Annotated in this window: 39 protein-coding genes and 3 pseudogenes (2 of these 42 running past the window's edge); 22 read left to right on the top strand and 20 right to left on the bottom strand. The window is 41.5% G+C overall.

Annotated elements, in window-relative coordinates:
- From AN944_RS03215 to rfbD, 10 genes and pseudogenes are all read left to right on the top strand, one after another.
- Window positions 1-342 (top strand): annotated as a pseudogene (locus tag AN944_RS03215) (DegT/DnrJ/EryC1/StrS family aminotransferase); it begins 653 nt to the left of the window's first position.
- Window positions 343-472: 130 nt separating this feature from the next.
- The gene (locus AN944_RS03210) at window positions 473-1639 is read left to right on the top strand and encodes a nucleotide sugar dehydrogenase (RefSeq protein WP_055023137.1); all 1167 of its coding nucleotides are present in this window, start codon (window positions 473-475) and stop codon (window positions 1637-1639) included.
- 333 nt (window positions 1640-1972) lie between these two features.
- Window positions 1973-2560: pseudogene (locus AN944_RS03205) on the top strand (nucleoside-diphosphate sugar epimerase/dehydratase); the annotation flags it as partial.
- A 64-nt stretch (window positions 2561-2624) separates the two neighbouring features.
- A pseudogene (locus tag AN944_RS03200) lies at window positions 2625-4353 on the top strand (SLC13 family permease).
- A 26-nt stretch (window positions 4354-4379) separates the two neighbouring features.
- Window positions 4380-5024: an adenylyl-sulfate kinase gene (gene cysC / locus AN944_RS03195; RefSeq protein WP_055023135.1), complete on the top strand. Its 645-nt coding sequence runs from the start codon at window positions 4380-4382 to the stop codon at window positions 5022-5024.
- 476 nt (window positions 5025-5500) lie between these two features.
- Window positions 5501-6856 (top strand): phosphoglucosamine mutase, encoded by a 1356-nt coding sequence (gene glmM, locus AN944_RS03190; protein ID WP_055023134.1) that lies wholly within the window; start codon window positions 5501-5503, stop codon window positions 6854-6856.
- A gap of 142 nt (window positions 6857-6998) precedes the next feature.
- Window positions 6999-8063: a dTDP-glucose 4,6-dehydratase gene (rfbB, locus tag AN944_RS03185; RefSeq protein WP_055023133.1), complete on the top strand. Its 1065-nt coding sequence runs from the start codon at window positions 6999-7001 to the stop codon at window positions 8061-8063.
- A complete protein-coding gene (gene rfbA / locus AN944_RS03180) occupies window positions 8063-8977 on the top strand; it encodes a glucose-1-phosphate thymidylyltransferase RfbA (protein WP_055023132.1) in 915 nt (304 codons plus the stop codon). The genes rfbB and rfbA overlap by 1 nt, the downstream gene beginning before the upstream one ends.
- The gene (rfbC, locus tag AN944_RS03175; protein ID WP_327271723.1) at window positions 8964-9596 is read left to right on the top strand and encodes a dTDP-4-dehydrorhamnose 3,5-epimerase; all 633 of its coding nucleotides are present in this window, start codon (window positions 8964-8966) and stop codon (window positions 9594-9596) included. Before rfbA ends, rfbC begins: the two co-directional genes overlap by 14 nt.
- Window positions 9593-10495 carry a dTDP-4-dehydrorhamnose reductase gene (gene rfbD / locus AN944_RS03170; RefSeq protein ID WP_055023131.1) on the top strand — a complete coding sequence of 301 codons (903 nt, stop codon included), beginning with the start codon at window positions 9593-9595 and terminating at the stop codon, window positions 10493-10495. Before rfbC ends, rfbD begins: the two co-directional genes overlap by 4 nt.
- Before the next feature lie 156 nt (window positions 10496-10651).
- Here the strand turns inward: rfbD and AN944_RS03165 are convergent, their stop codons facing one another.
- The 4 genes from AN944_RS03165 to AN944_RS03155 all read right to left on the bottom strand — a co-directional run bounded on the left by AN944_RS03165 (window position 10652) and on the right by AN944_RS03155 (window position 14557).
- Window positions 10652-12019 (bottom strand): RsmB/NOP family class I SAM-dependent RNA methyltransferase, encoded by a 1368-nt coding sequence (locus AN944_RS03165; RefSeq protein WP_055023185.1) that lies wholly within the window; start codon window positions 12017-12019, stop codon window positions 10652-10654.
- Window positions 12020-12189: 170 nt separating this feature from the next.
- Window positions 12190-12822, bottom strand: a complete 633-nt coding sequence (locus AN944_RS21835) for a BamA/TamA family outer membrane protein (protein WP_268788260.1) — start codon at window positions 12820-12822, stop codon at window positions 12190-12192.
- A gap of 123 nt (window positions 12823-12945) precedes the next feature.
- The gene (locus AN944_RS21830; RefSeq protein WP_235530840.1) at window positions 12946-13548 is read right to left on the bottom strand and encodes a hypothetical protein; all 603 of its coding nucleotides are present in this window, start codon (window positions 13546-13548) and stop codon (window positions 12946-12948) included.
- A gap of 337 nt (window positions 13549-13885) precedes the next feature.
- The gene (locus tag AN944_RS03155; protein WP_055023130.1) at window positions 13886-14557 is read right to left on the bottom strand and encodes a DUF2461 domain-containing protein; all 672 of its coding nucleotides are present in this window, start codon (window positions 14555-14557) and stop codon (window positions 13886-13888) included.
- A 531-nt stretch (window positions 14558-15088) separates the two neighbouring features.
- Between AN944_RS03155 and AN944_RS03150 the strand changes: the two genes are divergently transcribed.
- The 5 genes from AN944_RS03150 (at window position 15089) to AN944_RS03130 (ending at window position 19690) form a co-directional block, all read left to right on the top strand.
- A complete protein-coding gene (locus tag AN944_RS03150; protein WP_055023129.1) occupies window positions 15089-15520 on the top strand; it encodes a RimK/LysX family protein in 432 nt (143 codons plus the stop codon).
- Between the two features lie 4 nt (window positions 15521-15524).
- The gene (gene rimK / locus AN944_RS03145) at window positions 15525-16430 is read left to right on the top strand and encodes a 30S ribosomal protein S6--L-glutamate ligase (RefSeq protein ID WP_055023128.1); all 906 of its coding nucleotides are present in this window, start codon (window positions 15525-15527) and stop codon (window positions 16428-16430) included.
- The gene (locus AN944_RS03140) at window positions 16430-17440 is read left to right on the top strand and encodes a succinylglutamate desuccinylase/aspartoacylase family protein (protein ID WP_055023127.1); all 1011 of its coding nucleotides are present in this window, start codon (window positions 16430-16432) and stop codon (window positions 17438-17440) included. The genes rimK and AN944_RS03140 overlap by 1 nt, the downstream gene beginning before the upstream one ends.
- 336 nt (window positions 17441-17776) lie before the next feature.
- Complete coding sequence (locus AN944_RS03135) at window positions 17777-18448, top strand: fumarylacetoacetate hydrolase family protein (RefSeq protein ID WP_055023126.1); 672 nt, start codon at window positions 17777-17779, stop codon at window positions 18446-18448.
- A gap of 252 nt (window positions 18449-18700) precedes the next feature.
- Window positions 18701-19690: a diguanylate cyclase gene (locus AN944_RS03130; RefSeq protein ID WP_055023125.1), complete on the top strand. Its 990-nt coding sequence runs from the start codon at window positions 18701-18703 to the stop codon at window positions 19688-19690.
- An 89-nt stretch (window positions 19691-19779) separates the two neighbouring features.
- Here the strand turns inward: AN944_RS03130 and AN944_RS03125 are convergent, their stop codons facing one another.
- Window positions 19780-20340, bottom strand: coding sequence for a CBS domain-containing protein (locus tag AN944_RS03125; protein ID WP_055023124.1), 561 nt, complete (start codon window positions 20338-20340; stop codon window positions 19780-19782).
- A gap of 248 nt (window positions 20341-20588) precedes the next feature.
- Between AN944_RS03125 and AN944_RS03120 the strand changes: the two genes are divergently transcribed.
- Complete coding sequence (locus AN944_RS03120; protein WP_055023123.1) at window positions 20589-21263, top strand: PilZ domain-containing protein; 675 nt, start codon at window positions 20589-20591, stop codon at window positions 21261-21263.
- A 37-nt stretch (window positions 21264-21300) separates the two neighbouring features.
- Here AN944_RS03120 and AN944_RS03115 read toward each other — a convergent pair whose 3' ends face one another.
- Window positions 21301-21690 carry an MmcQ/YjbR family DNA-binding protein gene (locus AN944_RS03115; protein ID WP_055023122.1) on the bottom strand — a complete coding sequence of 130 codons (390 nt, stop codon included), beginning with the start codon at window positions 21688-21690 and terminating at the stop codon, window positions 21301-21303.
- A gap of 5 nt (window positions 21691-21695) precedes the next feature.
- On the bottom strand, window positions 21696-22343 hold the full coding sequence (locus tag AN944_RS21825; protein WP_231919074.1) for a hypothetical protein: 648 nt from the start codon (window positions 22341-22343) through the stop codon (window positions 21696-21698).
- A gap of 275 nt (window positions 22344-22618) precedes the next feature.
- On the opposite strand from AN944_RS21825, the gene AN944_RS03105 reads away from it, so the two are divergent.
- On the top strand, window positions 22619-23038 hold the full coding sequence (locus AN944_RS03105; RefSeq protein ID WP_055023121.1) for a hypothetical protein: 420 nt from the start codon (window positions 22619-22621) through the stop codon (window positions 23036-23038).
- On the top strand, window positions 23025-23456 hold the full coding sequence (locus tag AN944_RS03100; RefSeq protein ID WP_055023120.1) for a hypothetical protein: 432 nt from the start codon (window positions 23025-23027) through the stop codon (window positions 23454-23456). The genes AN944_RS03105 and AN944_RS03100 overlap by 14 nt, the downstream gene beginning before the upstream one ends.
- Window positions 23457-23751: 295 nt before the next feature.
- On the opposite strand, the gene yghU is transcribed toward AN944_RS03100, so the two are convergent.
- The 9 genes from yghU to AN944_RS03055 all read right to left on the bottom strand — a co-directional run bounded on the left by yghU (window position 23752) and on the right by AN944_RS03055 (window position 48064).
- On the bottom strand, window positions 23752-24609 hold the full coding sequence (yghU, locus tag AN944_RS03095) for a glutathione-dependent disulfide-bond oxidoreductase (protein WP_055023119.1): 858 nt from the start codon (window positions 24607-24609) through the stop codon (window positions 23752-23754).
- A gap of 275 nt (window positions 24610-24884) precedes the next feature.
- Entirely contained in the window at window positions 24885-26459 is a 1575-nt protein-coding gene (locus tag AN944_RS03090; RefSeq protein WP_055023183.1) for a PAS domain-containing methyl-accepting chemotaxis protein, read from the bottom strand.
- Window positions 26460-26671: 212 nt separating this feature from the next.
- Window positions 26672-28147 (bottom strand): CotH kinase family protein, encoded by a 1476-nt coding sequence (locus tag AN944_RS03085; RefSeq protein WP_055023118.1) that lies wholly within the window; start codon window positions 28145-28147, stop codon window positions 26672-26674.
- A gap of 314 nt (window positions 28148-28461) precedes the next feature.
- Entirely contained in the window at window positions 28462-28719 is a 258-nt protein-coding gene (locus tag AN944_RS03080) for a hypothetical protein (RefSeq protein ID WP_055023117.1), read from the bottom strand.
- Between the two features lie 48 nt (window positions 28720-28767).
- Window positions 28768-30396: an eicosapentaenoate synthase subunit PfaD gene (pfaD, locus tag AN944_RS03075; RefSeq protein ID WP_055023116.1), complete on the bottom strand. Its 1629-nt coding sequence runs from the start codon at window positions 30394-30396 to the stop codon at window positions 28768-28770.
- Between the two features lie 10 nt (window positions 30397-30406).
- Entirely contained in the window at window positions 30407-36463 is a 6057-nt protein-coding gene (locus AN944_RS03070; RefSeq protein WP_055023115.1) for a beta-ketoacyl synthase N-terminal-like domain-containing protein, read from the bottom strand.
- Window positions 36442-38790 carry a PfaB family protein gene (locus AN944_RS03065; protein ID WP_055023114.1) on the bottom strand — a complete coding sequence of 783 codons (2349 nt, stop codon included), beginning with the start codon at window positions 38788-38790 and terminating at the stop codon, window positions 36442-36444. Before AN944_RS03065 ends, AN944_RS03070 begins: the two co-directional genes overlap by 22 nt.
- On the bottom strand, window positions 38787-47195 hold the full coding sequence (locus tag AN944_RS03060) for a type I polyketide synthase (protein ID WP_055023113.1): 8409 nt from the start codon (window positions 47193-47195) through the stop codon (window positions 38787-38789). The genes AN944_RS03065 and AN944_RS03060 overlap by 4 nt, the downstream gene beginning before the upstream one ends.
- Complete coding sequence (locus AN944_RS03055; RefSeq protein ID WP_055023112.1) at window positions 47192-48064, bottom strand: helix-turn-helix domain-containing protein; 873 nt, start codon at window positions 48062-48064, stop codon at window positions 47192-47194. Before AN944_RS03055 ends, AN944_RS03060 begins: the two co-directional genes overlap by 4 nt.
- A 372-nt stretch (window positions 48065-48436) precedes the next feature.
- Between AN944_RS03055 and fusA the strand changes: the two genes are divergently transcribed.
- Window positions 48437-50464, top strand: coding sequence for an elongation factor G (gene fusA / locus AN944_RS03050; RefSeq protein WP_055023111.1), 2028 nt, complete (start codon window positions 48437-48439; stop codon window positions 50462-50464).
- Between the two features lie 192 nt (window positions 50465-50656).
- Entirely contained in the window at window positions 50657-51535 is an 879-nt protein-coding gene (locus AN944_RS22010) for a 4'-phosphopantetheinyl transferase superfamily protein (RefSeq protein WP_055023110.1), read from the top strand.
- Between the two features lie 193 nt (window positions 51536-51728).
- Here the strand turns inward: AN944_RS22010 and AN944_RS03040 are convergent, their stop codons facing one another.
- Window positions 51729-53723: an alkyl/aryl-sulfatase gene (locus AN944_RS03040; RefSeq protein ID WP_055023109.1), complete on the bottom strand. Its 1995-nt coding sequence runs from the start codon at window positions 53721-53723 to the stop codon at window positions 51729-51731.
- 129 nt (window positions 53724-53852) lie between these two features.
- Between AN944_RS03040 and AN944_RS03035 the strand changes: the two genes are divergently transcribed.
- Window positions 53853-54812: a LysR family transcriptional regulator gene (locus AN944_RS03035; RefSeq protein ID WP_055023108.1), complete on the top strand. Its 960-nt coding sequence runs from the start codon at window positions 53853-53855 to the stop codon at window positions 54810-54812.
- 38 nt (window positions 54813-54850) lie between these two features.
- On the opposite strand, the gene AN944_RS03030 is transcribed toward AN944_RS03035, so the two are convergent.
- Together AN944_RS03030 and queF are read right to left on the bottom strand one after the other, a co-directional pair.
- Window positions 54851-55489: a pseudouridine synthase gene (locus AN944_RS03030; RefSeq protein ID WP_055023107.1), complete on the bottom strand. Its 639-nt coding sequence runs from the start codon at window positions 55487-55489 to the stop codon at window positions 54851-54853.
- 86 nt (window positions 55490-55575) lie between these two features.
- Window positions 55576-56430, bottom strand: coding sequence for an NADPH-dependent 7-cyano-7-deazaguanine reductase QueF (gene queF, locus AN944_RS03025; RefSeq protein WP_055023106.1), 855 nt, complete (start codon window positions 56428-56430; stop codon window positions 55576-55578).
- A 59-nt stretch (window positions 56431-56489) separates the two neighbouring features.
- On the opposite strand from queF, the gene syd reads away from it, so the two are divergent.
- Window positions 56490-57137, top strand: coding sequence for a SecY-interacting protein (gene syd / locus AN944_RS03020; protein ID WP_055023105.1), 648 nt, complete (start codon window positions 56490-56492; stop codon window positions 57135-57137).
- Between the two features lie 125 nt (window positions 57138-57262).
- Here the strand turns inward: syd and AN944_RS03015 are convergent, their stop codons facing one another.
- A protein-coding gene (locus AN944_RS03015; RefSeq protein WP_055023104.1) for a Zn-ribbon-containing protein crosses the window boundary here: on the bottom strand, window positions 57263-57671 show its 3' portion. The gene runs 365 nt beyond the window's last position; 409 of the gene's 774 nt are visible here — the last part of the coding sequence; the start codon falls outside the window, past its right edge; the stop codon is at window positions 57263-57265.

Below are 57671 nucleotides of genomic sequence, written 5' to 3'. Positions count from 1 at the left end.
ATGACTGAAATGCAAGGTGCGATAGGGCGCATTCAGTTAACTCGAATGCTAGATTGGACTGCTAAACGTCAATCAAATGCAAAAGCGATAGACACAGCTGTGGCAGATATAAATGTAGTCAGAACTGTTGTTGTGCCTGATTATATTGAACATGCAGAATACAAGCATTATTTATTTGTAAAGCCAGAGAACTTAGCCGAAGGCTGGAGTCGTGATCGTATTGTGGATGAAATTATGGCTTTTGGGGGCCAGCTTTTCAAGGCAGTTGTTCTGAGATCTATCTTGAGAAAGCCTTTGATAATACCCCTTGGCGTCCTGAATATCGTTTACCCAATGCATTAGTATTAGGTGAAACCAGTATAATGTTTTTGGTTCATCCTACATTGACTGAGGCTGAAATAGATAAAACATGTCAAATTCTTAAGCATGTCTTATTACTGGCACAGAAGTAAATTATTGAGGTTATAAAGAAATGAAAATAGCAGTTGCTGGTACAGGTTACGTTGGTTTATCTAACGCAATGCTTTTGGCTCAAAACAATGAAGTTGTTGCGGTTGATATAATCCCTGAAAAAGTAGAAATGCTCAATGAAAAAAAAGCGCCAATTGTTGATGTTGAAATTGAAGACTTCTTAGCTAATAAAACTCTCAATTTTAAAGCTACGCTTGATAAAGACTATGCGTATAAAAATGCTGAATATGTCATCATCGCAACTCCTACAGATTATGACCCAGAAACTAATTTTTTCAATACATCATCTGTAGAAGCGGTTATTAAAGATGTGATGGCCACAAACCCTAATGCTATTATGGTTATTAAATCAACTGTGCCAGTGGGTTATACTGCTCGGATTAAAGAAGAGCTGGGTTGTGATAATTTAATTTTTTCACCAGAGTTTTTGCGAGAGGGCCGTGCTTTATATGATAACTTACACCCTTCGCGAATTATTGTTGGTGAGCGCTCCGAACGGGCTCAAGTTTTCGCAAATCTTTTGGTTGAAGGTGCGATTAAAGAAAACATTGAAGTACTGTTTACAGACTCTACTGAAGCTGAAGCAGTTAAGCTATTTTCTAATACTTATTTAGCTCTTCGTGTTGCTTACTTCAATGAGCTAGATTCTTACGCTGAATTGCATGGATTAGATGCACGCCAGATCATTGAAGGAGTCGGATTAGATCCTCGAATAGGTAATCATTATAACAATCCATCATTTGGTTACGGTGGTTATTGTTTACCAAAAGACACTAAACAATTACGTGCTAATTATGTTGATGTGCCTAACAACATAATAAGCGCAATTGTGGAATCAAATACGACTCGTAAAGACTTTGTTGCGGAATCAATTTTAAAGCGTAACCCAACTAGAGTTGGTATTTATCGATTAATCATGAAGTCGGGTTCTGATAACTTCAGAGCATCGAGTGTTCAAGGGATTATGAAGCGCTTAAAGGCAAAAGGCATTGAAGTCTTTGTTTATGAACCAGTTTTAGAAGAAGAGGAATTCTTTCACTCTAAAGTCATTAAATCACTTGAAGAGTTTAAAGCGAGTTGTGATGTCATTGTTTCAAATCGCATGGTTGATGAAATTCGTGATGTTGCAGATAAAGTATATACTCGCGATTTATTCGGCTCAGATTAGTACTAGTTGTTAACCTAGTTGAATAGGTCTATCTATCTATTATGATTTTAGCGCTAGAGTATTGATTTACTTAAACTAGCGCTAACTTTTTCTGTCTCATGATCAAAAAAGTCGATAAAAATGTGTCTCATCGGTTTTTTGTTCACATTTATTCCTACAATTCCAGAGTAGTGCACAAGTTAAGTTTTTTCTTCGTGTTCTTTCATGCTCTCACATATAATATCCTAAGCTAGTTGTTCGCATTATTCATATTACCCTGTAAATGGTATAGTGGTGAGGCGTACGTATTTAAAGAAGTAATACAATATGATTTTTAAGTTTATGGAGCGGAAAATGGATTTTTTGCAAAGTTTATTTCGTTTAGAGCGAAGCCAGAAACGGTTAGTGAGTATCGCAATTGATACTGTTTTTCTAAGCTTTGCTTTTTGGGCTGCGTTATTAGTTAGAGTTGATGATGTCAGTGTGTTACTTAATAAGCACTACTGGGCTTTGCTTATCACAAGTATTCCTTTTAGCATTTTCGCTTTTGCTAAGCTTGGTTTATATCGTGCAGTACTGCGTTATATGAGTTTACAAGCAATAACGGCTATTTTGCTCGGTATTGTCACTTCAACTGTCACTTTAGTATTTGTATCTTATTTTACAGATGCCTCTCTCCCTAGAACTGTTCCGGTTATATACGCTATGTTTGCACTGGTGTTTGTTGGAGGTAGTAGAGCGTTAATACGGTCAATGGTTGGATCGGGATTAAAGCGAGATGGCGAACCTGTGATTATTTATGGGGCAGGTGTGAGTGGCCGTCAATTACTTAACTCGTTAGTGTTGAGTCATGAATATTATCCTTTCGCCTTTGTTGATGATGATGAAGCACTTCATGGGACTGTTATTCAAGGTGTACACGTGCATTCACCATCAATAATTGATTAATGCTCTCCTTTAGTGATGTTCTTATTCCTATTATTTACTTAGCGTGAACCATTGTTATATGTCATTTGAAGCCTACGTTACAGTATTTATTTTTGTTGCCACTATCATGGCATTATTACGCTTTCAGAATCGGCCTGGCGTGGTTTTTGGCGTAACTTTATTGCTATTAGTAGCTTCAGGCTTAGTGACCCAGCAGCAACTGTTATCGAGTATTGCCAATCCTGGGTTAATTACGTTAGTGCTTTTGATTATATGCTCCTTTGCACTAGAAAAAACTCGCCTATTGAGGATCATAGCCTCCAAAGTAATCCTAAAAAGTTACAAGGGCACTTTTATCCGACTGTTTTCGCTAACGGCGATAAGTTCTGCATTGTTAAATAATACTGCAGTCGTCGCCACACTGCTTTCGCCTATTCGAAACAACCCTCATCATTTTGCTAGTCGATTATTGCTGCCCTTGTCCTATGCGGCCATTTTAGGGGGAACATTAACACTGATTGGTACCTCAACAAATCTGATTATTAATAGTCTTTACATGGATACGGTAGGGCAATCGTTATCGTTTTTCTCCTTCACTGCCATTGGTTGTTTATTGGTTGTTGGTTGTGGTGGGGTATTAGCATTTTCTGTTCGATTTTTACCTGAAAATACGACGGTTTCTGATTGTAGTAAGGGCTACTTTTATTGATGCCAAAATAACTGAGCATTCTGAGTTAATAGGAAGAACTGTCGAAACCAATGGATTACGTAATTTAGAGTCATTATTTTTGGTTGAAGTGGTGCGTGATGGGTGTTTAATCAGCCCTGTTTCTCCTAGTGAAATACTTAGGCAAGATGACAGATTAATTTTTTCTGGTGACATCACTAAGGTTGAGCAACTGGCTCAGTTCTCAGGCCTTAAAACCTTTGCTCACCAAAATGAACTGACAACCGCTAATTTAACTGAAGTGGTTGTGCGACCTGAAAGCATTTTAATTAGAAAAACACTGAAACATGTCGGCTTTAGAGCCTTGTTCGATGCTGCTGTTGTGGCTATTAGGCGTGATGGTGAGCAAGTGTCAGGTAAGTTAGGTGAGGTATGCATAAAAGCGGGCGATTTTTTAGTGCTTGCTGTCGGTGAAGATTTTAAATCTAGACGTAATATCAGTAAAAATTTCATCTTTTTAAGCGGAGTTGAAACAGAAGTCAGGCTAAGTGGTTGGCGGGCTTGGTTAGCGGTGGGCGGTTTTGTTTCTACCGTGGCGTTAGCTGCTTTGGGATGGGTCGAGTTATTTCAAGGGTTAGTGATTTTACTTGGCTGTCTTATTTTATCTCAGTCGATTAGTGTTAATGAAATCATGCGTAGGCTGCCCATTGATATTTGGTTAATTGTGTCTGCCGCTATTTTGTTATCTCATGCATTGGCTAATGCTGGTGTTGTTGGCTTTTTAGGTGATTGGATAAGCGATGGTTTTGACAGTAATCATGTTTACTTAGCTTTGATTATTATTTACTTTTTAACTTGGTTCATGACAGAACTTGTCACCAACAACGCTGCGGCCGCACTGATGTTTCCAATTGCTTACAGTGTAGCGTTAGGTTTCGGGGTGGATGTATTACCATTTGTAATGACGGTAGCATTTGCCGCCAGTGGCAGTTTTATTAGCCCTTATGGCTATCAAACCAATTTAATGGTGTTCAACGCTGGTCAATATAAATTTAACGATTTTATCAAAGTTGGTTTGCCGGTCAGTGTGGTTTATGGCGCTATTGTCATTCTGGCTGTGCCTTATTTCTTCCCTTTTTAACAACTTAAGTATTACAAGGATTTATCATGTCACAAACGCCTTATCAGTCTATTGACGTTAGCGCTGAAAAATCAACTGATGTTGTTTGGCATCTAGCGAGTGTTAGCCATGATGAACGTAGCAAGCTCAATGGGCATAGCGCCGCAGTGTTGTGGTTTACGGGGTTAAGTGGCTCAGGTAAATCAACCGTTGCTAATGCTGTAGATAAAATGCTCTATGATTTGGGTTGTAAAACCTATGTGTTAGATGGTGATAACGTCCGCCATGGTTTAAATGGCGATTTAGGCTTTAGTGATGCTGACCGGGTTGAAAATATTCGTCGTATTGGTGAAGTGTCAAAGCTATTTGTGGATGCTGGGTTAATAGTGTCTACGGCATTTATCTCGCCATTTTTACAAGACAGAGAAATGGTGCGATCTCAGCTTAACCAAGGACAATTTATTGAGGTGTTTATTGATACGCCTATAGCGATTTGCGATCAGCGAGATCCTAAAGGCTTATATAAAAAAGCCCGAGCAGGTGAGATTAAACATTTTACCGGTATCGACTCAGATTACGACGCGCCTTTAACTCCTGAAGTCCACGTTAAAACAGCAGAAAACGATATTGAAGTTTGTGCCAAGCAAGTGATTAACTATTTAATTGAACATCGCTACATCACTGTAAAGTAATATTCCGTTAGTTGTTGGTGTGTTTAATGCTATTTCATTACTGACAACTGACAACTGACAACTGACAACAGATAGCTAACTGCTGTATCAGCGCATTCGTACATCACCCCAAGAAAACCTACCCCAAAATCTCTAATGTTAGTGCCTTCTGTAACCTTCGCTTATAAAGTTGCTGAGATTAGCAAGACCTACCTAACCGTGTTGAGTCATGTTCACAATCAACCAATGTCAGCTACAGATAAGTTGTTTAGCTAATGCTAAGTAAGTCACCGAAATTCGATGTAGCGGCGACATAATTTGAACTCTATGAAGTGCTGTAAATAAATGTGGTTAAATTTGGTTGAAAATTAGGTAAACTTAGCCGCAGTGAATTTAAGCATTCGATTTTTAAAAGAGCAGTGAGCAGTGAGCTGTTAGCTATGCGCTAAGTGCCATCAGCAGTGAGCCACGAGCTTGTAGTTTTTAGTGGAGTAATAATGTCTCGTAAGTATTTTGGCACCGACGGTGTGCGCGGTAAGGTGGGGGAGTTCCCTATTAATCCGTCTTTTGCAATGAAATTAGGTTGGGCTGCTGGGACGGTTTTAGCGTCAGCAGGCACCAAAGAAGTGATTATTGGTAAAGATACTCGCATTAGTGGTTATATGCTTGAAACAGCAATGCAAGCTGGCTTTTCTGCGGCTGGCATTAACTGCGCGCTCGTTGGCCCAATGCCTACGCCAGCGATTGCTTATTTAACATCGACTTTTAGAGCCGATGCAGGTGTGGTGATCAGTGCATCTCATAATCCATATTATGACAATGGTATTAAGCTGTTTTCAAACTCGGGTACCAAATTAAATGATGCGCAAGAATTAGAAATCGAGCATTTACTTGATCAAGCGATTAATCATGGTGCGATGACGTGTGTCGATTCAGACAAATTGGGCAAGGTACGTCGTATATCAGATGCCGCAGGTCGCTACATTGAGTTTTGTAAAGGCACATTTGATAAAGATAAATCATTGACTGGTCTTAAAATTGTGGTTGACTCTGCTAATGGTGCGGCTTATCACATTGCTAAAGAAGTGTATGCTGAACTTGGTGCAGAAGTTATTAGCATTAATGACAAACCAGATGGGCTTAATATCAACGAACGTTGTGGCGCAACCCACTTAGATAGTCTGCAAACGGCTGTTATGGTTCATGAAGCAGACCTAGGTATTGCGTTAGACGGTGATGCCGATAGAGTCTTGTTTGTTGATCATAATGGCCATGCAGTTGATGGCGATGAAATCTTGTTTATTCTTGCTCAAGCAGCACACGCTAAAGGTGAATTACAAGGTGGTGTAGTAGGCACCTTAATGTCTAACTTAGGCCTTGAGTTAGCGCTAAAAGAGATGGATATTCCTTTTGTTCGCGCCAAAGTGGGTGACCGTTATGTGGTTGAGCAATTAAAAGAGACTGGTTGGCAACTCGGCGGTGAAGGCTCGGGTCATATCTTAAGCTTAAAACATACAACCACAGGTGATGGTGTTGTTGCTTCACTTCAAGTACTTGATGCGGTGATTGAATCAGGAAAAAGCTTAGCAGATGTTAAGGCTGGAATGACTAAACTGCCTCAGGTGCTTATCAATGTACGCTTAAATGCCGATAATGCCGATGAGATTATCGCTACTGAATCAGTTAAACAAGCAGTGTTAGCTGCTGAAGCATTTATGGGTGAACGTGGTCGTGTGTTACTGCGTAAGTCAGGCACTGAACCTTTAATTCGAGTGATGGTTGAGTCTACTTGCGCTGAAATGACCCAAACTCAAGCACAAAGTATTGCCGATGCGGTAAAGCTTGCGGGTTAATCGCCAGATTGTGAATCAGCTTTAATTTGCTTATGTAGCTATTAAAATTAACAATGCCAGCGTAATCTACGCTGGCATTTTTGTTTTGTTTGATATAATCCGTTGTTTATTCGTTGCCACTTTACGCTCTTACAGGACATTTATGCTTTTAATCACTGGCGGTGCGGGTTTTATCGGTGCAAATTTAATTCGATACATTTTAGACACTACCAATGAAACCGTAGTGAATTTTGATGCGTTAAGTTATTCAGGTAATTTAGCCTCTTTAAAGAGTGTAGAAACTAACCCTAGATATCACTTCGTACATGGTAATATTTGTGATTCTGATTCTTTGAAGCAAGTATTTTCGGACTTCAAACCTACAGCTGTAATGCATTTAGCTGCCGAGAGTCATGTGGATCGCTCCATAGATGGTCCTTCAGCGTTCATTGAGACCAATATTGTTGGCACATTTAAGTTATTAGAAGCAGCCAAAGATTATTGGCTAACGTTAAATGAGCAAGATAAGCACAATTTTCGCTTTGTTCATATCTCCACTGATGAGGTTTACGGTGATTTAAGCCAAGATGAGCCGGCTTTCAATGAATTAACCTCCTATAAGCCAAGTTCACCTTATTCAGCTTCGAAAGCTTCCTCTGATCATTTAGTCAACGCATGGCATCGAACCTATGGTTTACCCGTTGTGATGAGTCATTGCTCGAATAACTATGGTCAGTTTCAATATCCTGAAAAACTCATTCCCCATATGATTTTAAACGCCCTAGCTGGCAAAGCTTTACCTATTTATGGCGATGGTAAACAAGTGCGAGATTGGCTGCATGTTGACGATCATGTTCGGGGATTATTTAAAGTGCTCACTCAAGGAAAAGTAGGGCAAGTGTATAATATTGGTGGTTTGAATCAGATAACAAATCTAGATGTTGTTCACCAAGTGTGCGAGTTATTAGATGAGTTGGCACCATGCAAAAGCGAACTTAAATCATATGCTGAATTGATAACTTTTGTAGCTGATAGACCCGGGCATGATGTGCGTTATGCTATTGATATCACCAAAATACAAACAGAGCTAAGTTGGCAGCCTACAGAGTCCTTTAAATCGGGTTTACGAAAAACTGTGCAATGGTATTTAACCCACTTAGATTGGTGCCAAAATATAATAGATGAAGGTTATCAATTGAAGCCATTTGACAGAGTGAATGCTAACTAATGACACAAATTAACTCATCTGCTTATAAAGGTATCATTCTTGCTGGTGGCAGTGGCAGCCGGCTTTTTCCTATTACTTTTGGCACCTCTAAACAGCTGTTACCTGTTTATGATAAACCAATGATTTATTATCCTTTGTCAGTGCTGATGTTGGCGGGCATTCGAGATGTGTTAATTATTTCAAGTCCTGATGACATTGCTAATTTTAAGCGCTTACTGGGTAATGGCGAACAATTCGGGATTAAGATTAGTTATGAGCCACAACCTTCTCCAGATGGACTCGCGCAAGCTTTTTTAATTGGTGAATCATTTATTGGTGATAGTAATGTCGCATTAGTTCTAGGTGATAATATTTTTTACGGCCAAAGTTTTAGTGAGCAACTTAAAAAAGCGGTGTCGAAACCATCTGGTGCGACGATATTTGGCTATAGAGTAAGCGAGCCTGAGCGTTTTGGAGTAATAGGTTTTGATGATGAAGGGCAAGTTATCGATATTGAAGAGAAACCGTTAAAACCCAAATCAAATCATGTCGTCACTGGCTTGTATTTTTATGACAATGACGTTATTGGTATCGCCAAGTCTATTAAACCTTCTCAAAGAGGTGAGTTGGAGATTACTGATGTGAATACGGCTTATTTGAATAAAAAGCAATTGAGTGTTGAAATTTTAGGTCGAGGCTTTGCTTGGTTAGATACAGGTACTCATGACTCATTATTAGAGGCCAGTCATTTTGTGCAAACAGTAGAAAAACGTCAAGGGCTTAAAGTGGCTTGTTTAGAGGAAATTGCATTTATTAATCAATGGATTGATGTCGAACAACTGATGAAACAAGCTCAGCGTCATCAGCATACAGCTTATGGTGAGTATCTAATGCTTATCGCACAAGAACATGGCAATTCATATGACAAGTCATAAGACCAGTAGCAGTAATAGTAACAGTAATAGTAACGGCATGAAAATCATCGATACATCACTGGCGGATGTTAAAATCATCGAACCTCAAGTATTTAATGATGACAGAGGCTTCTTTTATGAAAGCTTTCAAGCAGAGCGCTACCAGCAAGCATTGAATATTAATAAGCTTTTCGTACAAAGTAATGTGTCTCAATCTAAACGAGGTGTACTAAGAGGCCTTCACTTTCAAAGACAACAGCCTCAGGGAAAGCTCATTAGTGTCACTCGGGGAAGCATCTATGATGTGGCAGTCGATCTTCGTAAAGACTCAAAGAGTTTTGGCAAGTGGCTTGGTGTTGAGCTATCGGCTGAAAATAAACGCCAAATTTGGATCCCTGAAGGGTTCGCCCATGGCTTTGTAACCTTATCAGAGCTTGCGAATGTTGAATATAAATGCACTGATTATTACGCGCCTCAGCATGAAGTTTGCTTGCTTTGGAATGATCCTGACTTGGCAATAGATTGGCCGATTAAAGACTCAATATTATCAACCAAAGATACGCTTGGTTTGACGTTGGAAGAGTTAGTGCTGAAAGGTTTGATTTTTAAGGGTGAGATGTCGAAGGATTTAGTTCTGTGAAAGTTTGGTTAGTTGGCGCTGATGGTCAATTAGGCCAAAGCTTAATTGCCTATTTCAAACAAAACTCATCACTTCTCAGTGCTAGGTTCGAACTCCAGCCAACGAATAAATCTGATGTTGATATTTGTAATTCAGATTCAGTGTCACGATATATGGCAATGTTCAAACCGGACATTATCGTTAATGCTGCGGCTTATACTAATGTAGAACAAGCTGAAATAGATATTGAATTGTGCCGAGAAGTGAATCTTGTTGGTACCAGCAATTTAACTAACACGGCAAGTCATCATAATATCCCACTTATTCATCTATCGACCGATTATGTATTCGATGGTGAGTCAATTTCGCCTTATCTTGAAACTGATGATACTCAACCAGTTAATACCTATGGCGAGACCAAATTACAAAGTGAAAAACTGATCAATGAGGTATTAAAACAACACCTCATTATCCGTACATCTTGGCTGGTTAGTCAGTATGGCAATAACTTTGCAAAAACAGTATTAAGGTTATCTAAGCAGCATTCGCAGTTAACAATGATTTCAGATCAACAAGGCTGCCCAACCTTTGCCGATGACTTATCCGCAACGATATTTAAACTGTTGATGGCAATAGATGCAGGGCAAGCTGATTGGGGAACATTTCATTATTGTGGCAGTGCTGCCATGACTTGGTTTGAGTTAACCCAGCAGATTTGGGATGAAGCTTTACAGCAGAAAAAAATCAGTTCTAAACCTGAGGTTGTAGCTATTTCATCAGAGGCATTTGCTGTGCAAGCAAATACCAAAGCGCTAAGACCTAAATATTCTGTGTTGGATTGTCAAAAGATCAAAGAGGTTTGGGGAATAACTGCACCTGACTGGACTTGCTCTTTAAAGCGGCTTGTTGAAAAACTCTAATTTAGCCACATCTATTTTTACTGTTTTGGTTTTCATGACCAATAGTCTCGACCAATAAAAAGCCTTGTTTAGCCACATAACTCAATTGAGTAATTAACGAGTAACAAGTGAACTAAAAAGGCTTTAATCAGACTTTAAGTAAATAACACTCTCGTGCTATCGCTTCACCATTTTCGCGACAAACATACCGTCACTATTGGCTTCATAAGGCCATACTGTCAGCATTGTGTTTTGCTGCTGTGTAAATGGGTGGGTAATCGTCTCAAGAGTAAACTCTTTATTACTCGCTAAAAACGCTTCAACCACGGCTTCATTTTCAATTGGTGATAAAGAACAGGTGGCATAAACTAAACTTGCACCTGACTTAACTGCTTTAGCGCTACGAGTTAGAATGTCTAATTGAAGAGTTGGTTTGTCTTCGACACAGCTTCTGTCATCTATCCAACGCATGTCGGGGTTTCTGCGCCATGTACCAGTGCAACTACACGGTGCATCAACTAATACACCATCAAAATGATTAGCTTCAACCGGTAATGCTTCTGATTTCCAACGCGAAATTGAGATGTTGTTAAAACCAGCTCTTTTAGCGCGCTTGTTTAACTCTTCTAATGCTTTAGAGCGAATGTCGGATGATATTACGCTGCCATTAGACGTTGCTTTTGCTGCATCTTGCATCATCAATGATCTAAGTTGTAAGGTTTTACCGCCTGCGCCACTACAGGTATCCCACCAGTGTTCATCTGCTTTAGGCTGACAAATGTTACCAATGACTTGTGAGGCTAAATCTTGTATTTCTAACTGGCCATTTTTATATAGTTTAACTTCATTCAAGTTAATGCTTTTACTGCCTAAGCTAATGCCATCACTAAAGAATTCACTTAGGGATGCATCAATACCAGCTTGCTGAAGTTCATTTAGTGCCTTTTGAGTATCATGACTTTGTACTCTTGCCCAAATAGGTGGTCTAGAGCTCATGGCTTCTATTAGCTGTATTTGTGTTTTATGGTCATCAACAGGGCAAACTTCCCAAAACCAATCAGGTAGCAACTGAGTTTCAGTGAATTCAATGTCAGTAAATAGCTTATTAAGCAGCTGATTTTTCGCAACCACTGAGTCAGTGTTTACTACCTCATCGGAGGCAATAAGAGTCGTTATTATCTCTAATTGAGCATCAGAAAGTACAGCAAATACTTGCCAAGCATCAGCAAAGCTACGCCAATTATGTTGCTCTAATAATGCACATGCACTGAGCATTTTGTACCACGTTTGGTCGTCATGTTGTGAGCCTAATTGCTTAAGCCAGCCCCACCATCTAAATAGCCCAAATAAAGTTTCACGGATCACGCGTCTGTCTTTAGAGCCATGTTTTTTATGTTCACGGAAATAATTAGCCACAATCCTGTCTGCAGGCATTTTAGTGTCCAGTACTTCATCAAATAGCTTTTTGATGGTAGTAGAGTAGCTAAGCGCTCTTTTTTCTGCTGGTGTATTAGCGATAATGGTAGATTGTGGTGCTGATGGCATGGCGAACTCAAGAGTGGCTGTGATCACAAAGGATATTTGTAATCTAAAAAGTAATGCCCTATTTTAGCATGTCTTTAATTTTGGTTGAATATGTATAAGTGTTCATTGACAAACAGTGTGCTTGCCCTCTTTAAAAGGGCAGCTGTTATGATATAAAAGTAGCTATGACATTAAAAAGGGTGATCAACCATGACCCAAGCATTAGTGCTTTCATCAGATGTTGCAACATCAAGCCTGACTACAATCCCTGCGGTTAATGCTCGTAAAGACACGCCATAGTCGTATTTCATATCAGTTAACAATTCATCGGCGGTATAGGATTCACCAACGCGTCCTGCTTCAACAAAACCCACAAGTTGAAACCAATCTAAACGTAAAAATTTAAGCCAGCTTACATCTTCTATGGGGTTATATTTAAGGGTGTAGCGGTATTCTGCGGTAGCGTAGATAGATGCTTTATCATGAAAACGGTTACTTTCGAAGCCACGCATTCTATAAAAGCCGCCTAATGAAGCGCCCTCACTGTATGGGGCGTTATTATTAACCTTTCTACCACCTTGCTCATCGTATTCAAGTTCCCAAGAAGGGGAGTAACCTGTCCAAAAGTTCAACGCCAAAATTCGTTGGGATGCGTAATCTGATTGCCCAAATGAAAAGTATTTACTGGCTTCAAATTCTACAAAAGTCCAAGATTGTTCAGACTCAAACCAGCCTGCATCATGTGAGATTGATAGATACTGCTTACTACCAAAACTTGGGTTAACTGAAAAATCGGTATTGTCGTAGAGCAGTCCTAGCTCAATAGCGTGAACAGCACCATCGAGTTCATCGTCATCAAACTCATAACTTTCATAACGATTAAATTGCTTTAAAACAGCAACAGTGGCACCAGATTCAAGTGGGTTCCATACTTTACCGCCAGTCGGCTATGAAGTTAATAATCCTCCAGTTAATTCATAAGTTACGCGACCTTTATCTTTGGTTGCGCCAATGGGTAAAGCATATTCAAGCTTGATATCCCACCAGTTTGATGAGCCGTCAGCTTGTAGAAATTGCTCGGTTGAGGAATCATTACTGCCAGGTAATGGTGTGCCTGGGGGAGTGTATCCATCACCTGAACTTGCATAAGCTTTTTGCTGCGGGTAGTAACCCATAAAGCCAACAAGACTTAAATAAAATCGCTCAGTCTTAGGGAGCTTATAATTCCAAACCCCGCCGCCTACACCATAACTGACATCGCCACCATATACGGTTCCGCCGACTGTCATCTGTTCTTGATAATAACCACTGACCATAGCACCCAGGCCAATATTAACGCCCATTGAATCCGTACTGAAAACATAAGGTAAAAGCAGCTTTTCGGCGCCAGTATCAGGCGTTTCACTTCGGTTTACAGAAGATTTTACATGGGCAGATGCGGCAGTTGATGGTTGGCTAAAAAGAGTTAACGAGGCTGCAATGAGTACGGCTAAGGGAAGTAAGCCTCTGAGCGGTTTAATGGCAACATTTTTATGGCGTTTATTCATCATCAGCAAGCCTTGTCAGTACATCGAGTTCAAGGGGATGTTTGTTGTTTATTTGTTGGCATTTTATTGAATAATATAGGTTGTTTAGCGAAAAAGGTACAGTGAATAAATGATTTTATAATAATTGAAGACTGTTCGAGTTAAGAGTGAAATACACGCCGGTAGTCCCTAAAAATAATTTATTTGGGAAGGAGGTTTACCAAATCATAAGAAGTTGATTTAGAGGTTTGTAAGCTTGGAGTCTATATAGTCCAAGCTTAATAAGAGTGTAGTTTTTAAAAGCCTAATTTTTCTAGAACCATAACTAGGAAGCTAACTAGAAATCTAATTAAGAAACCAACTAAAAGTCTAAATCGAGAGCGAAACAAAGGTAGCCCATCAATAGCGTCGTTTTCTCGAACTCTTTGGCGCAGTACTCTACAAAATTCTGATCACAAACCTGCTCAATCGTTATTGGTTTAATGGCGATAAAATCTTTGCGTTTTAATTCTTCTATAAGCGGATGCTCTTTATCAAAACCTCGAGGAGGCCTTACTAGGGTATCACCTGACAACTCAAACCCAGCTTTATCTAATGTGTTCAATGCCTTTTTATAACCATTTGGGTTTTCATCTATACAGTGGCGAATTGCATTTAAGGCTTTAGATTCAGGGTGCCAAATACCTGCAGCGAGGAAGCAACCGTCATTGGCTAAATGTAAATATAACCCTGGCGCATGGACATCTTTACCCTGAAAGTGTCTGAATTGAATACCAACATTTAACTTGTAAGGACTTTTATCTTTACTGAAACGACTGTCTCTTTGTGGTCGCATCATGCTGCCGCCTACCTTTTTAGGCACGGCAGTGAGGCGAGGTGATATATTTAAGATTGGTCCTTGCATGGCTTCAATAAACTTTAACGTCGGCGTTCTAACCCTATCTTCGTAATCTTGTTGGTTTGCTTTAAACCATTCGCGATCGTTGTTATTGGCAAGGAGGGTTAAGAAGTCAAAACTTTGCTGAGTATACATAACAGATCCTAAAAAAGGTGAGTCCAAAGTGTGCCACAAAAGACTACTATCTTTAATTCATAATGTTAAAAAACTCAGCTTGGAATGTAGGACTTATTTGATTACTAATAATACAAAGTTCAGTGGTTAACTTATAATCATCTTTTAAACTTGTCTCAAACAAACTGTTTTGTGTGTTAAAACGTCAATTTTCATTTACTTTACGGTTTTTGTTGGTTTTATATAGAGTTAATTGTTGTTTTTAGCTGTTTGAGAATGCAGTGCTTATAAGGTTATTACTTGTTGTTGGTGAGTTTTTTTATATTTTGTGATTTTTTTTGTAGTATTTTTAAACTTTAGGAGTATTATGCGCTTCCAAACTGATTGAGAGTAAGTTTTTAACGTGATATTAACTCAATTAAAGTGTTGTTTTGGCTAAAGTTGATACTTTTATATGGCTGCAATATTGTCAAAAGCAGTCTTATTAATTCCTTTATGCCTCTCAATTTAACGATATTTAGCGAAATAAGGTTTTGTGAAAAAGGCTTAAACATGACAAAAAATGCATTAAAAATTCTTGGCTGGTGTGAATGGGCGACGTTTCCTGAACTTGGCAATGAACGGGTTAATATGAAAGTTGATACCGGTGCTAAGACGTCATGTTTACACGCATTTAGAATTAAACCGTTTATTAAACAAGATCAAGACTGGATCAAAGTCTGGATCCACCCTGAGCAAGAATCAGACAGAGAAATCGTGCAAGAGTTTGCGGTTTTTGATCGTCGCCACGTAAAAGATTCTGGCGGTCACATAACTAATCGCTACGTGGTTAAAACCCCAATTATTATTGGCGATGCGCAGTTTGATATTGAACTTACGCTGACACAGCGTGACAACATGCAGTTTAGAATGCTTTTAGGTCGCCGAGCACTGGCAGGGCGTTTTCTAGTGGATTCATCTGCAGCACATTTAACAGGAGCTTAAGGTTATGCGCATTGCAATTATGTCTAGAAATAAAGACTTATATTCTACTCGTCGTATTCAAGAAGCGGCGGTAGCGCGTGGTCACGAAGTACAAATCATTGACCCGCTAGCGTGTTACATGAACATCAATATGATGGCTCCTAGTATTCACATGCGCGGTGAAGAATTACCGACATTTGATGCTGTTGTACCTCGTATTGGCGCATCAGTAACCTTTTATGGTACTGCGGTTTTGCGTCAGTTTGAAATGATGGGCGTGTCTCCATTGAATGAATCTGTGGCAATTTCACGTTCAAGGGATAAATTACGCTCATTGCAGTTGTTATCTCGCAAAAGCATTGGCTTACCTGTGACAGGATTTGCGAACAAGCCTGCAGATGTGCCTGATTTACTCGATATGGTTGGCGGCGCACCGTGCGTGATTAAACTACTTGAGGGGACTCAAGGGATTGGTGTGGTACTTGCCGAAACCCGTAAAGCGGCAGAAAGTGTTATTGAAGCCTTTATGGGCTTAAAAGCCAATATTATGGTGCAAGAGTATATAGAAGAAGCGGGTGGAGCCGACATTCGTTGTTTTGTGATTGGCGATAAAGTCATTGCGGCAATGAAGCGTCAGGGGGCAGAAGGCGAGTTTCGTTCTAATTTGCATCGTGGTGGCTCAGCCACTGTTGTTAAGTTAAGCCCAGAAGAGCGTTCAACAGCGGTTCGTGCAGCTAAAACGATGGGGCTAAATGTAGCGGGTGTTGATATTTTACGCTCAAAGCATGGGCCCTTAGTGATGGAGGTGAACTCATCGCCTGGTCTTGAAGGAATTGAAACGTCAACGGGTATTGATGTCGCTGATAAAATTATTCAATTTATTGAAAAAAATGCCAAAGCCAAAAGCACCAAAACCAAAGGAATGGGTTGATGGCGCCTAAGCGTGAAGCGTTCACAATTGGTGAGTTTAGTATTGATGCTGGCACCCGTGCCAGTATCAAACTGCCCGCAGCAAAATTGTATAACGACACGCCTTTAGAGCTGCATGTTGAGGTGTTCCATAGTAAGAAACCTGGGCCAGTGTTATTAGTATGCGCAGCTATTCATGGTGATGAACTGAATGGCATAGAAATTTGTCGACGCTTAATCGATAAAATCAGCATCAGAACACTGACAGGAACCTTGATGGTTGTACCCATTGTTAATGTGTTTGGTTTTATTCATCAATCGCGTTATTTACCAGATAGGCGTGATTTAAACCGCTGCTTTCCTGGGAGTGCAAAAGGTGCATTAGCGAGCCGTTTAGCGCATTTGTTTTCAAGTGAGTTGATGTCTAAAGCAACGCATATTGTTGATTTGCATACTGGTGCTATTCATCGTGATAACTTCCCGCAGATCCGTTGTGATACTGATGATGAAGTTATGATGGCAATGGCAACGGCTTTCGGGGCTCCGGTGATTATGGACTCAAAATCCGTAAAAGGCTCGATGCGTGGCTACGCTAATGAAAAAGGCATCGCATGTATTTTATATGAAGCAGGTGAAGCTCTAAGGTTTAGTGAGTTATCGATTAAATCTGGCTTAACAGGTGTACTTAATGTGATGCGTCACTTAGGCATGTTAACCAGTAAGCTTAAGCCGACAGCTTCAATCAACGCTAGTCGCAGTTATTGGCTGCGAAGTGAATCAGATGGTTTAGTGAATATAAAGCGTAAAATTGGCGCAAGAGTCAGTAAAGGGTGTGTATTAGCCAATGTAGTAAACCCTTTAGGTGGAGAGTTGTCAGAACTTAAATCACCGACCGATGGCATTATTATTGGCTTAAGTAATATCCCTGTCGCAAATGAAGGCGAAGCACTGTTTCATATTGCACAGTTTGTTGGCGACGATATTGAAATTGCCAACGAGCATTTAGATGAGTTTATATCGACTTACGCATAATCAATAATGTCGTTGTAATTGTTATTGTAATGGTCATCGTTACTTTAAAAGCCACTGATTGAACTTTTATATTCAATCAGTGGCTTTTTGGTATCTACATTTGTCAAACTCAAGGCAGTCTATATTTCACTAAAGTCGCTAAGTCGCTAAGTCGCTAAGTCGCTAAGTCGCTAAGTCGCTAAGTTGGTTAGTTAGTTGGTAGATTAGTAGGCTGTAGAGTGAAGCCATTCGATTATTTTTGCACCTAGAAAAGATTTTTAATATCAACAAGGTATTTGATTAATCGGTATTTAATCAATAAGCTAGTTTGTCATTGCTATCTTGAGGTATGACGTAATGTTAAAAACAGTTTATTCAAGTTCAGGTCAGGAGCGATTAACGCCTTCAAAAATTATTTGTATTGGTAGAAACTATGTCGATCATATCAATGAACTTGGCAATGAAGTGCCGGATGATATGGTGGTATTTTTAAAACCCAACTCGTCAATTTCTGACACCTTAGTTTCGTTTCATCAAGAACCTATACATTTTGAAACTGAGTTGTGTTTTATGGTTAAAGATGGACAATTCTCTGCCGTTGGAGTGGGCCTTGATTTAACTAAACGAGCACTGCAGTCAACACTCAAAGCTAAACAACTGCCTTGGGAGCGCGCAAAAGCCTTTAATGGTTCTGCAGTGTTTAGTGAATTTGTTGCGCTTCCTCTTATAAATAATCATACCAAGTTCTGTTTTCAACTCACTATTGATGGCGAAATAGTACAATTTGGTCACAGTGACTTAATGATGTATTCGGTATCTGATATTCACACCGCAATTTCTGAGTTTTTATCGTTAGAAGATGGCGACATAGTTATGACTGGCACGCCTAAAGGAGTAGGGATGATAACAAAAGGTGCGACGTTTGAAGTTAAGTTATGGGTTGATATTGAATATGAGTCTTTTGAACAATTATTAGATGCTGTAAAAGATGTTAAGCCCATTATTACTCAAACTTGGATTGCTGAGTAAACTCGAGATGCTATCTCTATGCTCAGTGATTATCATCATTCTGGTTTAGCATTTCAAAAAGATTAGGGTCTTCAGCTATTAAAACTTCATTCATTAATTATCATATTGGATCGTGTGGAGTCTTGTCGTGACAGGCAGTATTTTCAACAAGGTCTATACTCAATGTAGATTTACAATTAAATAATCATGCTAAAGGGAAAGTTAGTCATTGAATTGACGACTTAATTAGCTTTTTAAAGTGGCTAGTTGAATATGACATTTCCTAATGAACGGATTAAAAAGTATTACCAACTTTATCAAGAGTTACTCAACTTTTCTGGGGTATCTTGGTGGCTCATTGACTTAGAGCAAGACAGTAATATTTTCTATTGCAATCAAATCATGCAAGAGATGTTCTCCTTAGACCCTCAACTTATTCAGCATTCTGTTAGTAAAACTTGTCCTATAGCTGGTGATTACAACAAGAATATTGCCTTAAAAGATTCAGAAAAAGCGCAACAAATTTTTGAGGATTACCATAATTTGAAGTTAGGTAATATCGATGAGTATCATAATCGATTTCCTTATTATGACGCTAACCAAGGTGAGATCCTTTACTTTACGAGTAAAGCGAGAGCAATACTTCGAGACGATTGCGGAAATGCACAATTACTTTTTGGGATTATTGAGCGTGAACGTACGAGTGCTAAATTGTTTAAGCTTTCAAAGCTTGATGCATTAACAGGGCTGAACAATCGCAGAGAGTTCGATTCTCAATTGGACTTTATTATCAATCTAGCACGAAGAGAGCGACAATTAGTGTCATTAATCATGTGTGATATTGATTGTTTTAAAGCTTATAACGACTTCTTAGGCCACTACCAAGGAGATCAATGCTTAATACAAGTATCGCAAGCAATAGCTGACGTATGTGTGCGTTCAACCGATGTGGTATGCCGTTATGGCGGTGAAGAGTTTGCTATTATTTGTTACGGACAGCAAGAAAGTGTGTCGCAACTCGCTGAAGATATTCGTTTGAAAATTGCCGAACTCGGCATCCCGCACCCAAGATCTAAAAGTAAAATCGTCACCTTGAGCTTAGGCTTTGTTTCTTGCATACCTAGCAACTTCACCTCAGCGAAAGAGATTATTCAAAAAGCGGATTTGGCCCTATATCAAGCTAAGACTTATGGTAAAAATCAGTGTGTTGCTTTCGATAATCAGATTGCTGAACAAGAAAGCCAACTAACACAGCAAGGCTAGTTTCTGCGTATATTCAATCAGGTTTATCGTCACTTACCTGAGATTTTCAGGTAAGTGGCTCCGTGATTTATATCGTTTAGGCAAAATCATTAATGGGCATTAGAGAAAATTTGACTGAAAGAAGGCCGTTGATGTATTTCTATTGGCATATTGAGTTTTCTGGCTAAGTCACTCGCTGCAATCAGCCCTCGGATATGATGCAATTCATGATCGATGACTAGCATGTGGTGCAAATTATTTTGTTGCAAAAGCCTGACTATATCACTGACTTTGGCTGTTGAAATTTGTTGATAGTCAAACGCTTGTAGCTCTTCTCTTGGCACCATCACTTCTGTGACTAAAAGCTCATCTACAGTAAGGTCTAGCTTTTTCGCGGTAACAAATAAATTATGGTCAGACAATTCTTGCAGCGTTATCACCCCTAAAAATTTATTGTTCTTATCAACAACTAATCTCATAAATGCATGGGTTTGTTCCATGATTATTGCTGTGCCCACTGCGCTGGTGGATGCATCAACGACAATAGGACGTGCTACATCAAAGTCAGTAAATACGTCTAACGCTGGAGAGTCTAAGCTGGGTGAGTCAGTGCTGGTAGACCAAAGTAAGTGATCGATAGATGCTGTGCTGAATAATTCTAGATTTCTCATATGTTAACTCCGTTACCTTATGTCAACGGCTGAGGCGACTGAATCTGACGACCGTCAATATTCAGGTTTGGTGCAATGTCTTTTATGTTTTACATCAAAAACCTTAACCTTGTGATATTCACCATAGACCTCTAGATACAAGAGGTGCAAGCACATGAATAACATTTAATTAAGGTTAACTCACTGTTGTGTATGTTAAATCTTGTGCTAATCTTTGATTGGGAAATAAAAGGTTCAGGGAAGGTAAAATGACCACAAAACAAATCAATACTAAAGAGGGGTTGTCTAAAGAATTTAAATACTTATTGGCTGGTACGCCTGTCAATATTGATATTGTGACTCCTGCAGGTAAAAAAGGGCGTTTTCGTACCATTTTTATCGGTTATCTACCTGAACAATTCATACTAATTCAATTTCCAGATGCAAATAAATTGGGAGGCTACAGCCAGTACATTACTCAGGGCTCACAAGTGACTGTTCGTGGTTTAGTGGAAGGTCATGAGGCATCTGTAATCGCATTTATTTCAACAATCAAACAAACCTTGAGTCAGCCATCTCGTATTATGGTATTGAATTTCCCAGATAATATGGTTATTCACAATTTACGTTCGACCAAACGTGTGTTGACAGATTTAACTGCCAATATCGCTTTAAGTGATAACCAATGGCAAGTTAAAATCACCGATGTTTCACTTTCAGGTTGTCATATTGAAGTTAGTGAAGGTGGAAAAGATGAGTTAACAGAGGGAGAGCAGATTGAAATCGTGATAGAGGCTACAGAACAAGAAAACCTCACCATTAAAGCCAGAGTGTGTAATGTTAAATTATTCGAAAATGGCGTGGAGTTTGGTTGTCAGTTCTTGGGTGAGCAAGACAATACTATCGAAAAAATCGTGCACACAGCTCTGCTTTCTGAAAAATAGTCTTGCTCAAATCCTATAAAAGGCTTTGACTTGTTCGTTATAAAAGCAGTTTGATGGCTGTTTGATGCTTCTTAGGAAGTTTGTCGACGACTAATAGGTATGAATTATCAATAATGCGCAATACCTCGCCATCTGGAATTAATCGAGATTCTTTAGATTTATCACTCCCAGTTGACTGTAAATAGATAGAAATCCAATGTTTCTTGTCCATATGATATCCCGTCGTAATATTGCTAAATATCTCTCTTAGGGCGAATGAGTCTTCAGGATCGCACTTTACATTAACCATCAAAGCATCATTTCGCCATGACATTAGTGCAAACATCTTCGAGTGAACTTTAAAAACGTGAGTAGATTCTCCGAATGGAAAGTCTTCTGTAGCAAAAGGTTTAGTCAGTAAATAATCTCTTATTGTGTCAAATTCCATGTGAGCTATTTCCGTTTAAGTGAGATATCACCACTGGTGACATTGAGCAGCTTGCCATCAATTGTGACAAGTTTCGCCTCTATATGCATCGACATTGGAAAGTTGATGTCAGGTTGCTTAATTATTACTTGGGCATAAGTACGGTACTGATTAGATAATACATAAAAATCATTATCAATTTGACAGTCAAAGAAGAAATATTTTTCACTTAAATTAATGTTTTCCAGTAAATTTTTGGATTGCATTAAATGCTCTTCTGTTGTGGTTATATGGCAAACATGCTGACTATTTCTCTGACCAAACTTAAACGAAAGTGCGGCTTTGTTAGCTAAATTTGTACTATGTCCGCCTAAATAAGTCTCCAAATGCAAAGCGGTTTTAAGCGGGGAAATCGTTTGAAGATGCCTTGTACTGTCAAGGTGCTCATCCGTTGCATGTACGCTAAAAACAATGCCGTTAAATAAGTAACAAATGATGATGCTTACTGTTTTGACTTTAGCCTTAGTTGGACTTTTGCTGTTAAAGCATGCAGCGATGAGGCGATTCGCTGTCGCTAACAAGTTTAGTTGGCTGGTATTAAAGTGGGGGCTTTTGCAGAGGCTGAAGGTGTCATAAATCCCCGTCACTGCTCTAAGTATTAATAGCTTGTTCATATTTACCTCATATGAAGGTGCTGATAGTACTGGCGCAATTTTGCTTTTATCTGTGTTACCAGTGTGCGCTTTTTACTCTTTAAGCGTTCTATTTAGCTGGTTTACATAGTTAACTTTGCGCCTAAAATTCAATGAAATCAATATAAAGTCGTTATGATTAGTGTTAATTGAATATGATCTATATTGCAATGAATAATAAAGGTACTTAGTACGGTTTACTTTGTGAGGAAACTTAATTAGTATATACACATGTGTATTAAGTGCCTTTGTTCATTATGCGAAAATTTCTTGTATCAAATATTGCTGATCGTCCACACCGAAAAATATATGCATCGCTTGGTAACAATGCTTTTTTCGATTTAGCACCTGGCCAACATGGCTGGGATGACTTTTGTTCAATCTCAAAAGGAGATTGGGTTTATGTCATCAATGCAAACCGTAAAATTCCAGTGGCTTATCAAGTTGAGGCCATATTAGATGAGATAGAAACTGAAGAACATCAGATGCTAGGTAGTCGACTGGTATCTGCTATCGGAGGAAATACTCGAGTGCTATTTGGTAAGCCTGTTAAAAGAGTAGATACAATTTATACCAAGTTTGTTAGTGATAATGCTGTAACAAGTTCGAAGTTGAGGCCTGATGGCCAGATGTACCAGGGGTTTAACTGCGCTGAGGTCGTCGATGAATACCTTTAAAATGGGCAGTATTACATTTACTCATATCGCTAATATCAGTTTATCTCAAGCATGGCTTGTTAATCGTAATAGCGAAACTTATGGCTTATATGACTTTGAGGGTAATGAGTACGCAACAAGAAAGCATTGGTTTTCTCTGTTACCAAGAGACATTTCGGGGGTGTATTTTTTCAAGAAAGGAGATCAGGTTTTATATGTCGGCGAGAGTGGTCTACTCGGAAAACGTATTTGGTCACATGGTACGGCTGGCAGGTTAGTTAAAGAGGAGTTAATACGTGATATGGAGCTATGGATTGCGACTAACGTAACTGTACCTAGTCCGCTAAATGGTGAGCCTGTTTGTGTAAGGGGCGCTGTAGAAGCACAGTTAATGGCGATGTATTCACCTCAATATAATCGAAAAGAAGAGCGATGCTGATGTATAAGCAAACACAATCTTATGTCCGTTTAAATATTGGGGATTTTTGCCCGCATTGTGGTTTTATCATTACTTTACCGCCAGACGTACAGCCGACGTGCTTATGTTGTTGGAAAAAGCTTGAAAGTGATTAATCGGTAAAGTGGTTGTTGGTTAGCAATAATGCGATAAGCACTTGATGGTGTGCCTACCGCTTTATCAAACTTCATTCCCAATGGGAGTGAATCATATCAAAGGTATAGGCTCACATTATCAAAATTGAGTGGTCTACCAATGGATTGAGAAATTGTGGGTGTTATGGCTGACGTTTAAGCACATTATCAATATCTTCGGCGCTATGACGGTTCGCTAGTTGTTCCCACTCTTCTCCCCAGGTTCTATTAATGATTCTGCCTCGCGTGACAGCTGGACGTTGTTCAATGTCTTTTGCCCAGCGCATTAGGTTAGGGTAGCTTTCAACATCTAAAAACTCTGCTGCTTCATATAGGTTTCCAAGCACCAAATTTCCGTACCAAGGCCATGTCGCAATATCGGCAATACTATACTCATCACCACCCAAGAAGCGGTGTTTAGCTAATTGCTTGTCAAGTACATCAAGTTGACGCTTGGCCTCCATAGAGAACCTGTCGATAGGGTATTTAAACTTTTCAGGGGCGTAAGCATAAAAGTGACCAAAACCGCCACCTAAATAAGGAGCCGAGCCCTGCAGCCAAAACAACCAATTCATGACTTGGCTTTTAGCTGCTAAATCTGTTGGTAAGAAGCGGCCAAACTTTTCAGCGAGGTAAAGTAAAATAGCGCCAGACTCAAATACATTAATAGGCGTTGAGGTGCTGTTATCTAATAACGCCGGTATTTTTGAATTTGGATTAACGCTAACAAAACCTGATGAGAATTGATCGCTATCACCAATACTAATCAAGTGAGCATCATATTCTGCGTCAGTGATCCCTGCGGCTAACAGCTCTTCCAACATAATCGTGACTTTTTGGCCGTTAGGGGTGCCCATAGAGTAAAGCTGTAGTGCATGCTTCCCAACCGGTAAATCTTTATCATAGCGCGCACCAGAGTCAGGACGGTTTATACTGGCAAACTTGCCGCCATTTTCCTCTTCCATTACCCATTTTTTAGGTGGAATAAATTCGTTTGTCATTGTGTATCCTCACTTTGAATCGCTTTAAACGGCTTTATAAGCATGGCTTAACGTTAACTGTATATATGATATTAGGGCATTTTTAAAATTAAAAAGTCTTATCAAAAAATAAACTGTCACAACAGGAAAAAATGACAACCAGAAAGAGGGCATAATAGTCAATCAGCCGCTAAATCTCTTGTCATCTGCATACATAGGCAAGTTAATCAGTGTTGAGCAAGATTGCGTCATAATCAACATGTAGGTTATGACGCTTTGGGTAATATTGGAGGTATTTATTTGGTGCGTTCGATTGTTTGCGTCCAAAATTGTCTCGATAAATGACGAGTTTTATTGGCTAATCGGCTCATTTGTTCACACTTGTTTTGGGTGTCATCGGTTTGAATTAAGGTCAGGTTTGAAATCTCATCTATCTGTAAAATAGATTGGCTAATTTCTTCTGCGACCGCTGTTTGTTGGTTCATGGCTGAAGAGTTAAGCTCAGCCATTTCGTGTATGCGATTAATTGAGTTAAGGAGCTGAGCAAAAGTGTCATCCGCTTCTTCTGCTAAGGATACTGATAAATCGGCTTGCAATTGACCTGACTCCATTGCTTGAGTCGCTTCCTTTGTGGTTTTTTGAAAGTTCGTGACTATGTGTTCAATTTCTGATGTGGAATCACTGGTGCGAATTGATAATTGCCTTACTTCGTCCGCCACAACGGCAAACCCACGGCCAGTTTCACCTGCTCGAGCCGCTTCAATGGCAGCATTTAACGCTAATAAATTCGTTTGTTCTGCGATGCCTTTAATCTCTCCTAGGACCGATGCGATTGATTGGCTGTCTTTTTCAATTGTATTGACCACCGTTGAGAAATGAACCACTTCTTTTCTAAGCTCGCCAATGGCATTGACTACTTTGTCCATACTATCGTGACCTTTACTAGCAGCCTCTTGGCTGGTGGTAATTTCTTGTGCTGTATTACGGATATTTTGATTAACTTCAGTGAACCTTGCCGTCATTTGCTCCATTGCTGTTGCGGCCTGACGGGTTTGGTGTGTTTGTTCTTTAACCCGTTCACGAGTGGTCGATATAGTTTGATTAAGCTGCAGGCTTTCTTCGCTAATGGAGGTGGCTGAATCTGCCATCCTGCCGACAACACCCCCCATTTCAGTGACTAAGTAGTTTAAGGCTAATTCAATTTTTCCCAACTCATGTTGACTCGATGAAAAAATCCCGCAAGCAATTGGGTCGTCGATAATTTTTGTGGCCTTATTTTCAAGTTCTTTTAACGGCCTCGTTATGTAATACATGACAAATCCAGCCATTAATGGAATGAAAAAAGCGGCGACCAAAGTTGGCATGAAGAGCGAAGACACTACCCCTATCAAAGAAATAACGATTGCCCAAAGGCAAAGTGAACCCGTAAAGCTAAGCAGTGGTGCTGTGGTTTCTCTGGGGGCTTTACCTTGATTTAACTGTTTGTAAATTTTTTCAGCGGAATTGATGTGTTCACGACAAGGTTTACGTCGAACAGACTGTAGTTCATGCATTTTGCCGTTTTCAAAGACTGGCGATATATAGGCATTAACCCAATAATACTTGCCTGTTTTGCTTTTATTTTTAACGATACCAAACCAAGGTTTTCCGTCTTTGACCCGTTGCCACAAGGATTCAAAAGCTGCTTTAGGCATATCAGGGTGACGAACAATATTGTGTGGTTTTCCGTGGAGTTCATCTGTCGTGAACTCAGAGATATCTGCAAAGGCTTGATTGGCGTATTTGATATTACCATACAAATCAGTGGTAGAAAGTAAAATGCACTCGTCCGTCAGCGGTTGCTCTATATTGTTTGCCTTGATATCACTCATTGGAAATAACCAAACTAAAAAATAAAGAGGCATAGTGCCTCAGCTTTGTCACAATATGTTTGATTTAGGTCAATGACTTGTTAAGGTGTTATTTTTTAATAAGAAAGTGTGCGCTAGTAAACGGTTTTGCATTGATAGCTACAAAAACGAAAGTAGCCAGTGCTGCTTTCGTTTTCATTGCGTCGGTAAAAATGACACAAAAAATCTACAACCTATTGCGTGTTTAAGTAATCGATTACGGCGTCTGTACGACTTTCAGCGTGTTCAGATAAATCATCAACTGCTTGATAAAAGTCATTTGCAGACTCTAAAAATGAGTAACCTGTTAACTCTGTTGTGGCATAAGGCTCTATTAATGCTGAGTAACTGTCATAAATTGCCTGCATCTTATTGGTTTCATAGCTATTGCTAATAACGTCAGATAAATACTGGTTATAGCGTTGTCGATAAGTGTCATCAGCATAGATTTTGGCTATTAATGGCCAAGAATTTGAGTCTAAATCAGAGAAATCAAGTTCTAGTGCGCCGCCCATCTTACCCGTCTGTAATGCCTCATTATTATCCCATGGGATCCAAGTTAGTTTGTTTGTGTCTGGATCGTTGTAAAGATAATAATTATGGGGCATTAATCCGTAAGTATCCCAGTTTTGAATTACGCCATTCACTGCGAGATATTTCAAGAACACATCAACATCAAATATAGCTTCAAGGTTTTCACGCCAAGTAACAGGATCGGAAGTTGCAGTATCATCATGTAATGCGTCGAATAAAGCTAAAATATCTGACCAATCTTCATCATCTTCATTGGTTTTCTTTTCAAAACTATCTTCACTGAAAGATCCTTCAATAAAGGTCGCACCATCATCCTCAGGCTTATATAAGTTACCATCATCACTACTAAATTGAGTATCAATTACCGTGTCATCGACTTCTTCCACAAGGGTATATAAGCCAAAGTATTCAGGGCCATCACCATGGTCGATATATAAAGTATAAAAAGCAGTGTGAGAGACGGCTAAACCTGCATCTTTAAATACATCGGCGGCGACCTTTTCACGTAACTGTGATTCATCATCGTAATTATTTTTAAGACTTAACTTTTTAAAGCCATAAAATCGTTGATTGTCTATTTGCGGGTAGTCGTCTTCAAACTCATCAAAATCTAACTTAAAAGACAACTTGAGTACGCCTTGTTGCCAACTGGTTTGTAGTGATGAGTTACCCTTAAAACGGATACCAACTCGATACCACTGTTTGCCTTCGTAATAAATATCAGCTGGTACCATAATGGGGTTGTCATCTGTATCTACAAGGTTGTTTGAATTCGTCGTTGTACCAAAAGTGCCATAAGTATCAGTCATATCGTTAAGCATGATGGTCCAGCGATTTTTAGTGACCACCACATCAAGGCGTTTTACTTCATTGTCAGCAAACACTTCATCAAAGTTGGCATCTGCACTTTTGCTATGGGTATCATCGGTCCAATCGCTTACTTCAAAATCAGTGTCGCTATACTCCTCAACCGGTGTTTCAATTTCAGGTACTGTTATTACAGTCTCTTCGCTACTGGTTTCATCAGAACTATCACATGCAGTTAATAGGCATAAGCTAGTAAGCGGTATAATTAATAGTTGCCGAAATGGTTTACATCCCGTTTTAAAAAGTGAATAGAGAAGGGGACTGAACATAAGTAAACTCCTAAGTTAACCCGTAGTTGATAATGGCTAATATGAGTTTTTAATGTTATGTGATTAAAATGCAGAAACCGTGCAGGAACCGTGAAGCAATGAAGTATATTTTAATTACCTAATTTGAACCGTATCAGTAACAGCATTCCCTAAACTCTCAATTCTAAATTCACTATTCTGAATAACTTATTTTGGTGAGTGATTAGGTAAGTCGCCACTTGATAAAGTGGTCAATTAATTGCAATAAAAAAGGCATCTTTCGATGCCTTTTTTAAATGGTAATGATGAAATAATCTATGGGTTATTTCATCGTATTATTTTAAAAGTGCCACAGCTTCCATATCCAGTTCAATATCTGTGCAGCCTTTTGCGCAGTATATCCCTGGTGCTTTTTCGGCAGGTTTGGCATTTTTAGTATTGGGCGGTAATTGCAGCGTTAGTGGCTTGTTACATTCAGCACATGTTGCGCTATTGCCCTTTAGCATGCGTTTAATCAGATTTTTTTGTTGATTGAACGACTCAAGTGTTGTGCCATTAACCACTGAAAAATCAAGTTTTTGTGTTTCGCTCATTACCGCTACCTATATCCAAATGACTTAGCTTGATGACGCTTGGCAGGCTTACTTAACCTGATCAAGCGGGCTCCAACGCTGTAATTCTACAGGCAGTGCCACCCCTTGAGCGGTAAGTAAGTTTACACGCGCTTGATAAGCTGCGCCGTGCATCAAGTGTTTTGCTAAGTCTACCGCATTTCGCTGGGTATAATCATCTAAATAGCTGCCTTTTGCCCATTCGTTGAACGCGCCCAGTGCAGGACCTGCCCAAATTTGATAATCCATTTCACGGCCAGCTTCACCAGAATTAGACCAACGGCTTGATAAACCTAAATACCAACGGAAGATAAGCGCCATTTTACGCTTAGGGTTACCTTCTGCGCGCTCGATTTGTTTTGGATCGCGTTCATTAAAATGCGCCACTGTGCCAGCCCAAATATCATCAAGGGTCGAGCGGAAGACTTGTTTTTCAAGTTTTTCACGTTCTTCGGCAGGGATGGCTTCAATCGACTCATAACGGGTATAAATCTCATAAAGTTTATTAGCACGCATTGGGAATAAGGTGCCACGTTTTACCACTTGTAGCTTAACGCCCATCTCGAACATATCAGCAGCAGGTGCCATGGTGACATCGGCCATTTCAGTCGTAGCAAGTAGTTTACGCGTGTGTTCACTGGCTCCCGCTTCAACACAAGCTTGGTTAATTGAGCCTGTCACAATATAAGCTGCGCCCATATTAAAGGTTGCAAGTGCTGCATCAGGGGTGCCGACACCGCCGCCACAACCGACACGAATAGGGGTTTTGTATTGGTACTCGGCTTGGATTTTATCTTTAAGCGCTAAAATAGTTGGCAATAAGGTCACTAATGGACGGTTATCAGTATGGCCGCCAGAATCGGCTTCTGCTGTCACGTCATCAGCCATTGGCACTAATTGGGCGAGCGCCATTTGCTCTGAGGTGATTAAGCCTTCATCAACCAGTTTTTGCAGCATTTTAGCGGGAGCTGGTTGCATAAACTTACTCGCCACTTCTGTGCGACTTACTTTAGCGATAACCTTGTTGGCGATAACGATTTCACCTTGGCTATCACGACTTAAGCCTGCTGCGCGGTAATAGACAATTTGTGGTGTTAAACCCAAAAATGCTGATGCTTCAACTGTGCGCACTTTATGTTTTAAAAACAGCTCAACACTGCCACGCTCAAGCGCAGGTTCACTTGGGCTGTGAATTAAGTTAAACATGTATGGGCCATTTGGCAATGCGGCTTGAATGCGATTAATGGCTTGTTCAACACGAGATGGAATGAGTCCGGCTGCGCCGAACGAGCATAAAATGCCCGCTTGACCCAGTGCGATAACGAGCTCTTCTGATGAAATACCGTTAGCCATGGCACCAGCATAATAAGCATATTTAACACCATGAACACGGCGGAAGTTACTGTCGCCTAAGCTTTGAGTGCCAAGTGCTGGGGCAAATGCGCTGACAGGTAAATCCTGTTGGCTGTTCATGCTTTCAGTCATCACTTGTGCGTTTTGCGAAATACCTAAGCCTTTTTCAGGGTGGTTAATTAAATAACACGCCTGAGACAGTTCTTTTAATTTTTTACCGATAGCGGCATTGTCAAAGCTGGCATCACTTGGGGCTACTTGCCAAGGCCATGGAGAAAGCTTTTCGTTTTGAGTGCTAATAGTCATTATTATTCCTTTATGCCTCTTCGATACAGATAGCGATGTCTTTTACTTCGTAAATACGTAAACCGTCTTTGCTGAGGTTTGCGTCACCCACAATGATACGTTTGCCGTTTTCATCTTTGACTGCACTGATGTGCACATCTAACGACATTTGCTTATTCAATGGGTTAATTTGGCCACGGTACTTCCATTTGATGTCAGACAAAATCTGGCCAAATTTCGGGTTTGTGAAACCTTTACCTAGGTCTTTGCTAATGGCGTAAGTTTGCATTAACTCGATGATGGCTTCAACGCCTAATGAACCTGGCATCACTGGATCTTGATGGAAATGGAATTGGAAGAACCAATCACTTGGGTCAATGGTGCGAGATGCCGACAAGTAACCTAAGCCATTTTTACCGCCTTTTTCAACGATTTCAGCTTTGTCGATAAAGTTAAGTTGACCGCCAGCTAAGCGATAATGTGGTTGATTAGCGGGAGCATGGAACACGCGAGATTGCTTATCAAGTAAATCAACAGTGATATCAGCAGGGACGTTATTTTCAACATGCCATGGTTGAGTGATACGGCCGTTATCAATACCTAACTGGTTTTTAAGCGCATCGCCTTTAAAGTAGCCAAATACCGCGCTGCCTTTGTAGAAGGGCTCGCCGTCAACACTTAAGTCAAATGTGAAGCTTTGAATGATGTTGCTACCAGCAATAACGGTTGATAATAGCTTTGAATCATTAACAATGGTTTTGCCACGTAAATCAACATCACGTAATAGTTCACCACTACCGTCTAAGTTACGGAAGAATAATTCTTCACCTGGGAAGCCTAATGTGGTGCCCATGTAGCCTGAAATAAAGCCGTTTGGTTGCAGTGAAATTTCCATCAACACTGAATAAGGCATGACAGAGGCGTGGCTGTTTTTAGCGAAATACCATGCATCAGTTGGCACTTCATATTCTGCGATACACGATGACGGCTTTTTCAATTCGCCACGTTTACCTTGAATATCAACGATACGAGTCGTTAGCTGTAAATCGCCACATGGTGTGCGCGGTGGAATGAAACCACGGTAAATACTAAAGTCCGGCCCAAAGCAGTTTTCAATATTGCCAGTGGCAAACTCAAACATATGGTACGCAGTGAATGGCAGCGTATCAGGAGTACGATTTGGATAATCAGGCAACACAGGTGCTTCAACATGTTGCAGTGGGATAACACCTTTATTCGTAGGGGCATTCAAATCAGGCAGTTGAGCCATGAGTGGCGCATTGGTTGAAGCCGCTGGGTATAGAATATTATTGGTTGCTGAATTAATTCGTTCAGCTGAGACATCGACAGCGGGCGTATCATTAAGGTAGCGAGTACATTCGCTTTCTTCTTTGAGCATGACACCTAAGTTTTGGAAGTCCACGACCGCTTTACCATTGAGCAATATTTCAATATTGGCTTTGGCATATGGGCGAGGGTTAGTACCAATTTCAGTGACTTCCATGCGGTAAGTCAGCTCACCATGTTGTGGCAATACTTGGCCACGACAACGTACTTTTTGTGAAGCATTTTCAAGTGGCTGGAAGCGACCATTTTCAACCAAGGTGTGCATACCAATGTGCAGCATAAAGAATTGCAGTAATTGGCCACAACCTTCAGCCATTAATGAACCAGCCATCACTTGGTCGCCCTTAAAGTGACAAGGGAAGTACCAGTGATCAGGTGCTAATTGTTTATGACCTTCAATAAAGCCTAGGCCCCAAGCGCCGCCATGAACATCTAGATTGCCCACTTGCTCAATCATCAAGAACTTTTCAGAGGCAAAACATAATGAGTCTTGCTTACCTGATGTTTGCTGGTGGTTATGGTGTTCGCCAGCAAAACAACTGCCGATGTCACCATTGAGTAAGTGATGAATTTGTCCATAGTCAAACTGGGTCTGAGTACAATGCAATAATGGCTCAAAACGTGGTTTGTTCGGTGTATTTAATGCCGCTTCACGAGTTTTAATTTCATCTTCGGTGTAAATAACCCCTTTACCATCATCTAACTCTTGATCGGTAAAGAAGCCCGCGCAGCCGCCATCCATTTTTAATACCATCTTATCGCCGACGAAACATTCGTAAGAGAAGAAGAATAATAATGTCTCGCCATTCTTAGCGAAGTTATTAATCTTGATGTCGTAGCGCAATGTGTCGCCGCCACGAGGTAAGTCGCCTAAGAAGGTCAGAGTACAATCAAGTAAGCGATAAACACGCTCACCTTTGTTTTCAAAATCAATGCCTAAATAACTGATAAGCATTAAATCACACTGGCCTGACTCAACGGCAACTGCCCATGGGATTTGGCCATCGACTAAGTAAGGTGCATCTTCAGGGATGTCATACTCAGTGGTCATGCTACAAGGCTTATATTGGTTCATCGTTGCATCTAATTTAGTGACACGAGATACCAATAAGTAATCGGTTGTAGGAAGGCGTACGCGGCGAGAGTAGTTATCAATCACGGCGTAATCTGGGCCGAATACTTTGGCAATATCACCTTCTGCATATTCTACTAAATCAGCGTAGTTCCAAATACATGGTTTATCCGCTGGGATAGGCGCTGTGTAAGGTGGCACGCAGGCATGATTTGGACGCTGCTTAACAGGGGCTTGTGATGCCAGTGGCTGCGCGAATACATTTGCAGCTTGCACTGTCGCATTAGCTGCTGGCATAGGTTGGGTTAAACCACTCTGGGGTTGCCCATTGGTTTGAGCAAGCTGTTGTTTTAAGAGTGCATCAGCCACTTTTAAACCTTGTTCACGGCTGTTTAAAAATGCTAATTGCGCTTTATGGGCTAACCATTGATTTTGCTCGAAAGCCGTTAAATGTGCTGGTGGCACTTGGTTTGTTGCTGTGAAGTTTGTGGTCGTCACGTTAGCTTTGGCATTAGGCGTTGCAGCTTTAGGAGCTGGATTAAACTGGGTAGAACGATCTGAAAACGGCATAGAAGTCTCTGTTGTCATAGCGTTATTCTTGTCGAACATTGGTGCTAAAGGAGTTTGTTGTGGAGACACAAACTGACCTCGCTCAAGCATGTTCGTCGTTGTATTGGTTACGGCAGGGATAAGATTTGCCGTTTTAGCGCGAATATTGTCAATGTCAGCTAGTGGCGTATCGACAATATGCTGATAAATATCACGTCCACCTAAGCTCACTTGTTTAACAAGGCTCAGTTTTTTAGCCGTTTGCTGCCCAATATCAGTATTAATTCGACTGTTTAAAGCCGAGGTCTGTTCAGCAGTTTGACTCATCAGTAGCTGTGAACACTGGTTCTCACTGAGTGTGGCGACAATGGTATTTATGGGTTGAACCGTTTGCTCTGAATGCGCATCTTGTTTTTGAATAAGCAGTCCGTGCAGCAAGCTTGCCATTCCTGAAGCGGCATAAGTATGGCCGATACATGATTTGGCTTGAGTTGCTGACTGACTATAAAGTTGTGATAGCGCTTGCGTTGAATCAATATGGGTTAAATCTGGCGCTTGGTTTAGCTCTAGCATGCCGATATCACTTGTCGATAAGCCCGCAGGGGTGAGTAATTCATCACTGATGGCTTCAAGTTTGCTGATGTGACCAAATGATAAACTGTTGATTGTCGCGTAGCTGTTTAACGCCCCGTGGCTGTTGAGGGAATCACTGCCGCTTAGGTCTGTTGAACCAGATATTGCCACAGATGGTGTGTCGACAGCACCAAGTGCTTGATGAATTAAATTCAGTGGCTCAGAGTCTGTGGCTGTTTGGTCTGCAACCTGCAGTACTATTGCACCCGCACCTTCACCAATACTGAGCGGAAGTTGTTGACCTGTTTTAGCGAGGCTTGCCGTTTTCAGGACGATATTTTCAATACTGCCAGATAAATCAACTGCTGCGATGATCACGGCATCTAGCGGCTCTTGACGCGACTCCATAGCCAATAGGTTTTGCGCCACATCAATACAACGATTTACCGACTGCTCGCCTGCAGAAATCGTAAAGGCTGGGCCATTAAAGTCCCATAACGATGAGATCCGCGACGCCATAATATTACCAATAAAGCTAGTGTATTGGTTCAGCTTGGCCGCATCTAAAACACTGTCCATCGCAAGGGTTTCAAGGGCTTGGTATTCATCGTTAGATAGGCTGACACCGTGCGCATTTAAGCTGGCTGCGATTTGAGTATGCAAATTAACTCGCCCACGGAACTGATGCAGTTCAAGCTCGGTTTCCATTGCAACCAGTACAGCAACCTTGCTGCCAGATGCAAGTTTGGCATCATGAATAGCTTCGTCTGCAACTTTCATCAACAAAAGCTGCTGCGAAATCAGGCGGTCGTCTTCATTCGGTGGCACTTTAAAGCGCAAGAAGTCAAAATCAAACTGATCAATATAAGCGCCTGTTGGCGGTGTTTGCGCCAAACCAAGCTGCTGCAATAACTCAGGATGTTTATCTAAGCCTTTCCATCGTTTTGCCGGTAGCGGAGTAAACGCCGTTTGTTGCTGGTTTATTGCATTGGCAAAGCGGTTAATATTATTCAGCGGCCCAAAGTGTGATGCCATGCCAGTAATATGCATAGGCAACTGTGCATTAATGGTATTAGCAGCTGGAGCTGTTGACGTTTGTCCGTGATATGACTCAATCAATAAGTGGGCATTACAACCACCAAAGCCGAATACTGATACACCAGCATGACGAGTACGATTGCCCGCTTTATCAGGCCATGGCAATACATCATTAGGTAATGTAGCAGGGCCAAACATCTGATTTGGTGATGTAATTGGCGAACTAATATTGATACTGGGTGGCAACATGCCTTGGCGCATGGCAAAAATCATTTTCATGATCCCAGGCATACCCGCAGCCGTCAGTAAATGACCTAAGTTTGATTTAGCTGATCCAATCAATGGCGTATGGCTACCATTGAGTTTGTCGCTAAAAAAACGTTCCATCGAGGTCAGTTCAACTTTATCACCCAGCGGTGTACCAGTGGCATGACACTCGATGACCTCAATATTATCAGGGCCGAAATGTTCATCATGCATGGCTGCATCTGCATAGGCACGCTCAAAGGCTTTGACTTGACCATCACTGTTTGGGCTCAGTACAAATTGACCTTTACCATCGTTGGATAAGCCAATGCCGCTAACTAGTGCATAAATATGGTCGCCATCACGCTCAGCATCTTCAAGACGTTTGAGCACTAAAACGCCAGCACCTTCACCTGCAAATAACCCTTTTGAATTACTATCGAAAGGCGCTGAAATGCCATGGTCAGGGTAAGCATGGAAGATAGAAAAGCCCATGTTAATAAAGAAGGGATCTGCGCCTGAAACCGCACCAGCTAGCATCATGTCAGCTTTGCCTGTATGCAAGTAATCACATGCAAGCTTTAACGAGTAAACTGAGCTCGCGCAAGCGGCATCAAGGCTGAGTTGTGCTGCGCCTAAACCAAGGGCATCGGCCACCAGTTTTGATGCATTATGTGCAATGGCGCCATTAGACAAAGAGGCTGGCGTTGTTTGCTCGCTATATCCTTCACTATCAAAAGGCTGCAATGTGAAACTGGGTTGTTGCAGTTTATCTTGTAGCGCTTTTTCAACGGCGCTGTGATAAATCGGCACAAACAATTCGTTAGATTTTGCCGTTGGGAACGACAAGGTGCCCATGACAATACCAGTGCGATTTAATATCGCATTATCTTGACTGTTAGTGATATCCACACCAGCATCATTGAGTGCTTTGCGCGCTGTGTCTGTTGCCCATAAAAAACTGTCGTCAAGACCATTAAACTGCGCAGCTGGAATACGGTAACCATTGGCATCAAAACTAAAGTCTTGAATGTAGCCACCTTTGTCACAATAAAAACGGTCAGACTGGCCTTGAACACCTTGAAAGTCTGCCGGGTTTGCATTGAGCTTTTGCTGACTAATGGTGCTGCGAGAATCTTTTTTATCTAATAAATTTTGCCAGAATTTTGCTGGCGTATCAGCATCGGGGTACTGAGTCGCTAAACCGACGATGGCAATTTTGGGAACGTTTGATTGAGAACTCAAGATTGTTCTCCTTCTAATTGTGGAGCTAACTGAGCGGTTTGGCTTTGGTGACGGTTTTCGCGAGCAATGCTAGCGGTCAACAAATGGGATAAGTTCTCAGTTAGATATTGTAGAGATAAAGGCACTTTATGTGAGATAAGCTGAGCGATACATTTAAGCAGCGCTGTTTGATCATCACCTTTGGCATTGATTGCAATGGCTGACAGTGGCGCGTTTAAATGTGAATCGGTATTAGCTGCAGTACGAGCAATTTTATCTATCAAGGTACTGGTTTGCCTATCTGCGCCAATTTCAACAAATAAACGTGCACCTAAATGACGAGCATTATTCACCAGTTTAGTGAAGTTCAGTGGCTGACAAAATGTATCTGCAATGGAATTGGCGATGTCCTGACTGGTCAATGAAATAGGCATTTGACTCGCAGCACTAATGAATTTGATGCTACTTGCTTGTGCATCAAGCACATCTTGGTCGTGCAAAGCTTGCTGATAAAACGCTTGAACATTATCACGAATAAGCATGGCGGGTTGCGTGTGCATGGCTGTGACACGATTTGCTGCAATGCCACGTTTACCGATTTGTTTCAATAAGGCTTTACAGCTTTGCTCACAACCCGCTAATACACAGGTATCACCTTGTATAATCGCTAAATAAGCGCGAGGGTAATCGGCAAGCACGGCTTCTATTTCAGTCGGCGCAGCACGCACAACAAAGCTATTCCAAACAATATCTTCACCCTGTTCGAGTTGCCATGCTTGACGGACGCAGTCGAGTCGGCCTGAAATATCAGAGGTGAAAATACTATTAGTTTGAGTGGCTTCAATCATATTGTGAGGCGTTTTCCAGACATCAAGACTGGCCCACATAGACGCTTCACCCATTGAGTAACCCATGGCAAAGTTAGGCTTAATGCCGAAATGCTCAGTGAGCACTTTGGTTAGGATGTAACTTGCGCCTACACCTGCAATAGCCAGTTCACCTAAGCTCATGTCGGCGGTTTTAGCATTTTCCGCATAAATGCTATCAGCTTGCAGCATGGCTTTGACATCACCATCGCGCTCTAGTTGTGCAAATAAAGCTGGAAAGTAGCGCGGCAGTTGAGCAAACATTTGCGGGTATACCGTGCCCACGCCAGGATACACAAAACACAGGCCGCTGCAACCAAGCGCTTCATGCTGAGTGATGGTTAAACAACTACCCGAAGGCGTTTTGTACTCAAGTTCATTTATCGATCCAGAGGTGTCATCACTTGCTGTACTGATTTTGGCTAACATGGCCTCAATTTCAGCGATTGCAGTGACTACAGAGTTGGCCATGATAACTGCAGACAAAGGTTTGGTTTGATCAAATGTCTTTAAGTAATTGAGCATTAAAGAGATAACATGGCTAGGCTTGTTTAGAAGCCGCTGGCTGTCTAACTGATTGCTCTGTTGCTGATTAAGTCTATTGAGCGCCGCTAATAGCTCATGCAAAGATTGGATCATGCAAGCAGATGTATTGGCTGCTAATGGGAAGAATAGTCTGTTTTCATCAAGCATCGAGCTGGCCTGGGCCAGTTCAGTACCTTGAACAAAAACGGCAACATGTTGCTTGCCATTTTCTGTAAAGTTAAAGCTAGCAACACGGTTTTGGTGCATTTGGGTAAACCAATATTTGGCATTGGCTTGATTGCTATTGCCCTGCTTGTCGCTAGTAGTATTTGAGTTGGCACTAGCCTCTGAGATAGCATCTACACCTGTAATTGCATGACTACTATCGCTAGTAACAGTAGGCAATGTAGTGTCAGGTAAACGACGCGCAGCAATACGACTTATCAACATGACAAGCTGAGTAAACTTGTCTTTATAACAAGTTAACTCAGTGACATCGACCAAGGTAGGAGTAATGTGCTCACGTTTAGCTTGTGCTAAAGCGTTTTGCATAGCGCATTGCATATCATCAGCTTCTCCCAAACCCGTTAAATAGGCATGGGGATGACAGCGATGCTTAGCTGCAACAATCGCTGGCATCATCAATACTCGATACGGTATTGCTGGATGGCTCAGTAACACAGTATGTTGCTGCTCAATATGGGCAATCGCTTGGGCAAAATAATCACTAAAGCTAAGCGTTTGTTGGCTTGCTGTAGCAAGGTTATCTATGCCAGCATCTAAGCTTGATACATCAATTTCAAGGTCAATGGCAGACTCGCCAATGACCTGCGCTAATGAACACGGTTTTATGGCAGCATATATGTCATCAGCATTTTGTGCTGGTGCGAGTGATGTTTGATCATTCGCGACCAGTTTTAAGGCTATACGCATACTATTGATTGCAGCCGTTTTTGCAGTCAGTTGAGTGCTCACACAGACTCCTGCAAGTCAGCAATTGCTTTAGCAGGGGCAAGAAATGCCTCATTTAAGCTTTTGCTAATTGTTGTTTTTGCACTGCTCATAGTGCAACTCAAGCGACCATCTTGGTGATAAAGTGCAATATCAGCTGTTAACGAACGGCTGGTACTCTTAAGCACAGATAACACCAAGTAACCTTTATCACCTGATGCAAATGGTGCATAAGTCGTTAACTTACCAATAGTCGACGGCAAGCTTGCAGCATCATGCTTAATACGTGCCCAGACTAACATGGCTTGCAGTAGCAAATCTTCGGCAAATGCTTGGCTGCCACCTATGGACAGAACAGGCGCAAAGCCTTCGCAATCTGCGGAACTAATTTGTGGTAATTCCACGTTGCAAACCAGTTGCGTGTCATCAGCAATCAAGACTTGCTTGATGCCTTGCAGGCGTGGTCCATGAAATAAGCTACCGTTTGAATAAAGCTCGCTATCAGTGCTAATCACTTTACCTGCACTTGCTAACTGTTGTGCATCCGCAACGATAGTTGGCTGTGTTGTTAAAGTTTGACCGTTAATGACGGCTTCATTGATCACAAGGTTTGCTTGATACTGAGGTCGTAGTAAGCTATCCACTGGATCGTTATGCATACGACTTGCAATCAGTGCTTTTAAGCCTGATTCAGTTTGCGTCAATGTCAGCGTTAATACTTGCGGCTCTTTAGTCTCGAAAATAATGCCTTTCAGCAATTTATAATCTTGAACAGTCACAGGCTGGCCACACAATTGCTGCGCAGTTTCACGCATCCATTGTATAGCGCATACTGTTGGCAGTACTGGATTACCCGCAATGCAATGATCTTCAAGGAAGGGCATAGCAACAGGGTCTAGTACTCGTTCAACAGTCACCGTGTTACTCACAACACGGTGACTTGCAGCATTATTTAAAGAAAGAATCAGCGAACCCTCGGCATTAAGCGAAGAGTCCGCATTAAGCTTTTTTACAGCTGCGCCTGTTTTATCTGCTGAGCTTGAGCCCTGCATACTTGAGCCAATTAATAGCTGTACGCCCGACTCAGACAATAGGCTGTGAGCAAACAAGTTTGCGCCTTTATCGAGTGGAATAACGTATACGCCGCGCTCAACAAACATTTTCTTCAATGCTGAACTGACCATTCCGCCATCCCAAGGGCCCCAGTTAAAGCTCATCACTTTGGCTTGCGGGTAGTTAGCTGCAAGTTGAAGTGCTGTCTTGTTGAGGATCTCATTAGACATTGAGTAGTCACTTTGGCCTGTATTGCCATAGAAGCCTGCTGCTGATGAGAACATAGCAACCAGTTTTAACTTGCTTGCATCAATTGCATTGATGATGCCAGCAAAGCCCGACACTTTAGTGCCATATACACGGCCTAATTCAGCTAAGGTTTTGTCTTGAATGTGTTTATCAGCGAGTACACCTGCACCATGAATGATACCTGTAATCGGTTTAAGGCCAGCAAGAGATTGTTTGATGGCGGCATCTGAGCTGACATCCATGCTGATGTATTCAGCACTTGCACCGACAGCTTTAAATGCTGCTAATGAACGATCAATTTCTAAACTGCTGGTAATCGGCCAAACTAAGGCATCAATTTGCTTAGGTGTTGGCTTGTTACCTTGAGATTGAATAAAACCAATCGCAGCAGCTTTCAACTGACTTGTGTTTACTTCACTAACGTTAGGCGCAGCCGCTATGACACTCTTTGCCCAAGTTGGTAAATCACCCGCTAAGTGCTCACTGCGACCCGCTAAGATAAAGTGTGACTGTGTTTGTTTTGCAAGGGTAAGGGCACATTCAAATGTGACACCTTTAGCGCCACCAGTCACCAATACAGTATCTTCTCTGTTTAAAGATGTGGTTTGGTAACGGGTTTGAGCAGTTGCCGTAGCTGATAAAGTATGACGACCTTGGTCGCTAATACCCACTTCAGCTGGTGCTGTATCAACATCAAATAACTCTGCAATAACGGCTTGTGCTAACTCGACAGCTTCAAAGCTTGGGGTAATATCCAATGCTCTACAGAACACAGTTGGCCACTCATGACCTAATGTTTTAGTTAAACCAGATAATGCAGCTTGGTTTAGCTCAGCCTTTGCAAGCTCGTTACTGTTTAAGTAACCAAAGCCACCATCGATGCGGCTGACAGTCATAAAGCTGACACGCTCAGTTTTTGCTAGCTCAGCAAATGGTTTCTGTAGGTGTTTAGCCATCAAGAAAGCTTGCTCTACTGCTACAAAACTAGCATCACTTAAAGGCAAAGCTCCTTGTGCTGTTAGTTGAGGTTGTAGGTGAACAAAACCGGCGATCTTATGCTGCTTGCTAATTTGAGCAATGACATCGCTAATCGCGTCGTCATTGACCGCAGATAAAGTGAAGCTGGCAATATCACTGCTAAGCGGTGATTGCGCAGATGTCACTGACTCAGGGCTACGAATAACGGCGACGGTTAGGCCTGTTGCTACTAATTTTTCAGCTAAAACACCTGCGTTATGGCCGTCATCATTGATAACGATACAGGCGTCTTTTGAAAAACCGTCAACTAACTTATCCGCCGCTGGTAGCTTTTTTAGCGCAACTTCCTGATGAGGAGGTAAGTCAGTTGCTAACTCTGCTGTGGCTGTTGCAGGTGAAGCGTCAGTTGAGCTTAGCGTTGGCTGAGAGCCTTCAGCTGCACTTGCTGAAAGTTTAGCGCCTTCAGCAGGTAGCTTAGAGTTCATGTAGCTAACGATTTCGCCTAGGGTGCGACACTCTGCTAAATCTTCAGGATTTAATTCAGGTAAGCCCGGAAGCTCGTCTTGAACCGTTCCTAAAATTTCAACACGCTTGATTGAATCGATGCCTAAATCCGCTTCCATATCCATGCTCAATTCAAGCATTTCAGTTGGGTAACCGGTTTTTTCAGCAACGACTGTCATCATGGTGCTTTGCACTTGCTCTGCGCTCAGGGCTGTTTCTGCGGTTGAGGCAGCTACTTGAGAAGCGCCTGCTGCGGCCTGTGTATTAGCGCCTTCGGCGGGTAGTTTACTCCCCATATAAGATACGATTTCACCTAGTGTACGACACTCAGCTAAATCTTCAGGGTTAAGTTCTGGTAGCGTCGGAAGTTCATCTTGAACTGTACCTAAGATCTCAACTCGCTTGATTGAATCGATGCCTAAATCCGCTTCCATATCCATGCTTAATTCAAGCATTTCAGTAGGGTAACCTGTTTTTTCAGCAACTACAGTCATCATCGTGCTTTGTACTTCTTGTGCGCTCAAGGCTGTTTCAGTACTTAAACCTGATTCTGGTGTGACTGTGTGAGTCGCATCTGCAGTATTGCTGTTCATAGCGCCTGCGGCGGGTAGTTTACTCCCCATATAAGATACGATTTCGCCAAGGGTACGACACTCAGCTAAATCTTCAGGACTTAGCTCTGGCAGTGTTGGTAATTCGTCTTGAACTGTACCTAGAATTTCAACACGTTTGATTGAATCGATGCCTAAATCCGCTTCCATATCCATGCTTAATTCAAGCATTTCAGTCGGGTAACCAGTTTTTTCAGCAACCACAGTCATCATCGTGCTTTGAACTTCTTGTGCGCTTAAACCTGATGCTTGAGCAGCTACTTGAGAAGCGCCTGCTGCGGCCGGTGTATTAGCGCCTGCAGCTGAAGTTGTAGGAAGCTTAGAATTCATATAGTCAACAATTTCACCAAGAGTACGACACTCGGCTAAATCTTCAGGACTTAGTTCAGGCAGTGTTGGCAATTCATCTTGAACAGTACCTAAAATTTCAACACGTTTGATTGAATCGATACCTAAATCCGCTTCCATATCCATGCTGAGTTCAAGCATTTCAGTTGGGTACCCTGTTTTTTCTGCAACGACTTCTAGCATGGTATTCAAAACTGTTTCAGCGCTAAGGCCAGATGCAGCTTGAACTGGCGCGGTTTGGGTTTGAGCTACTTCAGCGGCACTTGCAGGAAGTTTAGAGTTCATAGCGCCTGCGGCGGGTAGTTTACTACCCATATAAGATACGATTTCACCAAGAGTGCGACACTCGGCTAAATCTTCAGGGCTTAACTCTGGCAGTGTTGGCAGTTCGTCTTGAACAGTACCTAAGATCTCAACACGTTTAATTGAATCGATGCCTAAATCCGCTTCCATGTCCATGCTTAATTCAAGCATTTCAGTTGGGTAACCTGTTTTTTCTGCAACGACTTCTAGCATGGTATTCAGAACTGTTTCAGCGCTAAGGCCTGAAGCAGCAGGGGCGGAAACGGCTGTGTGAGTTGCATTTGCAGTGTCGCTGTTCATAGCGCCTGCGGCCGGTAGTTTACTACCCATATAGTCAACGATTTCGCCCAATGTACGACACTCGGCTAAATCTTCAGGGCTTAGCTCTGGCAGTGTTGGTAGTTCGTCTTGCACTGTACCTAAGATTTCAACACGTTTAATTGAATCGATGCCTAAGTCTGCTTCCATATCCATGCTCAATTCAAGCATTTCAGTTGGGTAACCGGTTTTTTCAGCAACCACTTCTAGCATAGTATCCAGAACAGTTTGTGTGCTCAGGGCTGTTTGTGAGCTCAGGGCTGTTTGCGCGCTCTGAACTGTTCCTGCGCTTAAGCCAGCAGGAGCTGTAACTGCAGAATCTATTACTACAGGAGCGGCTACAGGAGCAGGTGCTTTAATTGGTTCAACACGTGGGGCTGGAGCGGCCATCGCGGCAGGTTGAGCTACAGGTGTGGCCTTTACTACTGGCGTGTTTACGACAGGAGTTTGTACAGGAGGTGCTACTTTCACCGCTTCAACTACTGGTGAATTAACGACTGGCGTATTAACAATTGGTGCGTTAACAACAGGAGCAGTAACAGGTGTTTGACCCGTTAGCATGTTTAATGCATTTTGGCTTGCCTGAGCTTGCTGCTCTAAAAACAGGGTGTGACTTTGCAGCGTTTGCGCTTGATGCTGATGGAATAACTCAATCGAGCGTTGCAAGCTTTCAGGAATGGCTTGGCCTGCAGCAACCATTTTACTTTGCTCAGCTATTAGGTGAGTAAAAGTATCGCCATACTGCTGTGGAATCGCTAAGAACTGCTGATGTAGATCAGCGGCTTGTTGTTGCGCGTTAAAGAACGCTTCTAAACTGCCTGAAGCAGGAGCAGTCTGAGCTGATGCATGAGGTGCTATTGCTTGAGGCGCAGCGTTAGACACTGTTGTTGCGCCAGCTGTGGCAACTTCAACATATTCAGTTTTAATCACTTCTTTTTCCACGATCTTCTCTACTACTTTTTCAACAGGTTTTTCGATAACTTTCTCAACAATTGTTTCGACAACTTGAGAGGTTACTTGGCCTGTTGCTAATGATTTTTCCATCTTGGCACGAGTATGTGCACTGATGTGGTTGGTTGCATTGAGTTTAACGTTCATGCCTTTTGGTACCGCAGGAGCTGCGATTTCAGCTTGATAAGGGTCAATGCTTGAGAGTGGCGCACCTAAAACGCTAAGTTGCATAGCTGCAACACGAAGTTGCACATCACTGTTGCCCTTAGGGTTTGGATTGATACTGATAACGGATACCGCTTCAGCTTTATTACCTAGGGTCGCTTCAACCAGTTTTTGCAGAATGTTCTTAGGGCCGAACTCGACAAATACGCGCGCTCCCGCATCATACATATTGTTTAATTGGTCAGTGAAACGCACTGATTGCAACATGTGCTGTTTGAACGCCGCTTTAATTGATTTTGCATCATTAGGATGCTTTTCGCCTGTCGCATTAGAGAATAAATCAACTTTGCTAGCGGTAAATTTGGCTTTGTCGATGGCTTTAGCGAATGGCTTTTGCGCATGTCCAACAAGTGGAGTGTGGAAAGCACCTGATACAGGAAGGGCAATGGCTTTAAAGCCTAAAGCGCTAATGGCTTTAGCTGCATTTGCACAAGAGTCAGTTGGGCCAGCAATCACTAATTGAGTCGCACTGTTGTAGTTAGCGACTTTAACACCTTCAAACTCGCTAATGCAGCTTTCTAATTTAGCGATGTTATCGCTATTTGCTGCATCATTTTCATTAGCTGGCAAGATAATGGCGTACATAGTGCCTTTATCTAGCTCATTGCCATCTTTATCAACTGCTGATGAAGCCATAGCTGCACCACGAGCAAATGATAATTGGTAGTAATCATCATTTGAAATTACACCTGCAGCACATAATGCTGACAGTTCACCAAAGCTGTGACCTGCAAACATATCTGCGCTAAAACCTGATTGAGTAAGCAGTTGGTATTGGCTCATGCTCATTACACCAATGGCGCTTTGCGCGTTATCAGTGCTGGTGAGTAAAGCTGCTTGCGCATCTTTATCTGCTTTTTCAAAGGCTGGAATTGGGAACATCACCTGAGACAGCGGGGTTTTATCAAAGCTTGCAAATACCTTGTCGGCCTTGATTAATTGTTGACGCATTTCAGGGAAATGACAAGCGACTTCAATACCCATGTTGACGTACTGAGAGCCTTGACCTGCAAACAATGCCGCAACTTTCGGTGTGTTAGCCGCTTTTTTACCTTTAGTTGTCTTTTGGCTGGCATTAATCGTGATGAGTGCAGATGAGCGATAGCTCGTACCTGATGGTAGTTGCCATGCTTCAGCGTCGTTACTTAGCTGCTTTAACGCTAAACCAAGTTGGGTGGTTAATTCATTAAGGCTTGAGACCACAAGGCCTAAACGCGCAGCTGAGTCATCTAAAGTGCGAACAGCATATAGTTTAGCAATGCGGGCAAGTTCAGCTTGTTCGATGCTGCAGTTATCTGTGCCTTTAAGCGCGCTGATGTCAGCGTTAAGCTTGTTGATTTCTGCAATGAGCTCAGCTTTATTGTCAGCGCTAATCAATAAGCTTTGTGCTACTTGGCGTTGACGGTATTTCTCATCACGGCTGTGCTCTGGGCTGTATTCTTCCAATACTAAGTGGAAGTTTGTGCCACCAAAACCGAACGAGCTAATACCCGCTCGGCGTGGTGTGCCATCAGGGCGAGGCATCCAAGGGCGAGTTTCAGTGTTAATGAAAAACGGCGAATCCTCAACATTAAGCTTGGGGTTAGGCTTAGAGACGTTGATGGTTGGCGGCAGCACTTTATGATGCAGTGCTAACGCCGCTTTAATCACACCCGCGGTTCCCGCAGTTGATTTAGTATGGCCCACTTGTGACTTAACTGAACCTAAAGCAATGTGTTGCTTGGTTGAGTCATTCTCACCAAATACAGATTTAAGACCATTAAATTCTGCCACATCACCTGCTGCAGTACCAGTTCCGTGAGCTTCAATTAGCCCAACGGTTTCAGGTGCAAAGCCGGCGTCATCATAAGCACGCTTCAGCGCTTTAGCTTGGCCTTCAGGTCGAGGTGCATAAATTGATTTGAACTTACCATCAGATGAAGCGCCGACCCCTTTAATGACTGAGTAAATACGGTCACCGTCACGTTCAGCATCTTCAAGACGTTTTAATGCCACCATGCCAATGCCTTCACCAATCATCATGCCTTTTGAGTCGATATCAAATGGCTGAATCGTTTCATTGGTGGTAAACGCTGGGGTTTTTGAAAAACTCATGTACATCGATGGCGAGTTATCGGTACATACGCCACCAGTGATCATCATTTCGCTGCGGCCTTCAACCAGTTCGGTTAACGCCATTCGCATTGCCGCAAGTGAACCTGCACATGCTGCATCAACCACACAGTTCATGCCGCCTAAGTCAAAGCGGTTAGCAATACGACCAGCAATAACATTACCAAGCGATCCTGGGAACGAGTTTTCTTCCCAGTGAATGTATTGGTCTTGGAACTTTTTGATAAGCATGTCGCTGTCGGCATCGCTTAGACCACTGCTTTTAAATACTTTTTTAAGCACAGGGTATTGCAGACGTGCTGTTAGGCTGGCATTAATTTTTTGGCCACCGCCCACACCTAAAGTAATACCGATTTTATCAGTGTCATATTCAGAAGTGACACCAGCATCTGCTAGCACTTCTTTGGCAATCACTAATGACAATAATTGCGAAGTATCGGTCAGTTCTAGGATATTTGGCGGCAGGCCAAATTCCATTGGGTTAAAGTCCACTTCAGGGATAAAACCACCGCGTTTACAGTAGCTCTTATCTGGGGTGCTCTTGTCAGCATCAAAGTAATCTTCAGCGCGCCAGTGGGTATCAGGTACTTCGGTAATAGCATCAATTTTTTCGCTGATTAAGTCCCAAAACTTATTCAGGTAACGAGAGTTGGCAAAGATACTGGCCATGCCGACAATGGCAATAGGCATGTCTTTAAGACGTTTATTCAGTCTTGTATCTTGCGACTCGTTATTATCTTGAGAGCTTGTCTCAGGATTTGTAGGGGCTTGGCTCATTTTGAGTCTCCAGTGTTCAGCTGATCCTTCGCTGATTTATTTTTTTGGTTTGCCGCTTCCGTGGATTGTAAAACTGTTGCGCCAGGAAAGCGGGCTAAAAAGGTGTGGTAATTCTTGACTAATAACTTACGTAAATGAAACGGGCCGTGCTTTAACACATAAGCGATATAACGATTTGTCGCTTGTGTGTGATTGTCTTGATATATGTCGAGATACACCCAGTCGGTTGCAAAGTCGACACCGAGCAAAATGGAATAACTGTCAGCTTGAGTGAGTTGAGGTGGAATCGTTAACGATACAACCTGTACAACGTTATCTGGTGTCGCTTCAGGTAATGCAAGGGTTTTAGCGAGCGTTTCAGGGTTCAGTGTATAAGTCGCTACATCTGTACCCTGAACAATAGGCAGCTGATTAAAATAACGCTCAGGCACATGAGGGCTTTCAAATTCATCTAGTTTTGATATGCCGTAGCGCTTTAAACATCGGGCTAAACCAGAGCGAGAGACGTTAGGGTTGATAAATTGTTGTGTGACGTGAAGCAATCTATCCAGTGACATTTTTAATTGATAACGAAGTCCCACAACCACGTATTCTTCCATTGGTGAAAGCGTGGTTTTCAAATGATGTGGAGTATTGGGCGTATCACTGATTGAGTCGCGCTTGCGCCACTTTCTGACAGTGGCTTCCGAGATATTAAGAATCTTAGCCAATTGACTAACACTGAAATCAGAAGTCTGAATAAATTGACGCATTTCAGGAGTCGTTGTTGCATTGCGATGGCGAACAGGGGCCATCGCAACATCGGTTTCTGATGTGGCTTTCTTAGCGGCTGTTTGAGTTACAGCGTGAGCTTTTCTATTTGCGGTCATTTAAGGACTGCCATAGTTCGATGAATACTCCGTACAATCTGTTGGGACTCGGTATAAAAACGTGAAGATTAACGTTTGTTCATCTTCAAAATTAGCGTTTTAGCACAATCGAGCATGCAGAGTACCTGAGGTTTCGGGCCGATACAATCACCCGAAACTAATTAATCACTGATACGACCAGAATTAGCTAACACTTGTAAGCCGAATGGGTGATTTTGTTATAAAAAACGTTGCCGAGGTAAACACTGATCTAGGTCAATTCATCTGAGTTGTTAGCCCCGTATACTATTTTTATGCGCAATAAATAGCCAAACGTAAACAAAGTTAGACAAGAATATGGAAAGTTTAATAATGTGAAAACAGGAGGCCATTATGGCTGAGTTTACTACTGAGCAAACCCGTAATTTGGCTGTGCTCGGACATGTTGGAGCAGGTAAATCATCCTTGCTTGAAGCGTTACTGTATAGAGCAAAAGCAATATCGTTAAAGGGCAAGGTCGACAAGGGCACAAATCATGCTGATTTCACTGCCCAAGAAAAATCCCACCGTCATAGTTTAGAGCCTTCATTTTTACACCTTCAGTATCAACAGCATCATATCAACTTTATCGACACGCCAGGTTTACCTGACTTTTTCGGGCGAGCCTTATTACCTTTGCCTGCCGTTGAGTCAGTATTGTTGGTTATTAATACCGCCGTTGGTATAGAGTCTGTGACTAAACGTGCTTTTGAAGCTGCAAGAGCGCAAGGTAAAGCGGTGATTATTGCCATTAACCACCTCGACAGTAATCTCACGCGAGTGTCAGATGTGATGATCGACATTCAGCATCAATTTGGACACCGATGTTTACCGGTTAATTTGCCCAGTGCCGATGGAAAAGCCGTTGTTGATTGTTATTTACATTGTGATGAAAGTGCAGAGACGTTATTTAGTCAACCTGCTAGTGCTAGGGATGAGCTAGTTGATACGGTACTTGAAGAAGATGAAGCGTTAATGACCTTGTATTTAGAGCAAGGTGAGTCGTTAACGCCTCAGCAGCTTCATGCTCCGCTAGAAAAAGCACTCAGAATGGGGCACTTAGTGCCAGTCTGCTTTACAAGTGCAGAACAAGATATTGGGATTAGCTCATTGTTAGAAATGCTGATCAAACTCATGCCAAGTCCACTTGAAGCTAATGCGCCACAATTTATGAAAGGATTTGGTGAACAGGCGACACCAGTAACAGTGACACAAAAGGCAACAGATCATGTTTTAGCCCATGTGTTTAGCGTTTCAATTGACCCATTTTTAGGAAGACTGGGTGTATTTAGGTTGTACCAAGGGACGCTGAATGTTGGCATGAAGCTGTTTATTGGCCAAGGCCGCAAACCTTTCAAAGTCTCTCACTTAATGAAGCTTCAAGGCGATAAACAAATTAATGTATCCCAAGCGTTTCCTGGCGATATTTGCGCTATTGCAAAATTGGATGCATTAAGTGTTGGTTCTGTACTGCATGATAGCCATGATGAAGATGAATTTCATTTACCTGAACTGGAAGTGCCGCAACCTATTTTTGGCCTAGCTGTATCAGCCAAACGTCGTGGTGATGAACAAAAGATCTCCGATGTTCTCAATAAACTGGTCGCTGAAGATCCAAGTTTACACATCACTCGAAGTGAAGTTGAAGGGCAAACCGTATTGCAAGGTCAAGGGGATTTGCATTTAAAAATTGCGCTTGAAAAAGCGCAAAATATGTTCCACCTCGACATGGATACTGATACGCCGGCGGTGGCTTATCGAGAAACCATCACCGAGAAAGCAAAATGCCGTTATCGCCATAAAAAGCAATCAGGCGGATCTGGCCAATTTGGTGAAGTTGAATTAGCCATAGAGCCACTTGAGCGTGGTGAAGGCTTTGAGTTTATTTCGAAGGTGGTTGGTGGCTCAGTGCCAAGTCAATATATTCCAGCAGTAGAGAAAGGCGTGCGAGAAGCCATGCTAGCCGGTGAGTTAGGTGGCTATCCATTACAAGACATAAAAGTCACGTTATTGGATGGCAAACACCACAGTGTAGACTCTAAAGAAATTGCTTTTGTGATGGCGGGTAAAAAAGCTTTTATAGAAGCAGTATCGTTAGCAAAACCTGTAATGTTAGAACCATTAGTTGATATGAGCATTTTAGTTGGGCAAGAGCATGTCGGCGAAGTGACAGGTGACATTAGTGCATCTAGTGGCATTATTTGTGGTACGCAGGCAAATGCCAATGGACTTGTTGAGGTCAGCGTTGAAGTGCCACTTGCCAATGTCAGTAGCTACTCTTCAAAGCTTAAATCTATGACAGGTGGAGAAGGTCAGTTTTCAATGCAGTTTAGCCGTTATGATGTTTTACCTAAAAAGGCGGTAAAAGCACTGGTAGATTGATTGGCTAATACTTATTGAAATAACAGATGATATGCAAAGGGTTAAGGATGGCTTAACCCTTTTTATTTGTCTAAATCTTCCATTATTTGCTTAAACCTTAGACGACATTTTCAATCAAGATTGTTTATGTGTTGAATTAGTGACCTAGAACAAGCGACAATGTCTTATTGCAATTATAAATGCGAGTTTAGTTTGAGCCCTTTACCCACTATTCAATTATTTTTTTGTCCTTTAGATACCAATTTATTAGATGAGAAAACCGTCTCTACAGTGCGTTCATGGTTATCTGATGCTGAGATAAATAAAGTGGATCGCTTTATTCAACGCGCTGCTCAACAGCAAGGGTTAATGGTGCGTGGGTATTTGCGCAGCGTATTATCGAGCTTTGCAAATATCGACCCAGACGATTGGCAATTTGAGTATGGTGAGAAGGGCAAACCTAGGCTATCGGCTGTGCAATATAAACAAACTGGCTTGCAGTTTAATTTAAGTCACAGTGGTAACTGGTTGCTTATTGGTGTCATTCACTCTAAAGATGACGCTTCAATGCCCATTCAATTGGGGGTCGATATTGAACGCTGCCGAGAAAGCACGAATATCCATTCAATTTTACATCACTATTTTTCAAAACCAGAAGAAGCGGTATTATTGGCGTTACCTGAAAGTCAGCAGCGTGAGCGATTTTTCGATTTATGGGCACTGAAAGAATCTTATATTAAAGCAAAGGGACTGGGACTGGCCTTGTCGCTTAAATCGTTTGCATTTGACTTATCTGCGCCGAGCTTAGCTAACTTAACATTAGATGATAAGTCGTTGCCAATTCAGCATGATATTTCACTTAGCTTATTGAAGCCTATAGACGTTGATGAGCTTGAACAGACTAATGATGTTGAGTCTTGTTATGAAGTCTCACCTTTATGGCAATGTTGTTTAGGTAAGCTTAATAATTCATATCGATTTGCTGTGAGTGTGGGCGAGTTCGCTTTTGGCGAAAAGCCATTAACACTTCAATTAAAGGCAAAAAAAATCAGCTGGCATGAACAAATAAAAATGTTCATAAAAACCAACTGATTTATCGAACTGTTAAGGTTTTTTGGATGTTTAACTGCTAATCAAAAACGGCTTATCAGAACAATCTTCCCTCACTTGTCTTAGTCGGTCATTTTCGCTTTAAACTCTCATGCCGTTACTCTTGGTAAAGTAGTGAATATCAGCAAAGAAGCAGAGTGAAAAACTTTGCAGCCGAATTTCGTTAAGTTATGAGCTAATGAGTATGCTGTAGCGGTACGATTTCAAAATCAGGATTAAATTGCACCAATGTTGATGCAATTTTGGCAAATGCTAATTTATCACCTTGCATACTCGCAGCTCCTGATTGCATTAGCGCTTTCATATCTGCTTTACCTAATAATATTGCCACGACATCAGACTTATTAATTGTCAGTGTGGCATCGGCTTTTTTGGCCTTGTCTACTTTGATATTACTCAAGTTTCCGTTACTTAACTCTACAAAGAGCGTGTCAGTTTTATCGCCGCTTTGTGTCACTACATTTAAAGTGATATTACCAAGTTCAGCAGCTTTTATACTGTCAACTTTAACCGCAAGGAAATCGAACAAGGTCGACATATCCATTTCGCTGATAACATCAGCGGATGCGGATTTAGGTGCGCCAGGTTTTATGCCAATACGTAACTCTTGCGCACCGGTTAAGTAAATATTTCGCCAACCAGCTCCTTCGGCTTGGTAGCCAAGTTGCTCATAGGTATCGGCAAGTAATTCTCGGGCTTGGGGGTGTTGTGGTTCGGCCATGACCACCTTATTTAATGCAGTGGCGACAAACCGATACTCACCTTGATTGAAGTCAGCTTGCGCTTTTGATACTACATTGTTAGCGCCGCCCATATATTCTACAAACTTAATTGCTTCAGCCTTTGTAGGTAAGGGGTTTAAGTTGGCTGGGTTCATATCAAAATAGCCTAAATACATGTTGTACACAGCTTTAGCGTTATGGCTGTATGTACCGTGATAACCATTGGTGTACCATTCGTTTTGGACATTTTGTGGAATGGTTTCCATGATTGCATCACCTATATCTTGTATTACCACACCTTCATTGGCTAAACGTAAAGATTGATTATGAACGAGGCCATAATTATCTCGCTGCATGCGAAGGTAATGATTAATTTCTTTATTTCCCCATACCGGCGCAGAATGCGAAGCAAATAGTACCTGCACATTTTCGCCAAATGCATTAATCATCTCGTTAATGTCTTTAGACCATTTTAATGCGTCGCGAACTTTAGCGCCTCGTAAGGTATAAATATTGTGCATACCATCATATGTTAATTCGCCTGACCATAGCGCCTTCATAGACGGTATATAGGTGATCATTTCACTGGCAGCTTCAGTGCCAGATGCATCCATAAAGACCATTTCAAGACCATCAATGGTCAAGGTTTCCCATTTGCCTTGATGATGAAGTTCATATTCAGGTTTGACGTAAGTGATTTCGCCTTTTGATAAACCTTTTGCTAACGCTGCATCGACAATTCCGTGATTGTGTTTATCGAGTGTAACGCCGTATTGGTAAGCAGCTCGCCGGCTCATGACATTACCCGCGAGTACATTTTCATCCACAATCTCTTGGGTAATATTATATGAACCATATACTTTGACATCAGGGTAGCGTTCCTGAACGCCACGGGCACCACCGAAATGATCTGCATGGCTGTGAGAGTAAATCATTGCCACAACAGGTAAATCTTTGCCCTCAGGCAAGTGAGCAAAAGCAAATGTTAATGATTGCTGAACAGCTTCTTTAGTTAATAAAACGTCATATACAATCCAACCCGTTTTACCTCGAATAAGGGTTAAGTTAGATAAGTCAGTGCCTCGCACTTGGTAAATGCCATCAGTCACTTTATAAAGTCCGTCTGGTACCATATTCAGTTGAGCTTGGCGATATAACGAAGGGTTGACTGAATCAGGAAGCGTGTCACTGATAAAGTTAAATTCTGCACGCAGTATCTTGGCGGTGGCTTCATCAAAAGAGGCAATTTTATGTCGACTAAAGCGCTCAAAAGCGGATTTATCTTCGAATGGTAACTTTTGTGCTATGGCTTTGTTGTGCTCTGCAGTAATGGGCGTCGCAGGCTTACCTTGGTAGTCAAGACTGATGTGGTCATGTTCGTGCTGCGCAGCAGCCGCTGCATTGGTAAATGATAAACTGATGACTAAAGCAACTCGTGTTTTTCTCATGTAAGCCTCGGGTACTTTTTATTGTTAAAGATAAGTTAACAATAAAAAGCCCAAATATAACTATAGCTAAAAATGGTTAATACATTTATCGTGTGAATGTATTTGGCGATATGTGTTATGGGAGAAGTGATGAAGCAAGAGAACTTAGCGTCTGATGCTCTTATGCAACAACAATTACTTAAGTTGGATCTTAACCTTATTAGAGTTTTTTGCTGTGTATGTGATTATCAATCTATTACGCTTGCAGCGGAGCACCTTGCATTAACTCAGTCGTCAGTCAGTAATGCTATCAATCGGTTTAAAGCGGTTGTGGGGGGTGAACTATTTATTAGGCAAGGAAGAGGGATCGCTCTCACTGCGATAGGTCAGCACTTGCACCGACAGTTAAGTTTGCCACTCATCGAAATCGAACAATGCATTAATAGCGTTAAAGCCTTTGATCCTTCGTTGTCAAAACGGGTATTTCATGTCAGCGCTAATGAATCAATTATTGATTTGATTGAAGCAGATATCGAAAAGTCACTGACGGATAAAGGCGTTGAAATCATTTTTACAGAAGCGATTTTAGATGAGGGTAATTTATATCAAGCCCTTAAAAATCAGCAAATTGATTTAGCGCTAGATATTGTTGCGCCAACTGAAGCGAGCTTTACCAGTAAGCAAATTGCCACCGAAAAGCTTGTTTGTGTTGCTAGGGCTGAGCACCCGCAATTTAAACATGGAATAGATGAAGTGTCGTACTTCGCGGCTAAGCATCTGTTTTATCGACTTCATCGTCATAACCAGCGAGTTGCAGAGATGATTTCAACAGACCATTTACCTGAACGAGATATGTATGGTGAAAAATCCTCTTTACTGACGATGTTATCTGGCGTGAGTAAATCCGATGCCATTTGTATTGCGCCTTATACCTACGCTAAAAACTATCAATCTATTTTTAATTTAATTTTGATGGACTTGCCTTTTGAAAGCCAAGTGATTTCGATTTACAGTATTTGGCCAACACGTAATCATCAAGACCCTGCGATAAAGTGGTTACGGGAGCTGGTGGAGTCTGCGATGGAGAAAGTGTATTCAACCAAGAACTAGGAAGTTAAGCCGATAAATGAATAGCCCCGTTTTATGGGTTAGCTAAGGTTAGGGTCTATTACTGAATCTAAGTTATTAAGTTCAATAACGTCGCCAGCACGCATATCATCAATTTGTATATCACCAATTCTGACCCTAACAAGCCTTAATGTGGCAAAGCCAACGGCAGCGGTCATTTTTCTGATTTGACGGTTTTTACCTTCAGTTAATGTGATTGAAACCCAGCTGGTGGGGCCATGTCTTGGATCGCGGATTTTTTTACCGCGTGAGGGAAGCGTTGGCTCTGCGTTTAGCTTGAATGCTTTACAGGGCAGAGTGAGATATTTCGTGCCATTAATGCCAATTTCAACTCCGTTTTGTAGTAGTGACACCGCTTTGGTATCAATATCGCCATCCACTTGAACATAATATTCTTTTTCGATGCCTTTACTTCTCACTTTATGGCTCATCATGCCGTCAGTTGTTAGCAGTAATAAGCCTTCAGAATCATGGTCTAATCGACCAATTGCCATGGTTTTATCTGGAAACTGACATAACTCGCCCAATAAGTGTTTTTTCTTTCGAGTTTCAGGCACAAATTGACTTAAAAAACCAAAGGGTTTAAATATTTTGAAATGCTGATGGGACTGAATATCGTCAGTTGTTGGTGTTAAACAAGTAACATTGTCTGTAGGCATGAAGGGCTCGGTATTACGACAGAAAATAAATGAATAAAGCCTAGGGATTAGGCTTTATTCATTAAGCTGATTGATGAATAAGCAATTTATTGTCTTGCTAAACGGTGCGTCTCTGGAGGTTGCTCAAAGTCGCTTCTGAATGGGTTGATATCCAATCCACCGCGGCGAGTATAACGTGCATAAACAGTGAGTTTAGTACAATGACAGTATCGTTTTAGGTCGGTAAAAATACGCTCTACACATTGCTCATGAAATTCATTATGTTGGCGGAATGAGATTAAATAGCGCAATAGCTTTTCATGATTAATCTTTGGGCCTTGATAACGGATCATCACACTTCCCCAATCTGGCTGTGAAGTGATTAAACAGTTAGATTTTAATAAGTTTGACGTGAGTGTTTCGACAACATTTTTCTCTTCAGTGCTGTCTTGCAAGTACTCAGGGTTAAATTCATAATCATTGACTTCAATATCAAGCTCATCGATACAATTGCCAGGTAGTTCAACAATACGTTGAGTATTGAAATGCTTAGGCTCAATCACTTTCACTGTTACCTTACCATTAGCGCATTGGCTTAAGTCAGTGGTTAAGGTTTGCTGAACGTGCTCTACACTGTCAAAACGTGTTTGGTTAAAGCTGTTTAAATACAACTTGAACGATTTTGATTCGATTAAATTATCACTTTCGATAGCAAGGTAAACTTCAATCATTGCGACCATAGGTTTACCTTTGGCGTTCAACCAAGATAACTCGTAGCCAGTCCAAATATCTGCCCCTTGAAACGGCAGAGTATCAGTTAATTCAATAGCGTCGCGATTAAGTTTACGAGGAACCCCTTGCAGCAGTGAAGCATCATATTCTGCTTGATATTGCGTCGATTGACCTAAAGTGAGTCCTTTAAGTGCATCTGCATCACTATAGGGGTCGTGATTGTGTGTCATCTAGTCTGTTTCCGTGTCAAAATAGACTTTTATTATAACCCAAAACTGGAGCATCTTAAGTGTCTTGTTCAACTTCATTGGAACATTTTTCTAGCCGTTATATACAAGCTTATCAGGATGTATTAGACGAGTTACCCCGTTATTTCCCACTTGGTCAAGGATCCGCTTGTATTGAAGGCAAGTATGATCTTGAATCTGACGATGCGGTTTTTTGGAAAGCGGTAAAACGAAAAAGTAATTCAGATTTCAGTAATGTAGAACATGCATTAGACATCAAGCTTCATCAAGATATTAATGCCTTTTATGGTGAGTTTTTTTCTGCGCCACTTTTTTTCGATTCTAAATGGGGAGAAGGGGAGTTACTGCAGGTTTGGAACCAGCAAGATTTTGAATCTTTGCAACAAAATGTGATTGGCCACTTAATGATGAAGAAAAAGCTTAAACAAGCACCAACTTGGTTTGTTGGCGTATTAGGCGATGGCGAACAGATGATTACTGTCGATAATGAAGATGGCAGTGTGTGGATTGAAATTCCAGGTGATAGGCCCAAAGATAAATTAGCCGATAGTCTTGCGGAATTTATTGATGCGCTAACACCACGAGTAACGCCGCCGGTAGAGCCGATTGTAGAGGAATATGTTGTTCACCCAGGTATTTGGCAGCGAATGAAAATGATGTGGAATGATTTGATTAAAGGCAAGAAATAATTGCTTATTCGGACAGAAAATAAAAAAGCCAGACTATAGATGTGGTCTGGCTTTTTTATTGAATGAACCGATAATGCGTTATCAGCTAACTCGTTGTATTAGTATCTATTGACGAGAAGATAATATTACTGATGATCCCATGAGATATTCGATACGATTCGACATGGCTCGCACCTAAAGTGGAACATGTCTAATAATGGCTCATCTAAACGCCACGCTTTTGAGCCGCAACGTGGACAAGCTCGGTTTTTTTCACTAGCAAGGTTTTCGCCACCGACACGGTATAAATAATAATAAGTTGGGATTTTAGTTAAATACTCAACTCTGCCCCTTATATCCCAGCCCCGTCTAAATAAATCACTTTGATGACTGGTAATTTCTTCTAATGCTGCAAATTCAGCCTGAGTGGCCGCTGCCATTTGTAATTCATCACAGGCTTGCCATTCTGTCTGCCAGCGAATGACGCGTTTATGATCGCCGTTAAAGGTTGCAGGCAGCTGATACAGTGGAATGGGGAGCAAGTTATCGCCAGAT

Origin of the sequence: Shewanella sp. P1-14-1 (assembly GCF_001401775.1) — a bacterium.
In the GTDB taxonomy this organism is placed as follows: Bacteria; Pseudomonadota; Gammaproteobacteria; order Enterobacterales; family Shewanellaceae; genus Shewanella; species Shewanella japonica.
The sequence above is the reverse complement of the archived record's forward strand: the minus strand, read 5'-3'. Positions and strand labels throughout refer to the sequence as shown.

Excerpts from the sequence above, each read along its gene's own strand:
- AN944_RS03210 (WP_055023137.1), top strand. The coding sequence starts at position 473 with ATGAAAATAGCAGTTGCTGGTACAGGTTACGTTGGTTTATCTAACGCA.
- cysC (WP_055023135.1), top strand. The coding sequence starts at position 4,380 with ATGTCACAAACGCCTTATCAGTCTATTGACGTTAGCGCTGAAAAATCA.
- glmM (WP_055023134.1), top strand. The coding sequence starts at position 5,501 with ATGTCTCGTAAGTATTTTGGCACCGACGGTGTGCGCGGTAAGGTGGGG.
- rfbB (WP_055023133.1), top strand. The coding sequence starts at position 6,999 with ATGCTTTTAATCACTGGCGGTGCGGGTTTTATCGGTGCAAATTTAATT.
- rfbA (WP_055023132.1), top strand. The coding sequence starts at position 8,063 with ATGACACAAATTAACTCATCTGCTTATAAAGGTATCATTCTTGCTGGT.
- rfbC (WP_327271723.1), top strand. The coding sequence starts at position 8,964 with ATGACAAGTCATAAGACCAGTAGCAGTAATAGTAACAGTAATAGTAAC.
- AN944_RS03165 (WP_055023185.1), bottom strand. The coding sequence starts at position 12,019 with ATGCCATCAGCACCACAATCTACCATTATCGCTAATACACCAGCAGAA.
- AN944_RS21830 (WP_235530840.1), bottom strand. The coding sequence starts at position 13,548 with ATGATGAATAAACGCCATAAAAATGTTGCCATTAAACCGCTCAGAGGC.
- AN944_RS03155 (WP_055023130.1), bottom strand. The coding sequence starts at position 14,557 with ATGTATACTCAGCAAAGTTTTGACTTCTTAACCCTCCTTGCCAATAAC.
- AN944_RS03150 (WP_055023129.1), top strand. The coding sequence starts at position 15,089 with ATGACAAAAAATGCATTAAAAATTCTTGGCTGGTGTGAATGGGCGACG.
- rimK (WP_055023128.1), top strand. The coding sequence starts at position 15,525 with ATGCGCATTGCAATTATGTCTAGAAATAAAGACTTATATTCTACTCGT.
- AN944_RS03140 (WP_055023127.1), top strand. The coding sequence starts at position 16,430 with ATGGCGCCTAAGCGTGAAGCGTTCACAATTGGTGAGTTTAGTATTGAT.
- AN944_RS03135 (WP_055023126.1), top strand. The coding sequence starts at position 17,777 with ATGTTAAAAACAGTTTATTCAAGTTCAGGTCAGGAGCGATTAACGCCT.
- AN944_RS03130 (WP_055023125.1), top strand. The coding sequence starts at position 18,701 with ATGACATTTCCTAATGAACGGATTAAAAAGTATTACCAACTTTATCAA.
- AN944_RS03125 (WP_055023124.1), bottom strand. The coding sequence starts at position 20,340 with ATGAGAAATCTAGAATTATTCAGCACAGCATCTATCGATCACTTACTT.
- AN944_RS03120 (WP_055023123.1), top strand. The coding sequence starts at position 20,589 with ATGACCACAAAACAAATCAATACTAAAGAGGGGTTGTCTAAAGAATTT.
- AN944_RS03115 (WP_055023122.1), bottom strand. The coding sequence starts at position 21,690 with ATGGAATTTGACACAATAAGAGATTATTTACTGACTAAACCTTTTGCT.
- AN944_RS21825 (WP_231919074.1), bottom strand. The coding sequence starts at position 22,343 with ATGAACAAGCTATTAATACTTAGAGCAGTGACGGGGATTTATGACACC.
- AN944_RS03105 (WP_055023121.1), top strand. The coding sequence starts at position 22,619 with ATGCGAAAATTTCTTGTATCAAATATTGCTGATCGTCCACACCGAAAA.
- AN944_RS03100 (WP_055023120.1), top strand. The coding sequence starts at position 23,025 with ATGAATACCTTTAAAATGGGCAGTATTACATTTACTCATATCGCTAAT.
- yghU (WP_055023119.1), bottom strand. The coding sequence starts at position 24,609 with ATGACAAACGAATTTATTCCACCTAAAAAATGGGTAATGGAAGAGGAA.
- AN944_RS03090 (WP_055023183.1), bottom strand. The coding sequence starts at position 26,459 with ATGAGTGATATCAAGGCAAACAATATAGAGCAACCGCTGACGGACGAG.
- AN944_RS03085 (WP_055023118.1), bottom strand. The coding sequence starts at position 28,147 with ATGTTCAGTCCCCTTCTCTATTCACTTTTTAAAACGGGATGTAAACCA.
- AN944_RS03080 (WP_055023117.1), bottom strand. The coding sequence starts at position 28,719 with ATGAGCGAAACACAAAAACTTGATTTTTCAGTGGTTAATGGCACAACA.
- pfaD (WP_055023116.1), bottom strand. The coding sequence starts at position 30,396 with ATGACTATTAGCACTCAAAACGAAAAGCTTTCTCCATGGCCTTGGCAA.
- AN944_RS03060 (WP_055023113.1), bottom strand. The coding sequence starts at position 47,195 with ATGAGCCAAGCCCCTACAAATCCTGAGACAAGCTCTCAAGATAATAAC.
- AN944_RS03055 (WP_055023112.1), bottom strand. The coding sequence starts at position 48,064 with ATGACCGCAAATAGAAAAGCTCACGCTGTAACTCAAACAGCCGCTAAG.
- fusA (WP_055023111.1), top strand. The coding sequence starts at position 48,437 with ATGGCTGAGTTTACTACTGAGCAAACCCGTAATTTGGCTGTGCTCGGA.
- AN944_RS03040 (WP_055023109.1), bottom strand. The coding sequence starts at position 53,723 with ATGAGAAAAACACGAGTTGCTTTAGTCATCAGTTTATCATTTACCAAT.
- AN944_RS03035 (WP_055023108.1), top strand. The coding sequence starts at position 53,853 with ATGAAGCAAGAGAACTTAGCGTCTGATGCTCTTATGCAACAACAATTA.
- AN944_RS03030 (WP_055023107.1), bottom strand. The coding sequence starts at position 55,489 with ATGCCTACAGACAATGTTACTTGTTTAACACCAACAACTGACGATATT.
- queF (WP_055023106.1), bottom strand. The coding sequence starts at position 56,430 with ATGACACACAATCACGACCCCTATAGTGATGCAGATGCACTTAAAGGA.